The organism is Pseudomonas sp. (genome assembly GCF_050739655.1).
Taxonomy (GTDB): domain Bacteria; phylum Pseudomonadota; class Gammaproteobacteria; order Pseudomonadales; family Pseudomonadaceae; genus Aquipseudomonas.
Genome location: NZ_JBOIBY010000260.1, coordinates 1 through 57,671, shown reverse-complemented (window position 1 = coordinate 57,671; position 57,671 = coordinate 1). Strand labels below are relative to the sequence as shown.

At 59.9% G+C, this 57,671-nt stretch carries 43 protein-coding genes and 1 pseudogene (1 of these 44 running past the window's edge); 19 read left to right on the top strand and 25 right to left on the bottom strand.

Annotation, left to right across the window (positions count from 1 at the left end):
* The 4 genes from ACRESJ_RS13000 to ACRESJ_RS12985 form a co-directional block, all read right to left on the bottom strand.
* Window positions 1-7,457, bottom strand: the 5' portion of a protein-coding gene (locus ACRESJ_RS13000) for a filamentous hemagglutinin N-terminal domain-containing protein (protein ID WP_431758244.1). Its footprint begins 2,809 nt before the window's first position; the window shows 7,457 of its 10,266 coding nt (coding positions 1-7,457); its start codon is at window positions 7,455-7,457; its stop codon lies off the left edge, out of view.
* 24 nt (window positions 7,458-7,481) lie between these two features.
* Window positions 7,482-9,188, bottom strand: coding sequence for a ShlB/FhaC/HecB family hemolysin secretion/activation protein (locus ACRESJ_RS12995; protein ID WP_431758243.1), 1,707 nt, complete (start codon window positions 9,186-9,188; stop codon window positions 7,482-7,484).
* Window positions 9,189-9,402: 214 nt separating this feature from the next.
* A complete protein-coding gene (locus ACRESJ_RS12990) occupies window positions 9,403-10,032 on the bottom strand; it encodes a Vgb family protein (RefSeq protein WP_431758242.1) in 630 nt (209 codons plus the stop codon).
* 36 nt (window positions 10,033-10,068) lie between these two features.
* On the bottom strand, window positions 10,069-11,289 hold the full coding sequence (locus ACRESJ_RS12985; protein ID WP_431758241.1) for a helix-turn-helix domain-containing protein: 1,221 nt from the start codon (window positions 11,287-11,289) through the stop codon (window positions 10,069-10,071).
* A 209-nt stretch (window positions 11,290-11,498) separates the two neighbouring features.
* On the opposite strand from ACRESJ_RS12985, the gene ACRESJ_RS12980 reads away from it, so the two are divergent.
* The 3 genes from ACRESJ_RS12980 (at window position 11,499) to ACRESJ_RS12970 (ending at window position 13,776) form a co-directional block, all read left to right on the top strand.
* Window positions 11,499-11,777, top strand: coding sequence for a Rho-binding antiterminator (locus ACRESJ_RS12980; RefSeq protein ID WP_431758240.1), 279 nt, complete (start codon window positions 11,499-11,501; stop codon window positions 11,775-11,777).
* A 487-nt stretch (window positions 11,778-12,264) separates the two neighbouring features.
* Window positions 12,265-13,245 (top strand): EamA family transporter, encoded by a 981-nt coding sequence (locus tag ACRESJ_RS12975; RefSeq protein ID WP_431758239.1) that lies wholly within the window; start codon window positions 12,265-12,267, stop codon window positions 13,243-13,245.
* Window positions 13,246-13,320: 75 nt separating this feature from the next.
* Window positions 13,321-13,776 (top strand): glycine zipper 2TM domain-containing protein, encoded by a 456-nt coding sequence (locus tag ACRESJ_RS12970; RefSeq protein WP_431758238.1) that lies wholly within the window; start codon window positions 13,321-13,323, stop codon window positions 13,774-13,776.
* Window positions 13,777-13,883: 107 nt separating this feature from the next.
* Here ACRESJ_RS12970 and ACRESJ_RS12965 read toward each other — a convergent pair whose 3' ends face one another.
* Window positions 13,884-14,984 (bottom strand): polyamine ABC transporter substrate-binding protein, encoded by a 1,101-nt coding sequence (locus ACRESJ_RS12965; RefSeq protein ID WP_431758237.1) that lies wholly within the window; start codon window positions 14,982-14,984, stop codon window positions 13,884-13,886.
* Between the two features lie 317 nt (window positions 14,985-15,301).
* Between ACRESJ_RS12965 and ACRESJ_RS12960 the strand changes: the two genes are divergently transcribed.
* The gene (locus ACRESJ_RS12960) at window positions 15,302-17,014 is read left to right on the top strand and encodes an amidase (RefSeq protein ID WP_431758236.1); all 1,713 of its coding nucleotides are present in this window, start codon (window positions 15,302-15,304) and stop codon (window positions 17,012-17,014) included.
* 202 nt (window positions 17,015-17,216) lie between these two features.
* Here the strand turns inward: ACRESJ_RS12960 and ACRESJ_RS12955 are convergent, their stop codons facing one another.
* The gene (locus ACRESJ_RS12955; protein ID WP_431758235.1) at window positions 17,217-18,542 is read right to left on the bottom strand and encodes an OprD family porin; all 1,326 of its coding nucleotides are present in this window, start codon (window positions 18,540-18,542) and stop codon (window positions 17,217-17,219) included.
* 387 nt (window positions 18,543-18,929) lie between these two features.
* Here ACRESJ_RS12955 and ACRESJ_RS12950 point away from each other — a divergent pair, with 387 nt between their 5' ends.
* Entirely contained in the window at window positions 18,930-19,592 is a 663-nt protein-coding gene (locus ACRESJ_RS12950; RefSeq protein ID WP_431758234.1) for a glutathione S-transferase family protein, read from the top strand.
* Between the two features lie 113 nt (window positions 19,593-19,705).
* On the opposite strand, the gene ACRESJ_RS12945 is transcribed toward ACRESJ_RS12950, so the two are convergent.
* A complete protein-coding gene (locus ACRESJ_RS12945; RefSeq protein WP_431758233.1) occupies window positions 19,706-21,766 on the bottom strand; it encodes a TonB-dependent receptor in 2,061 nt (686 codons plus the stop codon).
* A gap of 449 nt (window positions 21,767-22,215) precedes the next feature.
* Between ACRESJ_RS12945 and ACRESJ_RS12940 the strand changes: the two genes are divergently transcribed.
* The 4 genes from ACRESJ_RS12940 (at window position 22,216) to ACRESJ_RS12925 (ending at window position 26,130) form a co-directional block, all read left to right on the top strand.
* Entirely contained in the window at window positions 22,216-23,592 is a 1,377-nt protein-coding gene (locus tag ACRESJ_RS12940; protein WP_431758232.1) for a pyridoxal-phosphate dependent enzyme, read from the top strand.
* Window positions 23,589-24,767, top strand: a complete 1,179-nt coding sequence (locus tag ACRESJ_RS12935) for a trans-sulfuration enzyme family protein (protein WP_431758231.1) — start codon at window positions 23,589-23,591, stop codon at window positions 24,765-24,767. The genes ACRESJ_RS12940 and ACRESJ_RS12935 overlap by 4 nt, the downstream gene beginning before the upstream one ends.
* Window positions 24,768-25,083: 316 nt before the next feature.
* On the top strand, window positions 25,084-25,584 hold the full coding sequence (locus ACRESJ_RS12930; protein ID WP_431758230.1) for a PaaI family thioesterase: 501 nt from the start codon (window positions 25,084-25,086) through the stop codon (window positions 25,582-25,584).
* 93 nt (window positions 25,585-25,677) lie between these two features.
* Complete coding sequence (locus ACRESJ_RS12925; RefSeq protein ID WP_431758229.1) at window positions 25,678-26,130, top strand: hypothetical protein; 453 nt, start codon at window positions 25,678-25,680, stop codon at window positions 26,128-26,130.
* A gap of 4 nt (window positions 26,131-26,134) precedes the next feature.
* On the opposite strand, the gene ACRESJ_RS12920 is transcribed toward ACRESJ_RS12925, so the two are convergent.
* The 3 genes from ACRESJ_RS12920 to mqo form a co-directional block, all read right to left on the bottom strand.
* Window positions 26,135-26,710, bottom strand: a complete 576-nt coding sequence (locus ACRESJ_RS12920) for a nucleotidyltransferase family protein (RefSeq protein WP_431758228.1) — start codon at window positions 26,708-26,710, stop codon at window positions 26,135-26,137.
* A gap of 50 nt (window positions 26,711-26,760) precedes the next feature.
* Window positions 26,761-26,952, bottom strand: a complete 192-nt coding sequence (locus ACRESJ_RS12915; protein WP_431758227.1) for a hypothetical protein — start codon at window positions 26,950-26,952, stop codon at window positions 26,761-26,763.
* Between the two features lie 207 nt (window positions 26,953-27,159).
* Window positions 27,160-28,806 carry a malate dehydrogenase (quinone) gene (gene mqo, locus ACRESJ_RS12910; RefSeq protein WP_431758226.1) on the bottom strand — a complete coding sequence of 549 codons (1,647 nt, stop codon included), beginning with the start codon at window positions 28,804-28,806 and terminating at the stop codon, window positions 27,160-27,162.
* A 372-nt stretch (window positions 28,807-29,178) separates the two neighbouring features.
* Between mqo and ilvD the strand changes: the two genes are divergently transcribed.
* Window positions 29,179-30,861, top strand: a complete 1,683-nt coding sequence (gene ilvD, locus ACRESJ_RS12905; protein WP_431758225.1) for a dihydroxy-acid dehydratase — start codon at window positions 29,179-29,181, stop codon at window positions 30,859-30,861.
* A gap of 166 nt (window positions 30,862-31,027) precedes the next feature.
* On the opposite strand, the gene ACRESJ_RS12900 is transcribed toward ilvD, so the two are convergent.
* Together ACRESJ_RS12900 and ACRESJ_RS12895 are read right to left on the bottom strand one after the other, a co-directional pair.
* Window positions 31,028-31,753: a methyl-accepting chemotaxis protein gene (locus tag ACRESJ_RS12900; protein ID WP_431758261.1), complete on the bottom strand. Its 726-nt coding sequence runs from the start codon at window positions 31,751-31,753 to the stop codon at window positions 31,028-31,030.
* A 132-nt stretch (window positions 31,754-31,885) separates the two neighbouring features.
* A pseudogene (locus ACRESJ_RS12895) lies at window positions 31,886-32,641 on the bottom strand (MCP four helix bundle domain-containing protein); the annotation flags it as partial.
* A 314-nt stretch (window positions 32,642-32,955) separates the two neighbouring features.
* Between ACRESJ_RS12895 and ACRESJ_RS12890 the strand changes: the two are divergent.
* Window positions 32,956-33,387: a nuclear transport factor 2 family protein gene (locus ACRESJ_RS12890; RefSeq protein ID WP_431758224.1), complete on the top strand. Its 432-nt coding sequence runs from the start codon at window positions 32,956-32,958 to the stop codon at window positions 33,385-33,387.
* Between the two features lie 159 nt (window positions 33,388-33,546).
* On the opposite strand, the gene ACRESJ_RS12885 is transcribed toward ACRESJ_RS12890, so the two are convergent.
* From ACRESJ_RS12885 to ACRESJ_RS12870, 4 genes are all read right to left on the bottom strand, one after another.
* The gene (locus tag ACRESJ_RS12885; RefSeq protein ID WP_274077807.1) at window positions 33,547-33,987 is read right to left on the bottom strand and encodes a CBS domain-containing protein; all 441 of its coding nucleotides are present in this window, start codon (window positions 33,985-33,987) and stop codon (window positions 33,547-33,549) included.
* Window positions 33,988-34,027: 40 nt separating this feature from the next.
* Window positions 34,028-34,405 carry a nitrite reductase small subunit NirD gene (gene nirD, locus ACRESJ_RS12880; protein WP_431758223.1) on the bottom strand — a complete coding sequence of 126 codons (378 nt, stop codon included), beginning with the start codon at window positions 34,403-34,405 and terminating at the stop codon, window positions 34,028-34,030.
* On the bottom strand, window positions 34,405-36,966 hold the full coding sequence (gene nirB, locus ACRESJ_RS12875) for a nitrite reductase large subunit NirB (RefSeq protein ID WP_431758222.1): 2,562 nt from the start codon (window positions 36,964-36,966) through the stop codon (window positions 34,405-34,407). Before nirB ends, nirD begins: the two co-directional genes overlap by 1 nt.
* 354 nt (window positions 36,967-37,320) lie before the next feature.
* Window positions 37,321-37,521 carry a YbdD/YjiX family protein gene (locus ACRESJ_RS12870; RefSeq protein WP_431758221.1) on the bottom strand — a complete coding sequence of 67 codons (201 nt, stop codon included), beginning with the start codon at window positions 37,519-37,521 and terminating at the stop codon, window positions 37,321-37,323.
* A gap of 242 nt (window positions 37,522-37,763) precedes the next feature.
* Between ACRESJ_RS12870 and ACRESJ_RS12865 the strand changes: the two genes are divergently transcribed.
* The 4 genes from ACRESJ_RS12865 to ACRESJ_RS12850 all read left to right on the top strand — a co-directional run bounded on the left by ACRESJ_RS12865 (window position 37,764) and on the right by ACRESJ_RS12850 (window position 40,319).
* The gene (locus ACRESJ_RS12865; protein WP_431758220.1) at window positions 37,764-38,369 is read left to right on the top strand and encodes an SCO family protein; all 606 of its coding nucleotides are present in this window, start codon (window positions 37,764-37,766) and stop codon (window positions 38,367-38,369) included.
* Window positions 38,369-38,866 carry a copper chaperone PCu(A)C gene (locus ACRESJ_RS12860; RefSeq protein WP_431758219.1) on the top strand — a complete coding sequence of 166 codons (498 nt, stop codon included), beginning with the start codon at window positions 38,369-38,371 and terminating at the stop codon, window positions 38,864-38,866. Before ACRESJ_RS12865 ends, ACRESJ_RS12860 begins: the two co-directional genes overlap by 1 nt.
* Window positions 38,867-38,917: 51 nt before the next feature.
* The gene (msrA, locus tag ACRESJ_RS12855; protein WP_431758218.1) at window positions 38,918-39,424 is read left to right on the top strand and encodes a peptide-methionine (S)-S-oxide reductase MsrA; all 507 of its coding nucleotides are present in this window, start codon (window positions 38,918-38,920) and stop codon (window positions 39,422-39,424) included.
* Between the two features lie 304 nt (window positions 39,425-39,728).
* Window positions 39,729-40,319, top strand: coding sequence for a hypothetical protein (locus tag ACRESJ_RS12850; RefSeq protein ID WP_431758217.1), 591 nt, complete (start codon window positions 39,729-39,731; stop codon window positions 40,317-40,319).
* Between the two features lie 82 nt (window positions 40,320-40,401).
* Here the strand turns inward: ACRESJ_RS12850 and ACRESJ_RS12845 are convergent, their stop codons facing one another.
* Window positions 40,402-41,274, bottom strand: a complete 873-nt coding sequence (locus tag ACRESJ_RS12845; protein ID WP_431758216.1) for a mechanosensitive ion channel family protein — start codon at window positions 41,272-41,274, stop codon at window positions 40,402-40,404.
* Window positions 41,275-41,482: 208 nt separating this feature from the next.
* Window positions 41,483-43,477 (bottom strand): peptidase U32 family protein, encoded by a 1,995-nt coding sequence (locus ACRESJ_RS12840; protein WP_431758215.1) that lies wholly within the window; start codon window positions 43,475-43,477, stop codon window positions 41,483-41,485.
* 252 nt (window positions 43,478-43,729) lie between these two features.
* Here ACRESJ_RS12840 and ACRESJ_RS12835 point away from each other — a divergent pair, with 252 nt between their 5' ends.
* The gene (locus tag ACRESJ_RS12835) at window positions 43,730-44,188 is read left to right on the top strand and encodes an REP-associated tyrosine transposase (protein WP_431758214.1); all 459 of its coding nucleotides are present in this window, start codon (window positions 43,730-43,732) and stop codon (window positions 44,186-44,188) included.
* A gap of 225 nt (window positions 44,189-44,413) precedes the next feature.
* Here ACRESJ_RS12835 and ACRESJ_RS12830 read toward each other — a convergent pair whose 3' ends face one another.
* From ACRESJ_RS12830 to ACRESJ_RS12800, 7 genes are all read right to left on the bottom strand, one after another.
* Entirely contained in the window at window positions 44,414-44,794 is a 381-nt protein-coding gene (locus ACRESJ_RS12830) for a RidA family protein (RefSeq protein WP_431758213.1), read from the bottom strand.
* Window positions 44,795-44,964: 170 nt separating this feature from the next.
* On the bottom strand, window positions 44,965-45,813 hold the full coding sequence (locus ACRESJ_RS12825; protein ID WP_431758212.1) for an ureidoglycolate lyase: 849 nt from the start codon (window positions 45,811-45,813) through the stop codon (window positions 44,965-44,967).
* A 56-nt stretch (window positions 45,814-45,869) separates the two neighbouring features.
* Window positions 45,870-46,868: a bile acid:sodium symporter family protein gene (locus tag ACRESJ_RS12820; RefSeq protein WP_431758211.1), complete on the bottom strand. Its 999-nt coding sequence runs from the start codon at window positions 46,866-46,868 to the stop codon at window positions 45,870-45,872.
* Between the two features lie 119 nt (window positions 46,869-46,987).
* Window positions 46,988-48,109, bottom strand: a complete 1,122-nt coding sequence (locus ACRESJ_RS12815) for an agmatine deiminase family protein (RefSeq protein WP_431758210.1) — start codon at window positions 48,107-48,109, stop codon at window positions 46,988-46,990.
* A 53-nt stretch (window positions 48,110-48,162) separates the two neighbouring features.
* A complete protein-coding gene (locus tag ACRESJ_RS12810; RefSeq protein ID WP_431758209.1) occupies window positions 48,163-49,266 on the bottom strand; it encodes an extracellular solute-binding protein in 1,104 nt (367 codons plus the stop codon).
* 1 nt (window position 49,267) lies between these two features.
* Entirely contained in the window at window positions 49,268-50,176 is a 909-nt protein-coding gene (gene aguB / locus ACRESJ_RS12805) for an N-carbamoylputrescine amidase (RefSeq protein ID WP_431758208.1), read from the bottom strand.
* A 4-nt stretch (window positions 50,177-50,180) separates the two neighbouring features.
* Window positions 50,181-51,233 (bottom strand): agmatine deiminase family protein, encoded by a 1,053-nt coding sequence (locus ACRESJ_RS12800; protein ID WP_431758207.1) that lies wholly within the window; start codon window positions 51,231-51,233, stop codon window positions 50,181-50,183.
* A 148-nt stretch (window positions 51,234-51,381) separates the two neighbouring features.
* On the opposite strand from ACRESJ_RS12800, the gene ACRESJ_RS12795 reads away from it, so the two are divergent.
* From ACRESJ_RS12795 to ACRESJ_RS12785, 3 genes are all read left to right on the top strand, one after another.
* On the top strand, window positions 51,382-52,287 hold the full coding sequence (locus ACRESJ_RS12795) for a LysR family transcriptional regulator (RefSeq protein WP_431758206.1): 906 nt from the start codon (window positions 51,382-51,384) through the stop codon (window positions 52,285-52,287).
* Between the two features lie 201 nt (window positions 52,288-52,488).
* A complete protein-coding gene (locus tag ACRESJ_RS12790; protein ID WP_431758205.1) occupies window positions 52,489-52,980 on the top strand; it encodes an HIT family protein in 492 nt (163 codons plus the stop codon).
* Between the two features lie 285 nt (window positions 52,981-53,265).
* Window positions 53,266-57,372: a molybdopterin-dependent oxidoreductase gene (locus tag ACRESJ_RS12785; RefSeq protein ID WP_431758204.1), complete on the top strand. Its 4,107-nt coding sequence runs from the start codon at window positions 53,266-53,268 to the stop codon at window positions 57,370-57,372.
* The last annotated feature ends 299 nt before the right edge of the window (window positions 57,373-57,671 follow it).

The window sequence follows — 57,671 nt, the reverse complement described above, 5'->3', positions numbered from 1 at the left end:
AGCAGGTCGAGGCGATTGCCGGCCTGGATCAGCCCATTGTTGGTGAGGTCCTGTACGGCGGACGCCGCCAGGTTGTTGGTCGCCCGCAAGGTCCCGGCGTTGTTCAGATCCTGCCCTGCGATGAGCGTTACATCGCGCCCCTGGATCAACGCGCCATTGGGCGCCAGGCGGTTATCGGCCTGGGCCAGGTACAGCACCGGCACCAGGACTTTTTCGCCATTCACTTCATGCGCTTCGAGCCAGACGATGTCGTGGGTCAGGGCCGCCACTTGCTGAGCGGTCAGGGTCACGCCGACGGACAGGTTCAAGGCGTCCTTGCTGGCGATGGCGTTGCTCATCAGGTACTTGAACATCGCCTCATCGGAGGTCTGGCCATTGATGAAGCGTTGACCGGTACGCTCGACCACCGCTTGCTGGATCAGCCGCTGTTCAAAGAAGCCATCACCGAGGCGCTTGGCGCTGGCGTCCGGGTCGTAGCCGAGCTTCGCCAGCAAGTAATCGGAGCTCATGAACTGCTTGAGATCGGTCAAGACCGGGTTGGTCTCGATCAGGTACTTGTGAGGGTTGCTGCGCACGCTGGTATCGGGCAGTCCTTGTACGCGAGGCGTATTGATCAAGGCGGCGTTGACATTAACCTGCGCCGTCTTGTCGTCAAGGTTCAGGGAGGGGCTGGTTGCCAATGCCAGCTCGCGATTGCTGACCGACACCAGATCGTTATCGTCGAACTGCAACGCGGTGGCGTCCCTGACGGGTGTAGCGTTCGAGCGCTGGGTCGTGTCACCGGCGATGGAGGCAATGGTCCGGGGTGGGCTCGGAGCGATGCCCGAGTTTGTGCCTTGCTTAGCGCTCAGGCGGAACAATCCGTTGTCGCCCACCGGCAGGCTGAACCCGGGCAAGGTCAGTGGGTTGACCTGTTGTTGGGCCAGATCCGGCGGAAGCTGGCTGTTGAGGTTGATAACCGTGGTTTTGCCGGTACCGGTAGCCCCGGTTCCGGCATTGCGCGATGTGCCGGAGATGCCCGAACTGTAGGCGCGCTCAACACCGTTGGTGATCTTGTTGACGGCATTGATGGTGACGTTGCCAGCGGCCTGGATGATTGCCGAGGCAAACCCAGCGGGGTCTGCGGCGATGATTTTCTCGCTGAAGACGCCTTTTTTTATGAAGTCGGGGACGTCGGTTCTGACACCGCTTGCGTATAGCGAATCGCCAAAATCGACGGAACTTGAATATTTAGGCAGAGTAAGCAAAACGGAACCAAAACGCTGATACCAGTTTTCAGCCTCTCCTTTGGCCGCGTATCGAACGGGATTCGAAGACACCCTTTTATCAACTTCATTGGCGTTCCAAAAGCGCAGGTCCTGATTGTAATCAGCGTCGTTGGACATGTTGTACGCAACGATCTGACGCCACTGATCAAGGGTTCGACCACCCGTGACGTATTGACGAGAAACGTAGTCCCCCGTGGCAGTGCCGGAGTTCTCGAAATGGGTGACATTGATGTTGATGTTTCCTGAAGCCGCGACCGACGAGTTCGAGTTCAGGAATGAACCTCCAGACACGTCAAGATTGCTGCCCGAGGTGATGGAAGCGGCCTTGGAGTTTTCCCCCTCCAGAATGCTGACGCTGAACTTCTGTTCCCAGACCAGATGCGAGGGGATCGAGCGGTCATTCAACTCAGTCCAGCTGGCGGGCAGTTGATCACAGGCGTAGCAACGAACTCCAATATCCGCCGAATACATCTGCGCAACAGTCTTGAACTGATCCCTGCGATTAACAATCGAATCAGCACGAATCGAGAAATTGCCGGCGCTCTCCAACGTACCGGAAAGGTTCTCCACCAACGCCGCACGATTACCCGCATCGTCTCGGGCAATATCGATGGCGCCCAGGCTGTAAACATCGGATTCCCTGTTAATGAAGCTGCCCACCCGAAGCTTCATATCGCCGCCACTGAAGAGGAAGCCGCCCTGATCGTTCAGTAATGACGACGCGGTGAGTTTCATTCCAGTCCCGCCCGCCAGCGTGCCGTAGTTGTTAACGGCACCGGCATTCAGGATCAGGTTGTTGCTCGCGGTCAGGCGACCCTGGTTGTTCAATACCGACAACCCGCCACGGGCGCCCACGGTTGTGTTGCCACCGCCGGCTATGCTGGCGGCGCTGCTGAGCGTGATGGCGGATGCGTCGACCTGCATGTCACCCAGGCTGCTCATGCGCCCATTGCCGCCGTAGCCACCGCTCAACTGGAGATCGAGGCGGCCGTCACTGGCAATCAACCCGTCGTTGCTCCAGTTCACACCACGCCCCACAAGCTGGTTGGAAGCGAGCAACTGGCCACTGACGGTCTGCGTGAAGTTGTTGACGTTCAGCGTCAGGCGTCCGGCCTGGATCACGCTGCTGTTGGTCCAGTTGGCAGCGTTGAGGTTCAGGTCGCCACGGGTGACCAGATTGCCGCCAGCGTTCATGACGTTGGCGGTGGAAATGTCGAACAGTCCGGTGCCGACATGGGTCACGGAGCCACCGGTGTTGAGGAACCCCGGCGTCGCCAGTGTCAGTAGTTGATTGGCGGTTTCCAGCAGCCCGTTACGGTTATCGAACTGGCTGCCGATCTGGAAATCGCTTTTCCCGACGGTGCCCAGTGCGCGCAGCTTGCCGCCCTGATTGTCGAGATGGCCGGCGCGCACGGCCAGGGTGTCGGCGCTTTCGATCAGACCGCCACGGTTGGACAGATGGCTGCTCAGCCCCAGGTCGATGCCGTTGCCGCTGACCTGCCCGGCGTTGTTGTTCATCGATCCGCCGAGGACGGTGACCTGGCCTTTGGCGAAGATCCCGCCGTTGCTGTTGTCGACGGTGTTGCTGCCAGCGTTGAGCAAAATGCCGCCGCTGTTGGCGGCTATACGTCCACCGTCGCTGTAGATCCCGCCCAGCGCTCGCAAGTCGAGACGACTGCCTTCGAGCTTGCCGCCCTGGCCGTTGCGTAAGACACCGCTCAGGCGGGTTTGTAACAGCCCCATGAGGCTCGACAGGATGCCGCCACGACTGTCGACGCTGGCTGCATTGAGATTGAGATCACCGTTCTGGGCGATGAGTGTGCCGCTCTGGTTATCAATCACGCCGCTGCCCGCCTCCACGGTCAGCGCGCCATGGCTTTGCACGGCGCCGTTGGCGTTGTTCAGCGCGGCGGCCGTGATGGAAACCCCGGCATCACGACTGGAGATCAAACCATCGGCGTTGTTGTAAACGGCGCCGGTAGAGGTGAGATCCAGTTGTCCATTGGCCGACAGGGTGCCGCCCTGACCGTTGTTCAGGTCGCCGGAAGTCAACAGGCTCAACAGCGACTGGCTGATCAGTTGACCACTTCGGTTATCGATGCCGCTGGAGCCTTTGATTCGCAACGGGCCGTGGCTGCCGAGCGCGCCGTTGGTGTTGGTCAGAACTCCAAGCAAATCGAGGGTGACGCTGTCTTTACCCACCAGGCTGCCACCGCTGTTGTCCAGTTGCGTACCGGTGAAAGACATGGCCTTGTTGGCAATGATCTGGCCGGCAGCGTTGTTCAGCGTCGTCGCACGGATATCCAGCGTGTCGCTGCTTTGGCTCAAGCCTCCCGAGGTGTTGATGAGGGTGCCGCCGGCGATCGTCAATATCTGCTTGCCGCCACTGGTGACAAGGCCGCTGCTGTTATCGAGACTGGCCGCCTTGATGCTCAGCTCGCCCTTCCCGGCCAGCCCGCCCTTGGTGTGGTTGATCAGGGCTGCGCTCAGGTCGATGTCCAGGTTGCCGAGCAGGCTGGAGATCGTGCCTTCCTGGCTGTTATCGAGCGTGCCACCGGAGACCTTCAGCCCATTCCAGCCGGACACCAGACCGCCCTGGTTTTTCACGTCGACGGCGGTGAGCTGCAATTGATCGTTGCTGATCAGGTTGCCACCACGGTTGTCCAGAGCGTTGCCGGTCAGGCTGAAGCTATTGAGGCTGGAGATTTCACCCTTGCGGTTATCCAGGTCACGCAGGTGGGTAATGCTCAATTCACCTTGGGTGTTGATCAAGCCTTGCTGGTTGTTCAGATCCCCCAGCGCCGCGCCCAGATCAAGGGCGATGCCGGAACCACCGAGCAGCGTTCCGCCCTGGTTGTTCAACCCGTTGCTGTTGAGAGTGAGTTGTTGCGCGGCCTTGATGATGCCGTTGTCCCGATTGGCCAACAGTCCACTAAGGGTCACGTCGAGATCGCCATCACTGAGCAGGACGCCGCCACTGTTATCCAGGCTTGACGCGCGGACCTGCAACGCGGCGGCGGCGATCTTGCCTTTGATCGATGTCAGTGCGTTTGCGATCTGCAGTGTCAGCTTCTGGTTGCTGAGCAACTGACCCGCGCTGTTGTCCAGTTGATCAGCAATCAGCTCGAACTCCAGGTCACTGGAAATTTCGCCGCCGCGGTTGTTCACGTCAGCCAGGTTTTTGAGCAGCAGTTGACCTGGCGCACTGATGAAGCCCTCCTGATTGTTCAGCGCGCCACCCTTCAGATCCAGGCTCAGATGGCCTTTACTGAACAGCTTGCCGCCCTGCTGATCGAGGCCAGTGACAGTGGCCAGCAACGAAGTGCCTGCACCGAGGCTGCCGCCTGTGTTGGTCACCTGCCCTGCCTTCAGATTCAACTGACTGGCGGAATAGATGCTCGCCTGGCGGTTGTTGAGCACGCCCGTGGTGATGTTCAGGTCGCCCTTGCTGCTGAGAACGCCGTTGAACCGGTTATCCAGGGCGCTGCTGTCGAGGGTGAGTGTCGAGTCGGTGAGCAGTTTGCCGCCCTGGTTGCTGACCCCACCCCGCGTGTCGATGACCAGCGCCTTCGCGCTGGAGACTGTGCCTCCGTCGTTGTCGAGACTTTTGGCCTGGATGACCAATGCGCCTTCGCTGACGAGACTGCCCTGTTGGTTGTCCAGATCCGATGAAAGCGTGATCGCCAGATCGTTTTGAGTGATCAGGCGACCGCTGTTTTCCAGACTGTGTCCGCTCAGCGTCAGCCCGGTTTCGCCGGATATCAGCCCCTGATTACGGTTGATCACCTGCCCCACCGTCAGCGCGAGATTGCCACCGGCAAGGATGAATCCGCTGTCGCTGTTGTCGAGGTAAGCACCGGTCAGGTTCACATCGGCCTTGCTCGACAGTTCACCATTGCGGTTGTCGAGGTGGTCCACCGTCAGGTTCAGCGCTTGCATGGCACCGATCAAGCCCTTGTCGCGGTTGTCCATGCGCGCGGCCTTGATCGACATCTCGTCATCGGCAATGACTACCCCGCCCCGGTTGTCGAAGTCGTCGTTAATGCGCAGATCGGCGCCGCCTCGAACGCGAATTTCACCACCGGCGTTGTTCAGGCTGGCACTGTGACTGTAAAGGCCGGCAGCGGCGATCAGGCCTTTGACGTTGCTCAGTGCCCCGTCAATGACAAGGCTGAGCTTTTCATTGCTGAGCAGTTTGCCGCCATCGTTATTCAGGCTTTGCGCCTTCAGGCCCCAGGCCTTGGCCCCGGAGATTTCCCCTGCCTGGTTGTTCACCTCGTTGAGGTTTTTCAGCAACAGCTGGCCCGGCGTGTGAATGCTGCCGCGCCGGTTGTTCACCACCCCATCGAAAGCGAAGCCAAGGTCGTCCTGACTGACGATCCGGCCACCCACGTTACTCAGGCCGATACCGGTAAGCGTGGTCGCACCTTTGCTGAAGATCAGGCCGGTCGTGTCATTGATGATTTGGTCGACACTCACGCCGAGCGTGGTTTCCGATAACACCTTGCCGCCATCGCTGTTGTCCAGGCGGGTACCCTTGACGTGCAGCCCCGCTTGGCTGGAGAGCGAGCCGCCGCGGTTATCGATCTGTCCGACATCCAGGGTCAGTGTCTTGAGTGACGCGACGAGACCCTCCTGGCGATTATCCAGCGCGTTGCCGATCAGCAACAAATTGCCTTCGGCCACCAACTCGCCAGCCGATTGGTTCAAGGTGGCGATGTTCGCTTCGATATCGCCCTTGCCGGAAATGCGCCCGGCAGTGTTGACCGCCTCATTGGCCGTGAGGGTCAACTTCCCCGCTGCGGTGATCAGGCCGCCGTTGCGGTTGTCCAGACTCTGCGCCCGCACGCTCAGCGATTGCCCCGAGGCAATCTTGCCTGCGCTGTTGTTGAGGGTGCCGGCGGTGATCGCGGTGTCTTTTCCACTGAGAGTGCCACCCTGATTACCTAATCCTTGCGCAGCACTCACCGCCAGATTACGACTGGCGACCACACTTCTTCCGCTGTTGTTCAGTGCCTGCGCACTGAGGCTGATATCGCCCTTGTCATTGCGACTGTTATCGGCATTGATTCCGGCTTCAACGATCCCGTTGTTGGTCAGCACACCACCGGCACTCAAACGGATGCCGTCCCTGGCGGCGATACTTTGGTGCACGATCAGATTGCCCTGGGTCTGGACGTTGATGGTGTTGCCGTAGACCGGCCCCTGGGCGTCAAGGCTGGCGGCTTTGACATTAACGGCGTTCGTGGCGGCGGTCTGCGCCAGGCTGAGATGCCCATTGGCATCGATCTGGATATCCCCGCCACTGGCCGCCAGGTTGCCAGCCAGCTTTACCCCGACACCCGCCTCGGTGCCCACCAGCTTGATCGCCCCGGCGTACATGCCGCCCAGCGCGGAACTGTCGATGGCCAGTTGCGGCTTGGCGCTGCCGTTGTCGGTGCGAGCCGTGGCGTTGAGGGTTTGTGCGCTGATGTCGTTGCGACCGGCGACGATGGTCAGGTTTTTTGCCTGGACCTCGGCGTTGATTTTTGCGCTGCGGGTGATGATTTCGAAGCTGTCGACGTTGCTGGCATTCAGCCCGGCGCCGTCGATGGAAACGCTGCCCTGATCAACCAGAAAGCGGTCGAGCCGGCCGTTATCCAGCACCGGTTTTCCGGTGGTCAAGGTCACGCGCGGGGTGTTGATGAAGCCGCAGCCATTGCAGGTGATGCCGTAAGGGTTGGCGACGATGACCCGCGCCGACTGCCCCGCTACTTCGGTGTAACCGCGCAACTGGCTGGGACTGCCGCCGACCACTTCGTTGAGGATGGTGTGCGCCGCACCGCTGTTCTTCAGGTGCGGATTGCCGATGATGATCCCGCCCAATTGCGAGGCCGTGGTCCGAGCCGAACCGTTGTTGAGGATCACGCCCTGGGCGCCGACGTTATAGTCGTGGAACTGGTTGTGCGACAGGCCGCTGCCGTTGGGCGTGGCGATGTTGATGATCGGCACGCCGTTATCGGCCTGATCGAGCGTGGTGCCCGGCGAGGCGACAACGATGCCATTGGCTTGCGCCCAGATCGGCTGCCAGAACATGACGTTGGCCAACAGGAAGGCCACGCCGCGCTTGGGCATACCCCAGAAGTGGTCACGGGGTTTCACCAGGGCGCAAGGCTGGCGAACGAGAAAATTGTATTGGCGAACGTCCATGTCGTTGATCTCCAATAAGCGAATTCAGATGAAAAGGTCCACGCGAAAGTAGATCGGTGCCTCGCGCTCGGGCAGCGCGTCCGGTCTCTCCAGGGAATGGGCAAAGGTCATGCTGGCCGCCACGTGCTGACCACGGGCAAACAGTTCCAGTGAATTGCTCGACATACGTCCGTGCTGATTGCCGTTGTAGCGATCGTTGCGTATCACGCCCTGGTCGTAACCGAAGCCGGTTCCGTATTCGGAGAACAGCGGACGCAGCCATTGAGCGCTGACCGGGCGGCTCCAGCGCAGGTCACTGCGCCAGTAACCGCCGCTGTCACCAGACAGGGATTGATCCTTGTAACCGCGGATCGACGACTGCCCGCCGAGGCTGGTGCGCTGTGGGCCGAACAGCACGTCTTCGCTGCGCTGGCCGGTCATCAGGCTGGTGAAGCTGAACGACTCGCCCCCAATCTTGAATGGCTGCAGATAGCTCGCGGTGGCGGCGTACTTGCGATAACGCGCGTTCGGCGCACCGGGTCCCGAATGGTCATTGCCCTGTGCATCGAAAGCGCCGACGCCCTCCTGCAAGCCGAGGTCCAGGTTGACGAAGGCGCCGCCCACCCTCCGCCCATGGTTGATGCCGTACTGCATTTCACTGAGGCGGTTGCTGCTGGGCTTGAGCTTTCTGTCTTCGATGAAGTTGTCGGTGCGCAAATGCGAGAGCCCGGCATTGAGCGAGGTCTTGCTCACGGAATCGCGGTGGATCACCCGTTCGGCGCGCAGTTGGTGGGTTAGGCTGTCACCGGTCTGCTTGAAGTTGTACCCGTTGGCTTTTAGCTGCGAGCGGTACTCGCTCTGGCTGTAGGTGTACGTGAAATTCCACCAGCCCCACGGCAGGTTGTAATAGAGCATGGCGTTGCTGGAGGTGTGCTGATGATCGGTCATTGCATCGTGGCCACCCCGCAGCATCAACTGATCGGCCAGGCCCAGCGGGCTGTCCCAGTCGAACGTCGTGCCCCATTGCTGTTCGCCGGTGCTGCGCTGACCGTCGTTGCTGCGCGAAAGCCCGGCGCGCCATGGCTTTTGCGGAATATTGGTGACCAGCACTTCACTACCGCCGAGGCTGTTGCCGGGGGCCAGTTCCATCCTGACCTCGTTGGATGACAAGCGGTTGAGCTGATCGAGCATTTGTTCGATCTCGCGCAAGTTGAGTAACTCACCGACGTTGCCTGTGAAGGCCATTGCCAGTTCGCGTTCGGACAATCGACTGTCCGGCGCGGCTTTCAGGCTTTCGAGCCGGCCCTCGATCACCCTTACTAGCAGATGCCCGCCGGACAAATCCTGTTGCGGCAGGTAGGCGCGACTGGTGACAAGGCCTTTTTCGATGTAGTGGTCAGTGATGACCTTGAGCAGTTCGTTCAGTTGGGGAACGCCCAGGCATTGGCCGATCCAGGGCTTGAACAGACGGCTTTTTTCACTGACCGAAAGGCTGTCGGCACCTTTGAGTTCGATGTCCTTGTTGGGAAAACAACGGGTGTCGACCGGAACTTTCATCGGCGTCGCTTGGGCTTCCTCGCCGGGCAGTTCCTTGAGCTCTTCAAGGCGTCGGCGCTGCTCTTCGAGCAAACGATCCTGACGCTCGCGGATCAGGTCGGTATCGCCTGGGGTGGGGGCGGCGTGGACGGAAATCAGCGGAGAAAGGCATAGCAGAGCCACGCACAATCTCGCCGCAATGGCGATTGGATTCATTTTCAGTCCCTCGAATTAGAGAGCCCAAAAAGTAACGAATCACCAGAAACGAAAAAACCGGACGGTTCCGGCGCATCAGCGCGAAACCTCCGGTTGTGATGTGGGAACAGTCGCTCTTGAATAAACGCGATTAAACAACCCATTCGACGTGGCGTAGATACGGGCATCCATTGGCCAAACCCGCTGCCAGCCCTTTAACGTAGCGCGACGATTTTCAGGGACGACGAACCGCCCTCACCCGCCCGCTGCTGCCCCCGCCGCAGAAAAACCGATCTTCGCCATCGGACTCAAGCCCGGAAACACTGACACCGGCCGGTAGCATGAGGCTTTCCAGCACCTCGCCGGTTGTCGAGTCGATGCGCCGCAGTTCGCTTTCGTCGCCTTCCCATGTGCCGTGCCACAGCGCGCTCTCAACCCAGGTGACGCCCGTGACAAAACGGTTGGATTCGAGGGTGCGTAGGATGGCTCCAGTCGCGGGGTCGATCTGATGGATTTTTCGCTCACGATATTGGCCTACCCACAGCGAGCCCTCGGCCCACGTCAGCCCCGAATCATTGCCGCCTCCGGGAGCCGGTATTGTCGTCAGTATCTGTCCGGTCTGTGGGTCGACTTTCTGGATGCGGTCCTCGGCGATCTGGTACAGATGCTTGCCATCGAAGGCGGTGCCAGCGTGGGCGGCGACGTCGAGCGAGCGCAAGATCTGGCCACTTTCGGGGTCCAGGGCGCGGAGTTTGTCGGTGGTTGCAAGCCACACCCGTTGACCGTCCCAGGTAAGGCCATGCACAACATCGACGCCTTCAAAGGGGCCGTATTCACGAAGGATTTCAGCGGCTGACTGTTTCATCTTGGTGTTCCTCGAAAGGGGGTGGTGGCCTTCATCCTAGCCACCGGGCAGCGGAACAGGGAGTAACAAGGTCGTCGCGAAACCGGGCACCGGTGGCGTCAGCCAGCGCCGTGCACGTCCATGCCCGAACGACTGCACCCTGCCCTTTGCTGCCAGCGTTTCGAGAGCCCGTTGCACCGTGCGCTGGCTGTTGCCCAGCGCCAGCGCGAGGGCCGAGCTCGACCATGACTCGCCGTCAGCGAGCAAGGCAAACAGCGCTGCATACTTTTCTTCAACGGGAGGTATCAGCAGCGTAACGTCGGGGGAAACCTGCGGGCTCAAAGCGTATCCACGCTTGCTGGCTGTTACGTCGGCCAAGGGTTTGAGTGCTTTTCGCAGTCGGCCGATTTCGACCCGCAGCCGGGCACGGTGGGACTCGTCACTGAGTTTGAGGCGAAAGGCCCGGGCAATCAGGGTTTCCCTAGGCACGTCAGCTGGCCAGGCTTCGGCGAGTGTTCGCACAAGGGTAAACAGGACCGGGCGCCTGGCCAGGGAAAGCGACATGCCCGCGCCGCGCACCACCGAGCGGCATGCGTCCACCACCAGCGATGTCGAGGCAAACAGGGCTTGCACCTCGTCGAGTAAAAGCAGTCGTACCTGGCCTTGGTCAAGCAGGCCTGCGGCGGGGCTGTTCAGAACACCCGCCGCGCTTTCGACTTCTGCCTTTAGCGCTGGAATACCGGAATGCAACGCTGCGACTTCCGCTCTGTGCAGTGCAGCACGTGCGACCTGCGCATCGAGACGACGCATCGCAATGCCCGCCACCACCAGTTCATGGGTGGCCCGCAATGGCGGCGGCAACGTGGCCGGGTCCAGTTCAGCGAGTTGCACTTGGGCGTCATCCAGTTGCCCGATCAGCAGCAAACGGCGAATCTGCAGATACCGCGCATGGGCCGCGTTGACCCGATCACCGTGCGCTTCCAGCGTCATCCGCGCCACATGCAAGGCCTTCACTGGCCAGCCGAGATCCCGCGAAGCCAGAGCGATTTCCGCTTCGGCGACAACACACCGCGCCCGGGCCACCGCCTCTTTCGGTCCGAAGGCACGCGCGGCCTTGCGCACCAGCGTCCTGGCACGCTCCAGATCGCCCAACTGCGCCATGGCGATACCGCGCAATGCCAGCGCCGGCGCATCGTCACGCAGCGCCACCCGATCCAGCGCACCGAGCGGATCACCGGTTGCCAGTGCCTGGGCGGCGGCGGTAATCAGCGAGTCCATTGCAAACCTGCCACGGGGATTACTCCATCGTCGGGTAGTCGTTGTTGAGTCTAACTTAGACCAATTGCCACGCAGGCTGTCCTTAAGGAAGCCGTATGTCCTGATTGTTGTCTGCGAAGAGGCCTTAAATTGCAGCTGCGATCCGGCCTGCCTATGCTGGACCAAACCACTGACATACGACGCTTGCTCAGGTTGCCAGGAGTCATGCGATGAACACATACCAGCCCATGAACTGCGACTTGTACGACTATCTGGAGATTGCCTGCATGCGCGGTTATCGACTGGATATCGAGTTGAAAGATGGTTCTCGTCTGGAGGCCAAGGCATTGACCACGCGCACCTCCAGCGAAAAGGAAGAATTCCTCTGCCTTGAAACAGCAGGCGGCCAGCAGGAGATTCGTCTGGACCAGCTGCTGGCGGTCACGCCGTTGGATGCTGATGCGCAGTTCGGTCGGGTGGTGTTTACCGATGCCGTCTGCACGTTCTAGCGACAAGCTCAGACCCGCGGGATGGCGCCTCTACCGGGTTAATCACCGAAAGTCGTACGACGTCTAATTTTGCCGCGATCATTGCTCGCTGACCGGGCTGATTTGTAGGAGCTGGCTTGCCAGCGAAAAACCCAAGGGCGTCGCGGGGCATCAGGATTGACGCGTCATCGTTGACCACCATCGCCAGCAAGCCGGCTCCTACAAATGGGAGACGACTCACAATCCCTGTAGGAGCTGGCTTGCCCGCGAAAAACCCGAGACCGCCGCGGTGAGTCAGGATGATCGCGTTATCGTTGACGAACATCGCCAGCAAGCCGGCTCCTACAAGTTATCTGTGTCTGTTCGGGTGGACCACAGCGGCAGCAGTCCAGGTTTCGCCCTTGTTACGGCCTATCAAATACGTTACAACTTCAACCTAGTTGTACGACAACCTATAAGAACTCGCAGCCACACTTCATGCTGGCGCACTTTTACTTGAGACACTGCCATGACCCAACCGATCTCCCGGCAGGAAGCGCCTGCGCCCTTCCCTCGCCATCTCGCCGTGCTGGTTTTGCTGTGCATGGGCTGTGCGTTTGCCGGCAATCATGTCGCGGCGCGGGTGGCCTTCGATGATGGTGCCGGTGTGTTGCTGGCAATCCTGATGCGCTCGGGCGGAACACTGATCGTGCTGGCCGCGCTGGTGCTGTGGCAACGCCAGAGCCTGCGTTTGCCGCCGGGGGCCTGGCGTTGGCAATTGCTGTTGGGGTTGCTGATTGCCACCCAGAGTCTGTGCCTGTATTCGGCCGTCGCCCGGGTGCCGGTGGCACTGGCGTTACTAGTGGCCAACGTCTTTCCTATCTTGTTGGCATTGCTCACCTGGGCACTGGGCGGCGCGCGACCGACCGCCCGGACCGCCACGCTGATGGGGCTGATTCTGCTGGGGCTGGTGTTTGTACTGGACGTACCGGGTCGCCTCGCAGATAACGCCAGTGCCGGCCCGCAATGGCTTTTGGGGGTCGCCCTGGCTTTTTGCGCCGCCAGCGTATTTGCCTGCGCACTGTGGATCACCGACCACAAACTGTCTCAGGTTCGCGGTTCGGTGCGCAGCCTGCTGACCATCTTCATTGTCTTCAGCAGCATCAACCTGGCCGGCATGACCGGTGCCCTCCCCGGTGGCCTGAACCTGCCGGCAACCAGCACCGGCTGGCTGGCGCTGGCGACATTGGTCGTGCTCTACGGCACAGGCTTTATCGTGCTGTTCATTTCCGTGCCGCGCCTGGACATGCCACGCAATGCGCCCGTGATGAACATCGAGCCGTTGGCGACGCTGCTGATGGGCTGGATTGTGCTGGATCAGATGCTCAGCGCCGGCCAGATCGCAGGCGGTGTGATTGTCGTGACCGGCATTGTCCTGCTGACCTGGCGCAAAGGCGCGAACACATCAGGAGCGACGCAACCTGCCGCCAAAGTCGTGGAACAGGGCTGAACGAAACCTTGTGCTAGGCTTTTTCGTCTGATTTGCGTTTGACGGAAAACTTTCCCCCGGATGATGGAGTTCGACATGAAAACCACGGCTTCCTGGTTGACGATCATGGTCATGAGTTTGCTGCTGGGCGCCTGTGCCGCCGTGGATGCGGGAAGCGGAGGGGCTGGCGAGATGGAAATCCGCTCGGGGAAAATCGAGCAGATCACCATGACGCAAATGCAGACCAATCATGACAGTGGTGTCGGTGCCATTCTCGGTGGGTTGGCGGGCGTGGGCATTGGCAGCCTGATCGGCTCAGGCACCGGGCGCGACGTTGCCATGGTCGCCGGTGCCCTTGCCGGCGCAGCGGGCGGCAACTACGCGGAGAAGAAAAAGTACGATCAGCCGCAACAGGCCCAGCAGATCATCGTGCGTACCAAAAGCGGCGTGTTGGTGTCGGTGACCCAGCCGATCAATGCCGCGCTGAGCAAAGGCCAGAGTGTGTATATCGAAGGCGCCGGCAACGAAGCTCGGGTTGTGCCGCAGAGCTGACATGACTCGCCACCTGTAGGAGCTGTCGAGTGCAACGAGGCTGCGATCTTTTGACTTTCAAGAAGCAGGATCAAAAGATCGCAGCCTGCGGCAGCTCCTACACAGCACTATTTATCCGACTTGATGGCCGTCCACACCCGCGTCCGCACCCGCTCAAGCTTCTGCGGCAACGGCTGCACAACGTAGAGCGTCGCCAGGGCTTCGGAGGTCGGGGTCAGGTTCGGGTTGCCGGTGATGTCCTTGTTGATCAGCGGTAATGAGTCTTTGTTGGCATTCGGATAACCGAGGAAGTCACTGATCGGCGCAATGACTTTAGGGTCCAGCAGCGTGTTGAGAAACTCGTGGGCTTCATCCACGTTTTTCGCGCTCTTTGGTATGGCGAAGGTGTCAAACCAGATCGGCGCGCCCTCCTTCGGCAAACGCCAGTCGACCACTACGCCATTGCCGGCTTCCTTGGCGCGATTACCGAACTGATAGAAGCTGCCGGAGTAACCGATGGCCACACAGATATCGCCGTTGGCAATGTCGGTCATGTACTTGGCGGAGTTGAAGTAGGTGACGTAAGGCCGAACCTTCAACATCAACGCCTTGGCTTTTTCGTAGTCATCCGGGTTCTGGCTGTTCGGGTCCAGGCCCAGGTAATGCAGGGCCAGCGGCAGGATTTCCGAAGGTGAATCGAGCATGGCGACACCGCAGGCTTTGAGCTTCTCCATGTTTTCGGGCTTGAACACCAGGTCCCAACTGTCCACCGGCGCATTCTCGCCCAGCGCCGCCTTGACCTTCGCCGGATTGAAGCCGATCAACACGGTGCCATACATGTAAGGCACGCCGTACTGGTTGCCGGGGTCGTTGGCGTCGAGCAACTTGAGGAGCGCCGGGTCCTGGTGCTTCCAGTTCGGCAGCTTGGACTTGTCGAGTTTCTGGAATACGCCGGCCTTGATCTGGGTTTCGATGAACTGATTCGACGGCACCACCAGGTCGTAGCCCGAGTTGCCCGTCAGTAGCTTGGCTTCCAGGGACTCGTTGGTGTCGAAGGTGTCCCACGTCACTTTGATGCCGGTTTGAGCGGCGAAATCCTTGGGTACCGACGGCAGGATGTAATCCGCCCAGTTGTACACCCTCAGTTCGCGCGTTTCGGCTTGCACAGCGCTGGCCAGCAGGGTCAGCCCACAAACGGTGGCACCCAGCATGCGTTTCATCGTGTCCATGGATCAGTTCCCCAGTGTCAGCTCGTTGGTTTTTTGTCTGTACTTTTATGTTCGAGAAGGCAGTGGCCTTGAAAGGCCTGGAGCAAAGGAAGCAAAAGATCTGGTTTTTGGATTGGTCAGCGCTGGTACATCAGCGATCCGGCTTTGATTCTTGCTGACAGCTTGGTGGGTTCACAGCGTGCGATTGGCCAAAAGGGGATCAAAATGGCCAAAATCCCTGTCCGAATGAGTCATGGGCGGTTGGCAGCGGCGGCGTTCTGCGCCGACTTGGTGCAAAATGTCTCACTAAATTTGTCATCAGAACGTCGGGTAACCGCATGATCGAAGTCACCGAAGTTTCCATTGCCCAACTGCGCACTGCGCTCGAATCCGGCCAGACCACGGCGGTCGAGTTGGTCCGGGCCTATCTCGCCCGAATCGATGCCTACGACGGGGCCGACACGGCTACCGCGCTCAATGCAGTCGTGGTGCGCAACCCCGATGCCCTCAAGGAAGCGCAGGCCTCCGATGCCCGCCGAGCCAAGGGCGAGACGTTCGGCCCCCTTGATGGCATTCCTTACACCGCCAAGGACAGTTACCTGGTCAAGGGCCTGACCGCCGCGTCGGGCAGCCCCGCCTTCAAGGACCTGGTCGCCTATCGCGATGCGTTCACCGTTGAGCGGCTTCGCGCAGCCGGTGCGATCTGCCTGGGCAAGACCAATATGCCGCCCATGGCGAATGGCGGGATGCAGCGCGGTGTTTATGGACGTGCGGAAAGCCCGTACAACGCAGACTATCTCACCGCCCCTTTCGCCTCCGGTTCGTCCAACGGCGCGGGCACGGCGACTGCGGCCAGCTTCGCGGCATTCGGGCTGGCGGAAGAAACCTGGTCGAGCGGTCGCGGCCCTGCGTCGAACAACGGCTTGTGTGCCTATACGCCATCGCGCGGCGTGATTTCGGTACGCGGCAACTGGCCGCTCACGCCGACCATGGACGTTGTCGTGCCGTTTGCCAGAACCATGGCCGACCTGCTTGAAGTGCTCGACGTAGTGGTAGCGGATGACCCCGACACCCGCGGTGACCTGTGGCGCATGCAACCGTGGGTGCCGATTCCGAGCGCCTCTTCGGTTCGCCCCGCTTCCTACCATGAGCTCGCCGCCAAGCCTGATGCACTGACCGGCAAACGCCTCGGTGTCCCGCGCATGTACATCAATGCCGACCCTGAAGCCGGCACCAGTGAAGCGCCGGGGATCGGTGGCCCGACGGGTCAACGAATCAACACCCGCGATTCCGTGATCGAGCTTTGGCAACAGGCCCGCAAGGCCCTCGAAGCGGCTGGCGCCGAAGTGGTCGAAGTCGACTTCCCGCTGGTGTCCAATTGCGAAGGCGATCGCCCGGGTGCGCCGACCGTATTCAATCGTGGGATCGTGTCCAAGGAGTTCCTGCACCATGAGCTGTGGGACCTGACGGCGTGGGCGTTCGATGATTTCCTGCAAGCCAACGGCGACCCGAAATTGAACCGCCTGGTCGACGTCGATGGGCCGCAGATTTTCCCCCACGATCCGGGTACGTTGCCCAACCGTGAAGGCGACCTGGCCGCCGGTATGGACGAGTACGTGAAGATGGCCGAACGCGGCATTACGCCGTGGGATCAGATTTCCACGGCGCCTGATGGACTGCGCGGCCTTGAGAAGACCCGTCGCATTGATCTTGAGGAGTGGATGGATCGACTGGGGCTCGATGCGGTGCTGTTCCCGACGGTCGCCGATGTTGCGCCAGCCAATTGCGATGTCGATCCCGCTTCTGCGGATATCGCCTGGAGCAATGGTATCTGGGTCGCCAATGGCAACCTGGCCATCCGGCATTTGGGTGTGCCAACGGTCACTGTGCCAATGGGCATCATGCAGGATATCGGCATGCCGGTAGGCCTGACCTTTGCCGGACGAGCCTATGACGACTCGGCGCTGCTGCGCTTCGCTTCGGCGTTCGAGGCGACCGGATCGAAGCGCTTGATCCCGCCTCGTACACCGTCGCTGTCTGTAGGCAAATAGTCTGTAGTGCGGCGACTACCGCCATCGCTAGCAGGCTAGCTCCCACAATGGTCCTCTGTCGTACACAAATCTTGTGTTCACAGCGGATCTACTGTGGGAGCTAGCCTGCTAGCGATGGCGGAATGTCCGTCACCATTGATGTTGGATGTGCTGGCCTCTTCGCGGGCAAGCCTCGCTCCTACGGGTTTTGCAGGGCCTGCCTTTACATCAATGGAAGCGCGTAGTTGATGATGAAACGACTCTGATCCACGTCCCTGCCCGCTTCGGTATTCGACTGGCCATTGCGCAATGAGAACCCGACGTTCTTGAACGTGCCGGACTGAATCACGTAATCGAGGGTCATGTCGCGCTCCCACTCGGACTGATCCCCGGCGTTGTGTACCTTGATGCCAGTGCCTTTCAGATACGCGATCGACGCTTTCAGACCCGGCACGCCCAGCGGCGCGAAGTCGTAGGTGTACTGACCGAAAGTGGTCTGCTCGCCAGCTCGGGTGAAGCTCTGGATCATACGGTCGGTGGGCAGGTAGACGCTGCCGCCACCGGCACCTTTGTCCGGCAGGCTGCCCTGGTTGGGCTGGACGAAGTTGCTGCCATCCCCTACCCGTTGATGTCCCAGCGCTACCGCGTGGCCACCGTTGGTGTAGGTGATCATCGCGGCCCAGGTGCTGTTGTCGATTTCACCGTTGTTGTCTTCGGTGTAGCCCGACACTCGATAGCCTTGCGCGCGGCCTGCGGCGGAGCTGTTGGCGCCGCTCGATGTGGTGCGGAAATAGCGCAGGTCGGTGGTGATCGAACTGGCGCTGTCGATGGGCAACAGGTGAGTCAGACCGAAGAAGTTCTGGTTGTAGAAGTCTTCCAGCTGGGCAAAGTAGTACTGGGCCTTCAGGGTTTTGGTGAGCTCGTAATCCCCCCCGGCGAAATAGAATTTATTGCTGTCCCGGGTGGCGCCAGCGACCGACAGACCGGTACGGTCAGTCGAAGCACGGCCGACGGCCTGCTCCAGCAAACCACCGGTCAGGGTCAGGCTATCGATGTCTTTCGAGGTGACCTGCGTACCGGTGAACGACTGTGGCAAGACACGGGCATCGTTGGAAATCAGGATCGGCAATTTCGGCATCAGCGTGCCGTAGCGCAACTCGGTTTTGGCCAGGCGCATCTTCGCGGTCGGGCCGAAACTGCTCCAACTGTTGGCAGCGTCGTCACCATCACTGGGGATCATCCCGCTACCGACGTGGCGCCCCGTACCGCTGTCCAGTGTCACGCCGAGCAGCGCCTGGGCATCGAGACCAAAACCGACCGTGCCCTGGGTAAAACCAGACTCATAGCGCAGCACAAAACCCTGGGCCGTTTCTTCGGTTTTCGAAGGTGCTGCCGCGCCGTCGCGGTTGTCGCTGTTGAAGTACAGGGTCCGCATCGACAGCGTCGCCTTGCTGTCCTCCAGAAATCCATGGGCGCCGCTATCAGCAGCCTGGACGCCCATGGTACCTGCGGCCAGCAGGATGGCGGTGGGGATTGCGCGGTTGAACATACGGTGCTCCTGGCTGATTTCTTATTTTTTGAGGTTTCGATGTCCGTCCGTACTCAGCCGAGACCCAAATCCGGCGCGCAAAATGACGCAACCCGATGGCGAACCATGAGCATCAAGCGTTGGAAGTGACGGTTTAAGCGGACGTCGAAATATTTGTGAAACTCTTAAAACATTTCGAGAGGGGATTATCAAACGCGGTGAAAGTAGTTTTCGTGAAGGGATAAGGGTTGTCGTATAGAGATACGAAAGGCCGTGGTATTTGAAAATCCACCCTGCGGGTTTTCATCGATTTTCCCTGCCCGTTTCGAACATCGCGCCTTGTCGAGCGATGGTCGATACTGCATTTCCCTGCCCCCTATTTCACTTCTTGCCCCGAGGAGATGAACGATGCCCCTGACTCTGTACTACCACCCGCTTTCGTCGTTCTGCCACAAAGTGCTGGTCGCCCTGTACGAATACGCAATCGAATTCGAACGCCGGATCATTGATCTCTCCAGCGAGACGGACCGAGCGGAACTCAGGGCACTATGGCCGCTGTGCAAATTCCCGGTGATCGTTGATCACGCCAACCCGCAAGGATTGCCGGAGTCGAGTGTGATCATCGAATATCTGGACCGGTTTTATGCAGGCCAGCATTGCCTGCTGCCCAGTGATTGGAATACAGCGCTGCAGGTGCGCTTGTGGGATCGTTTTTTCGACCAATACGTACAGGCGCCGATGCAACGGATCGTCGCTGATCGGTTGTACGCCAAGAACGATGACTTGAGCGCAGAACGCGCCACTTTGATGACCGCATACGGCATGCTCGAGCGCCAACTGGCCTCTCGTAGCTGGGTCGCGAGCCCGACGTTCAGCATGGCCGACTGCGCGGCTGCTCCGGCACTGTTCTATGCCAACAACGTCCTGCCCTTTCCTGAAGACTGCCGCCACTTGAACGCGTATTTCGACAGGCTGACGCAGCGACCTTCCGTCCTGCGGGTCCTTGAAGAGGCCAAGCCGTGGTTTGCTTTCTATCCGTTTGCCGAGGCGATACCGGAGCGGTTTCGCTAGGTTATTTGTAGGAGCGAGCTTGCTCGCGAGAGTGGATAACGGTACCGCGTCTTTGATTGGGCAAACGCGGTGCTCATGAGTCCATCGCGAGCAAGCTCGCTCCGACAGATGCTTTACATGTCGTACCGCAGAACCAGTCCCACCGTACGCGGGGCGCCGACATCGACGATGTCACCGCTGCGGTTGTTGGTGACGTATTCCTTGTCAAAGGCGTTTTTCACGTAACCGGAGACCGCGACGTTCTTGGTGATCTTGTACTCAGTGTTGAAGTTGACCAACCAGTAGTTGTCGCTCTTGCGCTCACCGGTGACCTGGCCCGCGTCATCAAACTCGTACTCCGACGGGCTGGTGCTCTGGTAGATGACGTCGGTGTTCAAGGTCAGGCGATCGTTCCAGCGATAGGTACCGCCCAGCGACATCTTGTACTTGGGCGAAAACAGGAAGTCCTCACCGCTCATGTCGCGGCCATCGCTGGTGACGAAGTCCTTGTACTTGCCATCGGTCACCGAGGCGCCCAGGTTCAGGGTCAGCTGTTCGCCAAAGTCTTTTTCAACAAAGAGCTCCAGACCCTTGATGTCACTGCGACCGGCGTTAAACACGTCCAGGAACTCGGTGTCCGGGTCCAGCACGCTGACCTGCTGGTCTTTCCAGTCGGTGTAGTAGACGTTGGCGCGGGTACGCAGGGTCTTGTCGTAGAACGAGCCGCGGTAGGACAGTTCGTAGTTGGTGGTGTATTCCGGATCGTAGGCTTCGTGACTGCTGCCGGCCCGGACGTTGACGCCACCGCCGCGATAACCTTTCTGCACCATGAAGCCCAGGTACTGGTTATCGGCCAGTTCGTAGTCGATACCCAGCTTCGGCAACACGGCATCAAATGACTTCTTGTCTTTGCCAGCCTCGGAGAAATCATCTTCCTTGACGTCGGTATCATTGGTCTCGTGGTCGTAGCGCAGACCGGTAATCAAGGTCCAGCGCGGGGCGAAGGTCCAGTTGATCTCGCCGAACACGGCCTTGTTCTCGATCGTCGTATCACCCTTGACGGTGCCGGACAGTTGTTCATTGATCAACAGCCTGTCGTGGAAATTGTTGGTGTTGTGCCCGTAGTAGAGACCGGCAAAGCTCTTCACCGTGTCAGAAGCGTAATTCAGACGCAGTTCCTGACTGAACAAGTCGCCATCATGCTTGCGCAGGACGACTCGATTGCGGGTGGCTGACTGGTCGAAGTCCAGGCGGCCATCGTAGTCAGAGTCGGTATTGGCGGTGAGACTGGTAATGGACCAGGCATCATCGAGCCGGTAGTCGACCTTGGCGCTGACAGTGTCCTGCTTGAGTTTGTCGTAGGCATTGGTGTTGGACGAAATCTTGTAATAACGAATATCGTCGTCCTGACGAATGACCGAGTTGTCGCCCTTGCGGCTTTCACCGTGGGCATACGTCAACAGCACATCGAGATCATCGTTAGGCAGAATCAGCAGCTTGCCACGAGCGTTTGCGGTGCGGGTCGGGTTGCCGTCGTTGTCGAGGAAGACGTTGTCGATGTAACCGTCAGCTTGCTGATAATCCAACGCGATACGGCCGGCAATCTTGTCATCGACGATCGAGCCGCCACCGGCCACCGCCGCGCCTTGCTCACCGTAGTTGCCCACGTTGGTCTGCGCTGAGAAGCTCGGTACGAAGGTCGGGTTCTTGGTCTGGATGACCACCGCACCGGCCAGGGAGTTACGACCCTGGGTGGTGGATTGAGGGCCGAGGAACACTTCGACCTGCTCGGCATCCCACAACGGGATCGGGCTTAGAGTCAGCGCGCGGTTGGGCTGCACGGCGCCGTCGACGAACACCGAGACCGCGCCGTTGAGCGCCGCCGGACCCTGATCATCGAAACCGGACACCGGCACGCCACGGATGCCCCAGTTTTCGTTACCGGCCTGGTTGTAGACACCTGGCGTACGGGCAAAAACGTCGACCAGGTCATGGTCTTCCTTCTCGCGCAGTTGTTTGTCCGTCACCACCACGACGCTTGACTGCGTCTGCTCCAGGGTGCGGTTGATCTTTTCACCCGTCACCGTGATCGGAGCGATCTGCATTGTGTTCGACTGCTCGGCCGCCCATGCGCTGCCCGACAGGCATATTGCCGACCCCACAGCCAACGCCATTGTATTTTTTTTGAAATGCACGCCCCGCTCCCCCTGCGACAGATATTTATGTTTTTTCTTACGTCCAGAACGCCGTTTTCCTACAGCTGGCGGGAGTCTAATCGAAGGTAATGCGGAAATAAATACTATTAATAACGCCTCTCATTTGCTTTTACTGCATCGCTTTGTATCGAATCGGATACCCATAAAGCGAACACATTCCTTCTGTAGGAGCTGCCGCAGGCTGCGATCTTTTGATCTTGCCTTTGAACGTCAAAAGATCGCAGCCTCGTTGCACTCGTCAGCTCCTACAGGGATTTCAGCGCACGCTGTGCCGGCCTCATCGCCGCAAGCCACCCTCCTACCGACCACCGACGTTGCGAATGCCCCGATCCCGGCCTATGGTCCAGACACAACAACATCCAAGAGCGGCGCCATGACCCGCCGCCATTCTGCTCATCAAGTGCGTAGTTTCGCAGCGAGGTGACCTTATGCCTGACAACTCCCGCCCCGCCGTACTCGAACTGATCGGCAACACGCCGCTGGTGCGTGTCAGCCGATTCGATACGGGCCCATGCACGCTGTTTCTCAAGCTCGAATCGCAGAATCCGGGCGGTTCGATCAAGGACCGCATTGGCCTGGCAATGATCGACGCCGCCGAGCGCGACGGTCGCTTGAAACCCGGTGGCACCATCGTCGAAGCGACTGCCGGCAACACTGGCCTGGGCTTGGCACTGGTTGGCCGTGCCAAGGGTTATCGGGTGGTGCTGGTGGTTCCGGACAAGATGTCCACCGAGAAAGTCCTGCACCTGAAGGCCATGGGCGCCGAAGTGCACATCACCCGCTCCGATGTCGGCAAGGGCCATCCCGAGTACTACCAGGACGTTGCCCATCGCCTGGCACAGGAAATTCCCGACGCCTTCTTCGCCGATCAATTCAACAACCCGGCCAACCCGCTGGCCCATGAATGCAGCACCGCACCGGAGATCTGGGCGCAGACCCAGCACGACGTGGATGCCATTGTCGTCGGGGTCGGCTCGGCGGGCACCTTGACCGGCCTGACCAACTTCTTCCGTCGCGTACAGCCGGATCTGGAAATGGTACTGGCCGACCCCGTCGGCTCGGTGATGGCCGAATACAGCCGCAGCGGCACCCTCGGCACACCCGGTTCCTGGGCGGTGGAAGGCATTGGCGAGGACTTCATTCCGTCGATCACCGATCTCTCCAGCGTGCGCCACGCCTATTCGATCAGCGATGAAGAAAGCTTCGACCATGCCCGCCAGTTACTGCGCGCCGAAGGCATTCTCGGCGGTTCTTCGACCGGTACCCTGTTGGCGGCGGCCTTGCGCTATTGCCGCGAGCAAACCACGCCCAAGCGCGTGGTCAGCATCGTCTGCGACACCGGCACGCGCTACCTGTCGAAGGTTTACAACGATCAATGGATGAGCGATCAGGGATTGCTGCAAAGCAAACGCTATGGCGACCTGCGCGACCTGATCGCACGGCGCTTCGAAGATGGCCGGGTGATCAGCGTCGGCCCCGACGACACACTGCTGACCGCGTTCCAGCGCATGCGCCTGGCGGATGTCTCGCAACTGCCGGTGCTGGTTAATGGCCAGCGGCTGGTCGGCGTGATCGATGAGTCCGATATCTTGCTGCGAGTGCACCAGGATGCTTCGCACTTCCGACACACCGTCGCCGGCGCAATGACCGACAAACTACAGACCCTGGCCCCCGGCGCCAGCCTTGCTGAGTTGCAGGAAGAACTCGACCGCGGGCTGGTGGCGATCATCGCCGACGCCTCAGGCTTTCACGGCCTGATCACCCGGTTCGACTTGCTCAATCACTTACGGAGATCCCTTGCATGAGTCAGCACGATAAAACGGCTGCACCTCGCGGCTTTGCTACCCGAGTGATTCACGCCGGGCAAACGCCCGACCCCTCCACCGGTGCGTTGATGCCGCCGATCTATGCCAACTCCACCTACCTGCAGCAGAGCCCCGGCGTGCACAAGGGCCTCGACTACGGGCGCTCGCACAACCCGACGCGTTGGGCGCTGGAACGCTGCGTGGCGGATCTCGAAGGTGGCACCCAGGCGTTTGCCTTCGCTTCGGGGCTGGCGAGCATTTCCACGGTGCTGGAACTGCTCGATGCGGGCTCGCACGTCGTCTCAGGCAATGACCTGTACGGCGGGACGTTCCGCCTGTTCGACAAGGTCCGCCAGCGCAGCGCCGGGCATCGTTTCAGCTTTGTCGACCTGACCGACCTGGCCGCCTTCGAGGCAGCATTGCAGGATGACACCCGCATGGTCATGGTCGAGACACCGAGCAATCCCCTGCTGCGCCTGACCGACCTGGCCGCCATCGCCCGCACTTGCCGCGACCGGGGCATCATCTGCGTCGCCGACAACACCTTCGCCAGCCCGTGGACACAACGTCCGCTGGAGCTGGGCTTCGACATCGTGCTGCACTCGACCACCAAGTACCTGAATGGTCACTCCGATGTGATCGGCGGCATTGCCGTGGTCGGGCAGAACGCCGCGCTGGCCGAGCGCCTGGGCTTTTTGCAAAACGCGGTGGGTGCCATCGCCGGGCCGTTCGACGCCTTTCTCACCCTGCGCGGGGTCAAGACCCTCGCACTGCGCATGGAGCGCCACTGCAGCAATGCCCTGGACCTGGCGCAATGGCTGGAGCGTCAACCGCAGGTGGCGCGGGTTTACTACCCCGGCCTGCCCTCTCACCCGCAGCACGAACTGGCGCGCAAACAGATGCGTGGCTACGGCGGGATGATTTCCCTGGACCTCAACACGGACCTGGCTGGCTCGAAGCGCTTCCTGGAAAACGTGCAGATTTTCGCCCTCGCCGAAAGCCTGGGCGGCGTCGAAAGCCTGATCGAACACCCGGCGATCATGACCCACGCCACGATCCCCGTGGAAACCCGCGCCCAACTGGGTATAGGCGATGCGCTGGTGCGGTTGTCAGTGGGCGTTGAGGATGTCGAAGACCTTCGAGCGGATCTGGCTCAGGCATTGGCGCGCATCTGAGCGCAGACCTGTGGGAGCCTGCTAGCTCCCACAGTTGAATTGAGTGACATCAAATTCTGTGTTTGCCGCTGTCCCCCTGTGGGAGCTAGCCTGCTAGCGATAGCGGTGTGTCCGACACATCGGTGCTGGATGTGCCACCGTCAATCGCTAGCAGGCTAGCTCCCACAGTGTTTTTTCGGTGATCGCAGATTCTGTGACCAACCCATGACCTCTGAGCAAGCCGGCTCCCACAGCAACTGCTGCCCTCGCCTGGGTCATGAATCGGGGCGATACTTGGACGCTCATCTGCCTGCCAATTTTTCCGGATAATCAACACATGTCCCCACTCGACACTTCCCTGCAAGACACCGCCGCGCCTGATGGGGTTTGCTATGGCTGCGGTGGCAGCAACCCGCACGGGCTGCACATCAAGAGTTTCTGGCACGAGGACGGCGTCCACGTCATCGCCGAGCATGTGCCCGATGCCAAGTATTGCGGCTGGCCAGATCTGGTTTACGGCGGGTTGATCGCGATGCTGGTGGACTGCCATTCCAACTGGACGGCGATGGCTTACCACTACCGCGCCGAAAACCGCGAAGTCGCCAGCTTGCCCCGCATCAATTGCGTCACCGGTAACCTGGGCATCAAATTCATCAAGCCAACACCCATGGGCGTTGCGCTCACCTTGCGGGCGAAGGTTGAAGGTGACGTCGGACGCAAAACCCGCGTGATCTGCGAGGTCTACGCAGGCGACGTTTTGACCGCTGTCGGCGATTCGGTGTTCGTTCGGGTCGATACCGGGCAACTGGCAGACGCCGCCCATGGCCGTCAGGTTTAGCGCTACAGGTTTGTCCTGTGTGCCGTCGAAGAGGCGATTTATGAGCTATACCCGCTAATCTCCCATTGCAGTTCTTCAATCAGGAGTTTGGCAATGAATCCCAGGCATTCACTGGTGGCGCTGCTGGTCACGACAAGCCTCTTCGGCTGCTCCACCTCCTCCAACCATGGCGTGTCCGTAACCTTGAACGCCACTCGGCAGAACACCGGCCAGATCGGCAACGTTACGTTGACCGACTGGAACAACCAAACCGGCTTGAGTTTTTTCATCAGCGGCGCGCCAAGCGGAGTTGTCCTGCCGTTGCGCCTCTACAGCTTCATCAACAAAGGCAGCTGCAAGCAGCCCGGCCCTGTTGCCTATGCGATGAACGACACGGTCAACACCGAACGGCAACCCGTACGCGGCTGGACCTTTTCAAGAACCGCACCGGTGCCACTTCCAGAGCTGCTCAAGAGTGAGCACCACATTGTCGTGCGAACTGCAGCGACCGATGGCAACGTCGATATTTTCTGCGGGGATATCAAGCAGGAAGTCTCGGCTAAATAGTCACTCACTGCCGATCAAGCTGCGGATCAATGATCCTCAGCCAGGGCAAGCGTGCCTGATAACTTCTCGCCTTTTGCTCGAACAGGTCTGGCCTGGGATTTCTCGGATTGATCCGCAGCAGTCCTGACTCGGTGTCGGCGAGGCCATTGGGGGCATAGACTTCACCGGTGGCGATATCCAGGCCAATACAGGTCCCTGCGACCAGGTAACGATCAATGCCGTCTTTGGCCGATTGAAGTTGCGGATAGGTCCCGCCAAACCGCTGGTTGTACCAGAGATGGACACGGGCCTGGTTCTTGATTTCGACGTTGGCCTCAAGGTCCTGGAACAGGCGTTGTGCCGTCTGGATAACCTCGTTTTCGGCCTCCCAGGACAGGTCTTCATCGAAGTAAAAAACGTCGTAGTCCTTCACGCCTGCTTCGGGTGGTCGTTGGGATTGATGATTCCACACCGCCTGGAACAGGCAGCCAGCCGTGAGCATGCACTGACTCAGGCCAAGTGCCGGCAGGCGCCTGGTGATTTCGGCGTTCAGCGAATTGGTCATGGCGATGCTGATCAGATGTTCTTCCGTCAATGCCATCTTCTTTAACCTCGATCCATGGGGTGCGGCCCATCGTAATCCCTCTCAACTCATACCGGCGAAATCGTTGCGAGCATGCCGATCAGGATCGTCACCACCAGAAAGCCACCAAGGAAAATCGCCATCTTGCCCATAAAGCCTCCTACGTTATGAAAGTTCAGGCTGACATTGTGGGCGGCAATCTGAGCCGGTAACAGATGCAGAAAGCGATGGAAAATACGGATCAGATTGAGGCGGTCCACATTCTTTCTGTAGGAGCTGCCGCAGGCTGCGATCTTTTGATGTTGATCTTGGAAATCAAAAGATCGCAGCCTCGTTGCACTCGTCAGCTCCTACAGGTGAACGTGCGTCCTACTTGTGAGCGCCCATAAAAAAACCCGCTCAACCATTGCTGATCCAGCGGGTTTTTCATGATTCAGGTATCTCGCCAAGGATGGCGAGGCAACCTTTTACAAAGCCATATCGTTTGCAGCATTAGCCTTTGGCGCTTTCGGCGCTTCAGCCGGAGCAGCAGCCGGAGCCGCTACCTGACCGATCACCGGCGGCGGAGTCAGCTCCAGCACCTTGGCGGTGTAGGCCCACTCTTGCGCCACTTTTTCAGGGCTGGCATTCAGTTGAGTGCCGTAGCTCGGCACGATCTGGTGCAGTTTTTCCTGCCAGGCCGGGGTTGCCACCTTGTCCTTGAACACTTTCTGCAGCACGGTCAGCATGATCGGTGCAGCGGTCGAAGCGCCTGGGGAGGCGCCCAGCAGTCCGGCGATGGTGCCGTCTTGCGAAGCGACGATTTCGGTGCCCAGTTTCAGCACGCCACCGGCGGCTTCATCACGCTTGATGATCTGCACGCGCTGGCCCGCTTGCCACAGACGCCAGTCTTCAGCCTTGGCGTTCGGGAAGTATTCCTTCAGGGCGTTGAGGCGGTCTTCATCCGACAGCATGAGCTGGCCGGCGAGGTACTCGACCAGCGGGTATTCCTTGATGCCAACCTTGGTCATCGGCCACACGTTGTGCGTGGTGGTGGTGGTCAGCAGGTCCAGGTACGAACCTTCTTTCAGGAACTTGGTGCTGAAAGTCGCGAATGGGCCAAACAGGATCACGCGCTTGCCGTCCAGCACGCGGGTGTCCAGGTGCGGAACCGACATTGGCGGTGCGCCAACGGAGGCTTTGCCGTAGGCCTTGGCCAGGTGTTGCTCGGCGATGGTAGGGTTTTCGGTCACCAGGAACGAACCACCCACCGGGAAGCCTGCATATTCCTTGGCTTCAGGAATACCGGACTTCTGCAGCAGGTGCAGTGCACCGCCACCGGCGCCGATGAACACGAACTTGGCGTCTGTTTCGGTTTTGCTGCCGTCTTTCAGGTTTTTGTAGCTGACGCGCCAGCTGCCGTCTTCGTTCTTGGTGATGTCCTGCACTTCGCTGGACAGCTTCAAGTCGAATTTCGGCGTGGTTTGCAGGTGGGCGACGAACTGGCGGGTGATTTCACCGAAGTTCACGTCGGTGCCGATCGGGCTCCAGGTGGCCGCGACTTTCTGGTTCGGGTCACGCCCTTCCATCATCAGCGGGACCCACTTCTTGATCACAGCCGGGTCTTCGGAGTACTGCATGCCGGCGAACAGCGGGCTCGCTTGCAGGGCTTCGTAGCGCTTTTTCAGGAACTTGATGTTGTCATCGCCCCACACGAAGCTCATGTGCGGTGTGGAATTGATGAACGAACGTGGATTCTTCAGCACGCCTTGCTGAACCTGCCAGGCCCAGAACTGACGGGAAATCTGGAAGGATTCGTTGATTTCAACGGCTTTGGGGATCGAGACCTTGCCGTTCTCGTCTTCCGGGGTGTAGTTCAGCTCGGCCAGGGCGGAGTGACCGGTACCGGCGTTGTTCCAGCCGTTGGAGCTTTCCAGGGCGACGCCGTCGAGACGCTCGATCATTTGCATCGAGGTGCCGGGTTCCAGCTCATTGAGCCACACACCGAGGGTCGCGCTCATGATGCCGCCGCCAATCAGCAGCACATCGACTTTTTTGGCTTCTTCGGCCTGAGCCGTCGTCATCCCCAACGACAAAGCCAACCCGATCAGGGCTGTGTTCACTTTCTTAAACATCTGTAGCACCTATGATAAAACGTCATCCGCCCTTCCATCCTCGCGCACACAGCCCACGTTTCACGGCAGTCATGGCTTGCGGCACAGCAGGATTACAGGGTGGGCACACAAGGCCGACATCACTGCATCGACCCCAGTTATATGTCCCTACTGAACTGACTTCTTATCTTTTTTGGATTCAGCTACTTGAGCGACAGTCATTCTGTTCGCCCGTCTCAAGGACAGGAAAACTGAACAGGTCAAACCAAGTTGCGGCGAAGAATATCACGACACGGTAACCCGCGCGTCTGTTCCAGACTCACCAGTCCGATCGCGTATGTACCTGCGAACTATACTCATCGGGTTTCCCTGGCCTGGCTTTGAGGAATTGTCATGAGTGATAAAGACGATTTGCGCAAATACTCCTCTGAAGTGATCGACGGCGTCGAGGCTGCACCCGCACGCGCCATGTTGCGGGCGGTGGGTTTCACCGATGACGACTTCAAAAAGCCGCAGATCGGCATTGCCTCGACCTGGGCGATGGTCACGCCGTGCAACATGCACATCGACAAGTTGGCGCTGGAGGCGGAAAAAGGCGCGAACGCCGCTGGTGCCAAAGGGGTGATTTTCAACACCATCACCATTTCCGACGGCATTGCCAATGGCACCGAAGGCATGAAGTATTCACTGGTGTCCCGTGAGGTGATTGCCGATTCCATCGAGGTGGTGGTCGGTTGTGAAGGATTTGACGGACTGGTCACCATCGGTGGCTGCGACAAGAACATGCCCGGCTGCCTGATCGGCATGGCACGCCTCAATCGCCCGTCGATCTTCGTCTATGGCGGCACCATCCGTCCGGGCGCCGGCCACACCGACATCATTTCGGTGTTCGAAGCCGTGGGCCAGCATGCCCGTGGCGACATCAGCGAGATCCAGGTCAAGCAGATCGAGGAAGTGGCGATTCCCGGTCCTGGTTCCTGCGGCGGCATGTACACCGCCAACACCATGGCGTCAGCCATTGAGGCCCTGGGCATGAGTTTGCCCGGTTCGAGTTCCCAGGATGCTGTGGGCGGCGACAAGGCCTCGGACAGCTTCCGCGCCGGCCAGCAGGTTATGGAGCTGCTCAAGCTTGACCTCAAACCGCGCGACATCATGACCCGCAAGGCCTTTGAAAATGCCATTCGCGTGGTCATCGCCCTCGCCGGCTCGACCAATGCCGTGCTGCATCTGCTGGCCATGGCCAATGCGGTGGATGTCGAGCTGACCCTGGACGACTTCATCGAGCTGGGCAAGATTTCCCCAGTGGTGGCCGACCTGCGCCCCAGTGGCAAATACATGATGAGCGAGCTGGTTGCCATTGGCGGCATCCAACCCTTGATGAAACGCATGCTCGCCGCCGGCATGCTGCACGGCGATGCGATGACCGTCACCGGCAAGACCCTCGCCGAAAACCTGGAAAGCGTGCCCGACTACCCCGACGGCCAGGACGTGATCCTGCCCTTCGACCGACCAATCAAAAAGGACTCGCACCTGGTGGTGCTGCACGGCAACCTCTCGCCCACCGGTGCCGTGGCCAAGATCACGGGCAAGGAAGGCTTGCGTTTCGAGGGTACCGCACGGGTCTATCACGGTGAGGAAGGTGCACTCGCCGGTATTCTCAATGGCGAGGTCAAACCCGGCGAAGTGATCGTCATCCGCTACGAAGGCCCCAAGGGCGGGCCGGGCATGCGCGAAATGCTCTCGCCGACGTCGGCGGTAATGGGCAAAGGGCTGGGCAAGGATGTGGCGTTGATTACCGATGGGCGTTTTTCCGGTGGCTCCCATGGTTTCGTGGTGGGGCACATTACGCCGGAGGCTTTTGAAGGCGGGCCGATTGCGCTGATCGAGAACGGCGACAGGATTACCATTGATGCCGAAACCCGGCAGATCACTGTCGATGTGTCAGACAGCGAACTGGCCGAACGCAAGGCTCGCTGGGTAAGACCTCCATCGAAGTACAAGCGCGGGGTGTTGGCCAAGTATGCGAAGACGGTGTCGAGTGCTTCGGAGGGGGCGGTGACGGACAAGTATCTTTGAATTCAGGGTTTGCATTGACTGATATGGCCTCATCGCGGGCAAGCCCGCTCCCACAGGATCAGCGTCGAACTCAAGCTGCGAGTTCACTGAAGATCACTGTGGGAGCGGGCTTGCCCGCGATGAGGCCCTATCAATCACCGAAAACCTTCTGATCAGCACACCAGCCTCAAAGCCTGAACCGCCCCACCGACTGCGAAAGCTGGCCCGCCAACGACGACAACTCGTCCGTCGTCGAAGCCGTCTGCCCGATCACCCTGCTGTTGCCTTCGGACATCCCGGCGATCATTTCCACCTGATGGGCGATTTCATTGCTGGCCAGGCTTTGCTCGCCGATGGTGCGGCTGATGTCATTGACCAGCTGCGTGGTGTTAAGGGTCGCCTCAAGGATTTCGCGGATGGCGCGTTCGACGTCAGCGGTCACCGCCATGCCTTTATCGACCTGGGCGACGCCCTCCTCCATGCTGACCACCGCTTCGCGGGTGCTTTGCTGGATGCGCGAGACCATGGCGGCAATTTCCTGGGTCGAGGCACTGGTGCGTCCGGCCAGGCTGCGAACCTCATCGGCCACCACGGCGAAACCACGGCCCTGCTCGCCGGCGCGGGCGGCCTCGATGGCGGCGTTGAGCGCCAGCAGGTTGGTTTGATCGGCAATGCCCTTGATCACCTGAATGATGCTGAAGATCCCCTCGGACTCCTTGTCCAGCGTACGAATGACCTGTGCCGACTGTTGAGCCGAACGCGCGATGCCGTCCATGTCATTGACCACCTGATGGATCACCCGGCCGCCATCCTTGGCCAGCGCTTCGGCCTGATTGGCCATGTCCAGCGCCCGCTCGGCATGCCGGGTGATTTCCTCGATGCTCGCAGTCATTTCACTGGCCGCCGCGGCCATGGTGCTGGCGGCTGCGCTTTGCTGCTGGCTGCTGCCGGCCACTTCGTGGCAACCGTTGCTCAATGTCTCGCTCATGCCGCTGACGCCATGGGCATTGTTGCGCACCACTTCGATCATGCCGCGCAAATCACGCTGCATGGTGGCCAGGCTGCGGATCAGTTGACTGGCTTCGTCGTTGCGCTGTGTCTCGACGATCGGCTCGCTCAGATTGCCATGGGCAATGCTGTCGGCAATGCGGCTGGCGGTCTGCAACGGCCCCATGATGCTTACGATCGCCGAGCGGCCGAGCACGAGCAGCAGCAACAGGCTGGCGATGAGCACAGCGCCGACGGTCAGGTTGGCGTTGCTGATGGCCTGCGCCGTGCCCTCGCTGGTTTGCTGAGTGTTGCTTTCAATCAGCTCGCTGAGGGCGGCCATCTGATCTTCCAGTTGGCTGAACGTACTGTTGAAGGCGCTCAGTTCCTTTTGCCCGGCGTCAGGGTTTTCCAGGGCCAGGCTGACAATGCGCTCGGCGGCACTGATGTAGGTGTCCAGGCTTGGCTTGGTCTGGTTCAGCGCGGTTCTCAAAGTGTCGTTGAGCGGCAACTTGAGGTTGTCCCCGAGCATCTGCCGAAAATGCGCCGCGTGCTCTTCCAGGGAAGTGCGCACCTCAGCCTTGCTGCTGGTGCTTTTGCCCAGCCCCACCAGCATCGCCGACAGCACGTCGGCGCGTAAGGCGTCGTGCATCATGTCGGCTTCGAGGTGATTGCGCAGCGCCATCATGCTGACGTCGTTGTCCTTCACCGCCCCAGCCATTTGTGTGTTTCCCAGGTACCCGACCAGGCTCATGATCAGAGCCGCGAGCAACCCCGTGCCAATCAGCAGCAGTAAACGCAGTTTTATGGACACTCTATGGTTCCTCTTTGCACGTTTAAGGGTTGGCCAACGCCAGCGCAATTTGCACGGCTGAAGAGGTTATCGGCGGGCGGGAACGGTAATTGAAGCCAGTCTCCACTGATTTCGTTTTTTACGACATGCGGTAGTTCTCGCGGCCTGGACGCGGTGCGGCGCAGGGAAACCAGCCAAAACCGTGACGGACCTTTAACTTCGAGAAACACCCGCTTCTCAAGTTCGCTTTTTTCCTCGATGTCATGCTAAGTTGTACGATGACTGACAAATCTACATTCAATGCCGGTCATCCCTACAACAACAAGGAAACACCCATGAAAAAAACAAAATTGCTGGTTGGTTTTCTGTGCCTGTTCAGCGGCTACGTGGCGGCTGCCCCTGCCGCCGTGGACAAGGACGTAGCACAAGCCGTCGATCATTTGACCCAGGCGATGCTGCACAAGGACATTGCGGAACTGAAGGCATTGACCGACGAAAACCTGACCTACGGTCACTCCAGCGGCAAGATTCAGGACAAGAAAGAATTCATCGCCGATATCGAAACCGGCAAAAGCGCCTTCAAGACCCTGGAAATGCAGAACCAGACCATCACCGTGTCAGGCGATGTGGCACTGGTGCGCCACCACTTCTCGGCCCAGGCGCTGAAAGGCACCGAAGTGGTCCCGACTGAAATCGAGAACTTCCAGATCTGGCAAAAGCAGCAGGGAAAATGGCTATTGGTTGGGCGCCAGGCGTTCCGTTTTTGATGGCGGCGTAAGCGCAGTCTGCGTGGAATATCCCAGCGGGCGCTCCGCGTTCGGCTCTTGATTGGAACGCAGAGCGTCCCGGGCGGCATTCCCACGCAGAGCGTGGGAACGATCGGCCGGATGGCGTTCACATGCCAATCCGGCCCCTTTGGTACTGTCTCAATGCCCGCGAATGTAATGCTCGAACTGGCGGATCAGGTCCGCCTGCTCGACGATCGCTTCCTTGACCAGATCGCCAATCGACAACAAACCGATCAGCTCACCGTTTTCCACCACCGGCAAGTGCCGCAAGTGGCTGTCGGTCATCACCGCCATGCAATGCTCGATGCTCTGCTGACTGTCCGCCGTCACCACTGGCGAACTCATGATGGCCCTGACCGGCGTGCCCACCGACGAGCGTCCCAGCAACACCACCTTGCGTGCATAGTCGCGCTCGCTGATCACGCCAACCACCTGGCCCTTGTCGATCACCGGCAGCGCGCCGACGTTTTTCTCGGCCATCTTCTGCACCGCCTCTAGCACCATGGCATCCGGTGCGATGCTGTGGACCTGCTGGTTTTCCACGACCTTGAGCTTGAGCAACTGTGCGGCTGTTTTCATACCCGTCTCCTGTGAATGGCGTGCAAGGTCAGCCTCAAAATCAGGCCACCCCGACTTCCACGCTTTCCCCGTTCAACCGCACCGGCCAGACCCGCAGGCGTTGTTGCGGGTACTCCAGGCAACTGCCGTCTTCCAGGCGGAAATGCTGCTTGTAGATCGGCGAGGCCACCACCATGTCACCCTTGATGTTGCCGACCAGGCCGCGCCCGATGACGTTGGCCCCGGATTGCGGGTCATGATTGTCGATGGCGTAGAGGGTTTTGCCCTCGGCGGCCGGCAGGTAGAACAGCGCCACTTGCGCGCCGTCGAGCCAGACCACGACACCGGAATCGTTCACCAGATCCTGCTGGCTGCACACCGATTGCCAGACGTCGACGTTCTCAAAAGGCACAGCACGCTGAGTATTGGAATGGCTCATCAGACAATCTCCTCGGTAACAGGGATAAGGTTGAGTTCGGCGGCCATGATCGGGCGCCGTTGATCGCGCTCGCGGACGAAGTGGATATCCGGATCCGGGCGTTTGTCGTTGACGAAGGTGCGGAAGCGCTTGAGTTTTTCCGGGTCCTTGAGGGCGTTGGCCCACTCACACTCGTAGCGATTGACCACCAACTGCATCTGCGACTCAAGCTCGGCGCCAAGGCCAAGGCTGTCGTGGATGATCACGTCCTTGAGGTAATCCAGGCCGCCCTCCAGGCTTTCGCGCCACACCGAGGTGCGCTGCAATTTGTCAGCGGTGCGGATGTAGAACATCAGGAAGCGGTCGATGTAGCGGATCAAGGTTTCGTCATCAAGGTCGGTGGCAAACAGCTCGGCATGGCGCGGGCGCATGCCGCCATTGCCGGCGATGTAGAGGTTCCAGCCTTTCTCGGTGGCGATCACGCCCACGTCCTTGCTCTGCGCCTCGGCACACTCGCGGGTGCAACCGGACACCGCGAACTTGAGCTTGTGCGGCGAACGCAGGCCCTTGTAGCGGTCTTCGATGGTCAGCGCCATCTGCACGCTGTCCTGCACGCCGTAACGGCACCAGGTGCTGCCGACGCAGGACTTCACCGTACGGGTCGATTTGCCGTAGGCGTGCCCGGTTTCGAAACCCGCTTCGATCAGCTCGGCCCAGATGTCCGGCAACTCATGCAGCTGCGCGCCGAACAGGTCGATGCGCTGGCCACCGGTGATTTTGGTGTAGAGGTCGTATTTCTTCGCGACCACACCAATGGCGATCAACTTGTCGGCGGTGATTTCGCCACCGGGAATACGCGGCACCACCGAATAGGTACCGTTCTTCTGCATGTTGGCCATGAAGGTGTCGTTGGTGTCCTGCAGCGGTACCAGCGAAGGGTCCATGATCGGCTGGTTCCAGCACGACGCCAGGATCGAGCCCACGGCCGGTTTGCACACATCGCAACCGGTATGGCCGCGACCATGTTTGGCCAGCAGTTCTTCGAAGGTGATCACGCCTTCTACCCGCACCAGTGCATACAGTTCCTGACGGGTGTAGGCAAAGTGTTCGCACAGGCTCTTGTCGACGCTGACCCCACGGGCAATCAACTCATGCTCGAAGACTTGCTTGAGCAACCCGGCGCAACCGCCGCAGCCAGTGCAAGCCTTGGTCTGGGACTTGAGCAGGCCGAGGTCGGTGCAGCCGCCGTCGATGGCCGAGCAGATAGAGCCTTTGGTCACGTTGTGGCAGGAGCAGACCGTGGCGGTTTCAGGCAGTGCACCCGGACCTAAAGTCGGCACGCCTTCGGACGACGGCAGGATCAGGGCCGCCGGTTCCGATGGCAACGCAATGGCGTTCTGCATGTACTGCAACAGCGTGTCGTAATAACTGTTGTCACCGATCAGCACTGCGCCAAGCACATGCTTGCCGCTGGCGTCGACCACCAGGCGCCGGTAGCTGGCCGTGGTTTCGTCGATGAATTGATAGCTGCGAGCACCCGGCGTGTTGGCGTGGGCATCGCCAATCGAGCCGACATCGACGCCCAGCAGTTTGAGCTTGGTCGACATATCAGCACCCTGGAACGGCTCGGCGGCGTCATCGCACAACCGCGCCGCAACACTGCGCGCCATCTGATAACCCGGAGCAACCAGGCCGAACAGGCTGCCGTTCCAGGAAGCGCATTCGCCGATGGCATAGATGTCTGGATCGCAGGTCAGGCAGGTGTCGTCGATCACCACGCCACCGCGCGGGCCGATGTCCAGCTCGCATTGACGGGCCAGTGCGTCTTGCGCACGGATACCGGCAGAGAACACGATCAGGTCGGTCTCGAGGAATTCGTCATTGGCAAAGTTCATGCGATAGCGGTACTGCTCGCCAGCGCTGATCGACTGCGTGGCGCGGGACAGGTGCACGCCAACGCCGAGCCGTTCGATTTGTGCCTTGAGCGCCAGGCCACCGAGGTCATCGAGTTGCACCGGCATCAGGCGCGGTGCGAATTCCACCACATGAGCCTCAAGCCCCAGGCTTTTCAGGGCGTTGGCCGCCTCCAGGCCGAGCAAGCCGCCGCCAACCACGACACCACGCCGGGCATCGGCAGCCGCAGCGCGAATACCGTCGAGGTCTTCGAGGGTGCGATACACCAGGCGTGAATCGCCTTCGGCGCCCTCGATCGGTGGCACAAATGGATAGGAGCCGGTGGCCAGGATCAGCTTGTCGTAAGCCACGCTGCCTTGAGCGGTCACTACCTGGCGATGTACGCGGTCGATTTCCAGCACCGGTACACCCAGATGCAACGTGACGCCCGGGGTCTCATACAAGGACGCCTCGCTCAGCGCCAGCGACTCGGCATCGCGACCGGAAAAATACTCGGACAAATGCACGCGATCGTAAGCGCGCATCGGCTCTTCGCTGAAAACGTGCAGGCTATAGCGATCGAGGGCGCCGCGCTCGATCAGTTGCTCGACACAATGATGTCCGACCATGCCATTGCCGATCACGACCAGCGTTTGCAACTTGTTCAACGTGGCTACATTGGAATTCATAAACGACCCTGCCAATCACGGTTCAAAAAGCAAAAAAAAACGCCTGAAACCTTGCGGTTCCAGGCGTCTTTGCCTGTTCTTTTGCGGTGTTGAAACCAGACGGCCATGCCTGATCCACCGATGCTGCCCACGACCTGTGCGGTTGATCGATCGTCATTGACCGAGAGGGCTGGCCATCCTTGTCAGATGGACCTTGGTGGGATCAATGCAGTGTTTGTGCCAGATTGCGTCGAGCGGCTGTCCAGCGCACTACGGCGCTGGATTCGATGCTCAAAAGAGAGAAATGTCATGGCGCTAGCGGGGTGGAATGCACGCTGTCAGGGCGTTGCGCTTTATAAAAGTGCAAAAACGGGCTCAGCAACACCGCGTATTACATTTACCTCGACCGAAACGAGCCTCCTGACGCTCGCGAAAAAACGCTTCGTAGCTCATCACCGGCTCGCCCGGGTGATTGAGCGCCATTCTCGCCACATAGTTGTCGTACTCCGGAACGCCGACCATCAAACGTGCGCTCTGGCTGATCAATCGGGCGGCGTGCTGCAGTTTGCGGAACATGGCAGTGCTCTCAATGAGGTTTGGACAACCCGATGAAACCCCACTGATGTATCTGCAATGTGTCTGTTTTAGGGCCATTTGTATGTTCGTGTATTCAAGCTTCCGCGACCTTTTGGCGCAGGACCGGCGGGCGATCGATTAAGCGCGATCGGGCAACAGTTTGTTAACATCCCTGCGCTTTTTTCCGCCTGGTTCGTCAGGCACTGTGTTTTTTCTGTCGCTACACAGGAAGCTTTATTTCCATGAGTACGTTGTATTCCCGCCGCTCAGTTCTGCAGGGCATGAGCCTGCTGAGCCTCGGCCTGCTCGCCGGCTGCGATGACAGCAGCAAGCTGAATTTCAAGTACGGCAAGGATCTGAGCGACAAGATCATGGGCCGTTCCTTCAAACTCACAGACGCCCAGGGCGAAACCCGGATGCTCGGCAGCTACCGCGGCCTGATGCCGATGATCTTCTTCGGTTTCACCCAATGCCCGGCCGTATGCCCGACCACGCTGGCCCGTGCCGCCCAGGCAAAAAAGCTGATGGGCCGCGATGGCGAGCGCCTTCAGGTGGTGTTCATCACCCTGGACCCCGAGCGCGATTCCCCCGAATTGCTCGACAAGTACGTCAAAGCCTTCGACCCCAGTTTCGAGGCGCTGTACGGCACGCTGGAAGAAACCGCCGCGACCGCCAAGGAGTTCGGCGTATTCTTCGAAAAGGTCCCGAGTGGCTCGACCTATACCCTTTCCCATACCGCGACCAGTTTCGTGTTCGACTCCCGAGGCAACCTGCGCCTTGGGCTGTCCGCGTCCCTTACCGCTCAAGAGTGTGCAGAAGACCTGCTCACTGTCATGGAGGTCTGCTGATGAATTCGCTCAAACGCATTAAACAACTCGCCCTGGGCCTGTCCCTGATCGGCATGGCATGGCAAGCCAGCGCACAAACCCAGGTTGACGATGCCTGGGTCCGCGCTACCGTGACCGGCCAGCCTTCGAGCGGCGCCTTCATGACCCTGAAGGCCGACACCGACAGCAAGCTGGTCAGCGTTGAGTCGCCGGTGGCGAAGCTGGTACAGATTCACCAGTCCAGCATGAAAGATGACGTGATGAGCATGCAGCAGGTTGAGTCGGTTGCCCTGCCCGCCGGCAAGGCGGTGAGTTTCGACCCCCATGGCTACCACATCATGCTGATGGACCTGACGAGCCAGATTAAAGAAGGCAGCACAGTGCCGCTGACCCTGACCGTGGAGAACGCCAAGGGCGAGAAAGAGACGATCAAGGTCGAGGCGCAGGCGCGTTCGCTCAACACCATGGATCATGGCAGCATGGACCACGGCAAGATGGATCACAGCAAGATGCAATGAGGGTCTGACGGCCTCCCCCACGAGGCCGTTGTTTGATGGGAGTTGCGTACCATGACGACAAACACCGAAACCGCCATCCTTGCCGGTGGCTGCTTCTGGGGCATGCAGGATCTGCTGCGCAAGCAACCGGGCGTGATTTCCACGCGGGTCGGCTATTCGGGCGGTGATGTGCCCAATGCAACCTATCGCAACCACGGCACCCATGCCGAAGCGATCGAAATCATCTTCGACCCGGCCCGGACCAGCTATCGCCAGATTCTTGAGTTTTTCTTCCAGATCCACGACCCGAGCACCAAGAACCGTCAGGGCAACGACCTGGGAACCAGCTATCGTTCGGCAATCTATTACCTGAGCGCAGACCAGAAGAGCGTTGCCGAGGACACCGTTGCCGACGTTGACGCTTGCGGCATATGGCCCGGCAAGGTGGTCACCGAGATCGAGCCGGCCGGACCGTTCTGGGAAGCGGAGCCAGAGCACCAGGACTACCTGGAACGCCTTCCTGAAGGCTACACCTGCCACTTCATCCGCCCGAACTGGACGCTGCCCAAGCGCGGTTGAACACCAAACTCTATACGACCCGCAATCCCCTGATTGATCGTTCCCACGCTCTGCGTGGGAACGCAGCCCGGGACGCTCCGCGTCCCAATCAAGAGCCGAACGCGGAGCGTCCGTTGAGGCATTCCCACGCAGAGCGTGGGAACGATCTAAATAACCGAAAAGTCCGCCCTTCCGTTGCGCCCCCGACGGACTTGTTCATGATGATTCTCGTCCTCTTCTAAAATGCCCGTCTAAACTCCAACAACGACAAGTCAGCGCGCTCGTCGTTCAATTAAAAGGCCAATAAAAACAAGGAAAATCAACCTTGAACACTTCAACCCTTTGCTTATTGGGGGGCTTATTGGTTTCGACCGGGGTTGTTGCAAATGGAGTTATTCCTGTACTTGAACTGGATTTCACCCGATCAGCCACTGAAACCCTGAAAAAAAGCGGCATCAACGACGCCTGTATCATCGTCGCGTCCAATCCGAGTGGTTTTACCTATTGCCGGGAAGGTTCGGCAACGCTCTGGCGGTATCAGGCGTTGGACCTGGAGCAGGATTCGTCGTACCTGAAAGGCTACCCGCTGGTGACGACGAATGAGGGGCGCATCAGCATCGCCGAAGTCGACAGCCCTGCCTGTAAGGCAGAAGTCCCCGAGCCCAGGATTGACCCAGCCATCCTGCGCGCGTCTGTTTTGGGCCTGATCGTCCTGTTGATCTTCCTGGGCCTGCGCTACACCTACCGGGCAACCATGGACGGCTTCTTTGACCGTACCGTGTATTCGAGCACACATGTGCAGCGTTCGGCCGGTTCCCTGCGGGTGTTCCACTCCACGACGAAAGCCTTGGGGGCCTTTATCCTCGCCGGCGGAGTGGCATTCGTTTATTTCGGCTACACCGCGATCTGGACATGACCGCCGCGAGTGAACAGGCCATCGCCAGGCTTCCAGAAATCTCTGGAAGCTGACGCGATCCGCGGCGGCGTGAGGCTGCCGCTCACTCCTTCGTCATTGCCCCCGGCAACGCGGCACCCTGTTGGAAAATCACCGTCTGCGCTGGCATCGGGGCCGGGAAACCGGCTTCCCCCAAGGCATCCTTGATGATGCGATTGGTGTCGAAATACACCTGCCAATAGTGCTCGTTGTGGCAATACGGACGCACAGCGAGGACCGGTCCGACCAGGTTGAACTCAAGAATCTCCACGTCTACCGCCGGCGTGGCCATTACGTTTGGAATCGCCGCGACGCGCTCCTTCAGCAAGGCCGCCGCCGCTTTCCAGTCGGCCGCACCCGACAACTGCGCCTTGAGTTCGACCCGACGGAACGGGTTGTGGGTGAAGTTCTGAATGTTGTCGCTGAAGATCTTGTTGTTGCCGACCAGGGTGAGCACGTTGTCAGGCGTATTGATCGCCGTGGCGAACAGACCGATTTCGGTGACCGTACCGGTGACTCCGCCAGCGCAGATGAAGTCGCCGACCTTGAACGGCCGCAGGACAATGATGAAGGCACCAGCCGCCAGATTGGCCAGCAGCCCCGACCAGGCCATGCCGATTGCCAGGCCGACCGCCGCGAGCAGCGCCGCGAAAGTGGTGGTCTGCATGCCCAGGTACCCGAGAATCGCGATCACCAGAATGATGTTCAGCGTCACGGTGATGGCCGAGCCGACATAACGCAGTACGGTTGGGTCGACTTTCTGCTTGCCGAGGGCTTTTTGCACCATGCCGACGGCAAAACCGATCAGCCAGCGCCCGACGATCCAGAAGGCGATGGCGGTCAGCACCTTGACCGCAAAGGCGACACCGTAGGCTTGCACCATAGCAATGAGTGCATTGAACTTTTCGGTGGTTACATTAACGATGGTCTCGTCCATGGCAGAGCTCGCAAATGAGGGATGACCTCAAGACGCTAGCACAGCCTTGGCGGGCCGCCAGTCGGACGGTGTTGCGAAGCGAACGTGCACTTACTGTAGGAGCTGCCGCAGGCTGCGATCTTTTGACGTTCAAAAGATCGCAGCCTCGTTGCACTCGACAGCTCCTACAGGTCCTACAGGTCCTACAGGTCCTACAGGTCCTGCGTCGTTAGTGCGGGGCGCGGGGGATTGTCTTGAGCAGGTCTTCGGGGCTGATGTGGCCAACGACCGGCTGAACACTGCCCGGTTGCGGCAAATCGAGGATGTGGCCCTTCATCTTGCCGATCACGTGCATCTCGCAGGGCTTGCAATCGAACTTCAGGGTCAGCACTTCATCACCGTGCACCAGTTGCATCGGCGCAACCTTGGTACGAACGCCGGTCACACCCTTGGCCTGCTTGGGGCACAGGTTGAAGGAGAAACGCAGGCAATGCTTGGTAATCATCACCGGCACCTCGCCGGTTTCCTCGTGCGCCTCGTACGCCGCGTCGATCAGCTTGACCCCGTGACGGTGATAGAAGTCACGGGCCTTCTGGTTATAGACGTTGGCCAGGAATGACAGATGCGACTCCGGGTACACCGGTGGCGGATTGGTCTCGGCCTTGCGGCTGCCCCGTGGATGCGCCTTGATACGGGCCGCGTCCAGCGCTTCGATGACTTCACGGCGCAAGGCCTTGAGCTGCGAATTGGGGATGAAATACGCCTGTGGCGCATCCAGCTTGATGTCCGTGGCGTGGTAATGGGTGGTGCCCAGTTGACCGAGCAAGTCGTGCAGTTGCTCAAGGGCCTGCTCCGGCTTGTTGGCCACACCGAACGGACCGTCCAGGACAACACTGGCGCTAATGCCCTCCTCGCTGGTTGCGTTCAGTTCCAGGCGTTCCTCGCGCAGGCGAGCCACCCAGGACAGGCCAACACGGCGCTCTGACGAGGTTTTGAGCAGCGCTTGCTGCCAGTTGTGGTCCAGGTTGCGGCTCAGCGGGTGATTCGGGCGCAGCTGAAGCCCTTTAGGCATTTCGTTCGGCTCGACGCGGTAGCGATAACGCTTTTCGCCTTCTTCGTCGAACTCGCCCTTGGGTTCGGCGATGTTGGCGCGGAAACCTACCACTTCACGTTTGACCAGCACGTTGAGACCATCGCCGTTGGACAGTGGCTCATGGGTCACAACCTGCATGTCGCGTTTGCCGACCTTTTCCACCACACCCACCGGCACGCCGGTGAACGTCGGCGAATCGAAGGCGCCGATATCGACCTTGCGATCGGTGACGAAGTAGTCGGTGCTGCCGCGATGAAAGGTCTTCTCCGGGTCGGGCAGGAAGAAATGCACGGTACGGCCGCTGGAAGCACGGGCAAGGTCCGGCCGATCTTCGAGCACGTCGTCGAGGCGCTGGCGGTAGTAGGACGTGATGTTCTTCACATAGCCCATGTCCTTGTAGCGCCCTTCGATCTTGAACGAACGTACGCCGGCTTCGACCAAGGCGCGGATGTTGGCGCTCTGGTTGTTGTCCTTCATCGACAGCAGGTGTTTCTCGAAAGCCACTACCCGGCCCTGATCGTCTTTGAGGGTGTACGGCAAACGGCATGCCTGGGAGCAATCGCCACGGTTGGCGCTGCGGCCGTTCTGCGCGTGGGAGATGTTGCACTGGCCAGAGAACGCCACGCACAGCGCGCCGTGAATGAAGAACTCGATTGCCGCGTCAGTCTCGTCGGCGATGGCGCGGATCTCCTGCAGGTTCAGCTCGCGGGCCAGAACCAGTTGCGAGAAGCCGGCCTGATCAAGGAACTTGGCCCGCGCCAGGGTGCGGATGTCAGTCTGGGTGCTGGCGTGCAGTTCGATGGGCGGGATGTCCAGTTCCATCACGCCCAGGTCCTGGACGATCAGCGCGTCGACACCGGCGTCGTGCAATTGATGGATCAGCTTGCGGGCTGGCTCCAGCTCGTTGTCGTGCAGGATGGTATTGATGGTGGTGAACACCCGGGCGTGATAGCGACGGGCGAATTCCACGAGCTGGGCAATCTCGGTCACTTCATTGCAGGCATTGTGGCGGGCGCCGAAACTCGGGCCACCGATGTACACGGCGTCGGCGCCATGCAAAATGGCCTCGCGTGCGATGGCTACATCGCGGGCGGGGCTGAGCAATTCGAGATGATGTTTGGGCAGGGACATAATATTTTTTAGTCAGGCTGTCACGGTCGAGGCGCGCATTGTACCGGCGAAACGCCCGACCGGCACCCGTAGGCTGCCCGATGGTGACTCTACGGTTGATCGCAGATTCTGTAGCCGACCAATAACCACTGTGGGAGCTAGCCTGCTAGCGATAGCTTTCTATAAGACACATCCAGCTAAACGTCTGCACCTTAGTCAGACAAACAAAGGTCTAGCCTTGTCATGTGTTGATCATGAACGAGAGGCGAAGGAATGCCTGATTTACCAGCTTCACATCGCTTGCGCACTGGCCGGTATGGCGAACACAACCGAATTTACCTGTTGACCACCAACACCCTTGGGCGAGAACCAGTGTTCGAGAGTTTCGTGCTGGGTCGCCTGGTCGTAGAACAGTTCCGACATGCACAAGATCAAGGCATGGCCAATTCACTGGCATGGGTCGTTATGCCCGATCATTTCCATTGGCTGGTCGAATTGCAGCGGGGATCGTTGGGTGACTTGATGCAAAAGACCAAGTCATTGAGCACCAAGGCAGTGAATCAGGTTACTGGCCGCAAGATCACTCTTTGGCAAAAAGGCTTCCATGATCGAGCACTGCGCAGAGAAGAGGATTTGGTGAAGATGGCGCGATATGTGGTCGCCAACCCATTGCGGGCTGGACTGGTGGAGAAACTTGGCGATTATCCGCTGTGGGATGCCATTTGGGTTTGAGCTGAAACCGAGTCGTCAGCATCGCTAGCAGGCTAGCTCCCACACTCTCTTCGGTTGATCGTAGATTCTGTAGCCGACCAATAACCACTGTGGGAGCCTGCTAGCGATAGGGCCTTCACCTTCAAAGCAGATGTCGAATTTGCCGCCGTCATCGCTAGCAGGCTAACTCCTACAGGGTTTTCGGTTGATCGCACGACCCATGACCACTGTGGGAGCTCGCAGCGCTTAAGCCTTGGCGGCCATCGCCGTGACTTCCACGCGCATGCCTTCGACCGCAAGCGACGCCACGCCAACGGCGGCGCGCACCGGCCATGGTTTGGCGAAGTAGCGTTTGTAGACCTCGTTGAACGCGGCACGATCAGTCATGTCGGTGAGGTAGATGGTCAGGTGCAACACCCGGTCCATGGAGCTGCCGGCACGTTCCAGCGCAACCTTGAGCGCCTGCAACGTGCACTCGCTTTGCAGGGTGATGTCGCCCAGCTCCAGATTGCCGTCGGCGCGGGTTGGAATCTGGGTGGAGACCAGCAGGCCACCGAAACCGGCGACGTCGGAAGAGATGGAGTCCGCATCGGGATCGGGAGTGAACGTGATGTCTTGGTTTGCCATGGGGATCTCTTGCTTGAGGTTGTGATGAGCCGGTCATGCAGGGATGACCGACCTGCCGGGCATTCAATGAATCAACGCCTGTTGCCCGGCAAGTTTACAGCCTCATGGACGAACCGTTGGTTATTTGCCTCAATCCCCCCCGTAACGCAAGGAGGCAAACATCCCCCACCTCAATCTGCCTGCACGGTCACCTGATGCTGCTCACCGAGCCCGGCGATGCCCAGGCGCATGGTCTGCCCCGGGCGCAGGAACACCGGCTCGGGCTTGATGCCAAGCCCGACGCCCGGTGGCGTGCCGGTAGAAATCACATCGCCCGGCTGCAGGCTCATGCAACGGCTGAGGTAGGCAATCAGTTGCGGCACATTGAAAATCAGTGTGCGCGTATTGCCTTGCTGGTAACGATGCCCGTCGACCTCAAGCCACAAGTCCAGTGCATGGGGATCGGCAATTTCATCCCGCGTCACCAGCCAAGGCCCCAGCGGACCGAAGGTATCGAAACCTTTGCCCTTGTCCCAGGTGCCGCCGCGCTCCAATTGCCACTCGCGCTCCGACACATCGTTGATCACGCAATAACCCGCCACGTGCTCCATGGCGTTGGCTTCATCGATGTAGCGCCCGCCTTTGCCGATGACTACGCCCAGCTCCACTTCCCAATCGGTCTTGTGTGAACCCCGTGGAATCTCGATGTTGTCGTTCGGGCCGCAAACGGCACTGGTCCATTTGTTGAAGATGATCGGCTCCTTCGGCACCTCCATCCCCGACTCGGCGGCATGGTCGGCGTAGTTCAAACCAATGCAGATGAATTTGCCCACCTGCCCAACACAGGCGCCGATCCGCGGATGGCCCGCTACGATCGGCAGGCTGGCCGGGTCAATGACGGCAAGAGCCGCCAGGCCCGTCGGGCTCAAGACCTGCCCGGCGATATCCTCGACATGACCCGAGAGGTCACGGACCTGATTATCCGCATCCAGCAGACCCGGTTTTTCCGAGCCTTTCTCGCCATAACGCAACAGTTTCATGGGGTTCTCCTGCTCAAACCAAAATGACAAAAGCCCGTTTCAGATGCTCATGCCGCTCAAGGATCCACCTGCCCCATCAATTCGGCCACCGATTCAGGGCGATTGGCGTAGCGCTGTGCGAGTACGGCGCAGACCATCAGTTGAATCTGATGGAACAGCATCAATGGCAGGATCAGCAAGCCGATGGTGCTGCCGGCGAACAGGACCTGGGCCATCGGCACGCCGGTGGCCAGGCTTTTCTTCGAGCCGCAGAAGAGGATGGTGATGCGGTCTTCCTGATTGAAGCCAAAGGCTTTGCCCAGCACGGTGGAGGCCACCAGTACCAGCCCGAGCAACACACAGCAGGCCACCACCAGCCCAACCAGGTCGAGCACCGGGATCTGATGCCAGATGCCCTCGATCACCGCTTCGCTGAATGCACCGTAGACCACCAGCAGGATCGAGCCCTGGTCAACGAACTTCAGCCAACTCTTGTTGCGCGCCACCCAGGCACCGATCCAGCGGCGGGCGATCTGCCCGGCGATGAACGGCAGCAACAGTTGCACGCTGATTTTGATGATCGCATCGAGCGTCGAGCCGCCATCGCCGTGGGCGTCCAGCAGCAACGTCACCAGCAACGGTGTCAGAAAGATCCCGAACAGGCTGGACGCCGCCGCGCTGCAAATCGCCGCCGGAATATTGCCTCGCGCCAAAGAGGTAAAGGCAATTGCCGACTGCACCGTGGCGGGCAGCGCGCACAGGTAAAGCATGCCCATGTAGAGGTTGTCACCGATCAAGGGCGACAGGAATGGCTTGAGCGCCAGGCCAAGCAAGGGAAACAGGACAAAGGTCAGGCCGAACACCAGAAGATGCAGGCGCCAGTGGCCGGCCCCGGCGATGATCGATTCCCGTGACAGCTTGGCGCCATGCAGAAAAAACAGGAGGGCAATGGCGAGGTTGGTCAACCAGCCAAAGCCGACCGCGACCTGACCGCTGGCCGGCAGCAAACTGGCGAGAACGACCACACCAATCAGGGTCAGAGTGAAGTTGTCAGGTAAAAAGCGCGGGCGGGTCATCGGGATCATCCGGGTTGTCCAGGAACGAGGTCTCGACTCTACTCCTCCCGCCAATTACCGACTAACGCTAATAAGCCAGCATCTGTCGCCAAACGGACAAATCTGCGGGCTCGCCCGCGTCAAACCAACGGCTGGTGACTGGTCACACAGTGAATGCCGCCACCACCGGCAGAGATCGCGTCGATGTTGAGCTGCACCACTTCGCGGTCCGGATAGAGCCTGGACAGCAGATCAAAGGCTCGGGTATCGGCGGCGCGGTCACCAAACTCGGGGGCGATGATCGCTCCGTTGATCACAAAGTAATTGATGTAGCCGGCAGCAAAATCCGGATTGTTTCGGCTGAATTTGTTCTGCCGCGGTTTGAGCGGGGGCGACACTGTGTGGATCTGCAACTTGCGGCCATCGGCGTCGGTGGCGTTTTTCAAGATATCCAGATGAGCGCGGGTGACCTTGTAATCGTAGGATTCGGGGTCGTTGTCGAGGTTGGCGACCACGACGCCTGGCTTGACGAAACGCGCATAGAAGTCGACGTGGGCATCGGTGATGTCCTTGCCCTTGATGCCTGGCAGCCAGATGATTTTGCGCAGGCCCAGGCGGGCTTTTAGTTCTTCTTCGACGTCGGCCTTGCTCCAGTCGGGGTTGCGGTTTTTATTGATCCAGCTGCTCTCGGTCATGATCCCGGTGCCATGACCATCCACCTCGATGCCCCCGCCCTCGCCCACCAGGTCGCTGCGCTGGTAACGGGCTTCCTCGGTCTCGGCCACCAGCGCGGCCACTTTTGCATCCTTGCTGTGTCGCTGTTTGTTGCCCCAGCCGTTGAAGTTGAAATCCACTGCACCGAGATCGCCCTTGCCATCGACAACGAAATTGGCGCCGATGTCACGCATCCAGATGTCGTCCAACTCGGTGATGACGTAGGTGACATTCTTCGTACCGCAATGCTCTTCGGCCAGATCCCGTTCGCTCTTGCGACAGAACACGGTCAGCGGCTCATAGTCGGCAATGGTCCGCGCGATCCGGCCAAGGGCCGCTTGCACGTCCGGGGTGAAGTCCTCCCAGATGGCGTCCTGCGCACCAAAGGCGATGAAGGCCTGTTGATGCTTGTCACCTTCATCCGGCATGTACAAGTGGCCCTGGCTGGCCGCCAGCACGCTGGCGGGGCTCAGGCCAAGGCCCATGAAGGCTGCTGTCACACCGGCGGCAACCGATACCTGTTTGATGAACTCGCGACGCGTTGACATGTGTCTGTTTCCTGAAATTGGGGCAAAGGCCGGCGTTGTGCGCCGGCCCGTCATCATTGGCTTGTGGCCGTCTTGAACTTGGTCCAGGTGCGCATGCGGGCGCGCATGTCAGCCTGTGGAATGTCCTTGCCCGGGATCAACCGAGCATAGGTGGCTTCATTTATGTAGATGTCCGGATTGTCGCGCATGGCGGCATCGACGCTCGGCCGCGCCTTGGCATTGGAGGTCGGGTAACCGGTGAAATTGCTGATGGCTGCCATGTTCTGCGGGCGCATCACGAAGTTAATGAAGGCGTAGGCGTATTCCGGATGTTTGGCGTCGACCGGAATCGCCATGGTGTCCATCCACACCGTCGTGCCTTCGCGAGGAATGCGGTACTGAAAGGAGGTCTTCTTGCCGGCCGAATCCGACGTGCGTTGCGCCTGGGTCATGTCGCCGCTGTAGCCCAGGGAAAGGCACAGGTTGCCATTGACCAGATCGGTGACGGGCTGCGACTGGAATTTGCGAATGTACGGTCGCACTTTTGCCAGCAACTCGCTCGCCGCCTTCAGGTCTTCCGGCTTGCCACTGCGCGGATCACGACCGAGGTAGTTGAGCACCACCGCCAGCGCTTCGTCCGGCGAATCGATGATCGAGATGCCGCAATCGGCAAACTTCGCGGCCAGTTCCGGCTTCAACAGCAGGTCCAGGCTGTTGACCGGGGCATCGGGCATACGCTGTTTGATCTGCTCGGCGTTGTAGGTCAGGCCGATGGTGCCCCAGGTGTACGGGACGGTGGCCGGGCTGGAGTGCTCATATTGCTTGCGCAGTTTTTGCAGGCCGGGCTCAACGTCGGCCAACTCCGTGAGTTTCGAGCTGTCCAGGGGCATCAGGCTGCCGGCACGCATCAAGCGTTCGGCCACGGTGTCGCCGGGGAAGATCAGGTCATAGCCGCTGCCGCCAGCGAGCATCTTGGCTTCCAGGGTTTCGCTGCCATCCATGACGTCGTAGATCACCTTGATCCCGGTTTCGGCGGTGAAGCGGCTCAGGGTGTCTTCGGCAAAATAGTCGGCCCAGTTGTACAGCCGCAGGGTTTTCTCTTCGGCGTGCAGCGATGGCATGGCGCAACACAGTGAAAAACCCAGGGCTGCCAGCAAGCGTTTGTGGGAAACGTGCATATCAAACTCCTTGAGCGTTCCAGCGTGAGTTGATGCGGCGACCGTCCTGGCTCAACAGTGGGCCGTACATTTCCGGACGGCGGTCGCGGTAGATGCCCCAGCTCAAGCGTTCCTCGCTCATCGCCGCCAGGTCCAGGCTATGCACCAGCACGCCGGTGCTGTCGCGGTCGGCCTCGGCAAGCAATTTGCCCTTGTGGTTGCAGATAAAGGACGAGCCGTAGAAGTTCATCTGCAACGTCGGATCGGTGGTTGCGGCTTCCCGACCGACGCGATTGGACGCCACCACCGGCAGAATGTTGGCCGCCGCATGGCCGCGCATGGTCATTTGCCAGTGGTCGCGCGAGTCCAGGGTGGCGCAGCCCGGTTCAGAGCCGATCGCGGTAGGAAACAGCAAGACTTCTGCGCCCATCAGCGCCAGGCAACGTGCGGTTTCAGGGAACCACTGATCCCAGCAGATGCCCACGCCGATGCGCCCGAACGCCGTGTCCCAGACGCGGAATCCGGTGTCGCCGGGGCTGAAATATTCCTTCTCCTGATAACCAATGGCATTGGGAATGTGGGTTTTGCGGTACACGCCCAGCAAGCGTCCATCGGCATCAGCCACGCTCAATGAATTGAAGTACGCATTGCCGGCCTTCTCAAACCAGCTCAACGGCAGCACCACACCCAACTCCCGGGCCAGTGTGGAAAAGCGCTGGAGGACGCGGCTTTCGCTATACGCTTCGGCCAGCGCCAGGTGTTTGTGATTCTGCTCGATGCAGAAATACGGTGTGGCAAACAGTTCCTGCAACAGGATGACCTGGGCGCCCTTGGCCGCCGCTTCGCGCACCAGTTGCTCGGCCTGATCGAGGTTGTGTTGCAAATCCCAGGTGCAGGGCATTTGGGTGGTAGCAATCGTCAACAGGGTCATGACATCAACCCTCCACTGGCCAGGCCGGCTGTTGCTGGGTGATGCAATGCACACCGCCACCGCCATGGGCCAGATGATTGATGCGCACCGGCACGATCTCGCGCCCGGGGAATGCCTGCGCCAATGTTTGCGCCGCGATGTGGTCGGCATCGATGCCATAGGCCGGCATGATGATCGCGCCATTGGCGATGTAGAAATTGGTGTACGAGGCACAGAACACTTCAGCCTCGGTGTCCACGGCATCGCTGGCTTCATACAGCTCGATCAGCTCGAACTGGCGACCTTGCGCATCGGTGGCCAACTCCAGGGCACGGCGGTTCTCACGGGCCACTTCGGCGTAAACCGATTGACGGTCGTGGGTGGCATCCACCAGCAACACGCCAGGACGCGCGAACGCACACACGCCATCGACGTGGCCGTCGGTCATGTCGCCGGTGACATAGTCCGGATCACCCGGCAGCCAGATGGTTTTCTTCACGCCGAGCAAACGTGCAAAAATCTCCTCCATTTCGGCCTTGGTCACGCCCGGGTTGCGATTGGGGTTGAGCAAGACCGATTCGGTGGTGATCAGCGTGCCTTCGCCATCGACATGAATGGCCCCGCCTTCGTTGCTCAAAGGCGTGCCAAAGCAAGGCAGGCCAAGGTGATTGAGGGCACGACGCGCCAGGCCTTCGTCCAGTTCATGGGCTGACTTGCCGCCCCATGCGTTGAAGCGCCAGCTCACCCCGGCCAGGCCTTGTTGCGGGTGGACGACGAAACTTGGGCCGGAGTCGCGGCACCAGCTGTCGTTGACCGGCAACTCGATCAGTTCGATGTTGGCGCCGCACAAGGCTTTGGCACTGGCGACCGCCGACGGATCGACGACCATTTTCACCGGTTCGAAGCGCGCAATGGCGTTGGCCACACGAGCGAAATCCTGTTGCACCAGCGGCAGCGTGACACCCCAGCCCGACTCCCAAAGTGCCTGGTTGTGTGGCCAGACCATCCAGGTCGCCGCATGCCGGGCCCACTCCGCGGGCATCATCCAACCGGTGTTTTGAATTGCGTTGTGCTGCATGATGCTCTCCACGTCAAATCGGCCTTATAGTTAAGCCATTGTGTTCAATGAAAAACTGCCCTGTCGGCTTGTCATGCATGCTACGGCTGTAAAAACTGGCGAACAAACGATGGATTTTGCAGAAAACTGATTAGAGGAACTTATCGATATGCTCAAGCACTGGCCACCACTGAGCACGCTGCGAGGCTTTGAAGCCGCTGCCCGCCTGGGCAGTTTCCACAAGGCGGCCGATGAACTGCACCTCACCCAGTCGGCCATCAGCCAGCAGATCCGCAGCCTGGAGGCTTACCTTGAACAGCCGCTGTTCTTTCGCAGCGGGCGCAGCGTCAGCCTGACCGATGCCGGCCACGACCTGCTCAGCACCACCCAGGCGATGTTGCAGCAACTGGCCGTGGGCATTCGTCGCCTAGGGCAGTATCAGAAACCCAATCAACTGGTGCTCAACACCACCCCGGCATTCGCCCGGCACTGGTTGCTGCCGCGATTGGGGGATTTTCGCGAGCAGCATCCGGAGGTCGACCTGTGGATTTTCAGCACCGATGAAGTCCCGGACATGACCACCCAAACCATCGATATCGCAGTGCGCGATGACATCAGTTCCCAAGCTGAATGCAGCTTCAAGGTGCTGCACGCTGACCGCCTCTACCCGGCCTGCCACCCGAGCGTGATGGCAAAGCCACAGGAACGGCGCACCACCCTGCACGGCGAGCGGGAAATGGACTGGAGTCATTGGGCGGTGGAGACTGCCATCGACGTCGGCCAGCAGGATCAAGGCCTGAACTTCTCCGATCCCGGCTTGCTGCTGGACGCCGCGTGTGCGGGGCTGGGCATTGCGCTGGTCAGCCAGCTATTGAGTCGACAGGCACGTGCCAACGGCTTGTTGCAACCCTTGGTGGAGCAAACCATTCGCGGGCCGAACTGGGCCATGCTGACCCATCGCGACAGTGAGTCCAATGCGCGAAGCTTCAGTGAGTGGCTGCTGCGCAATCTGGAAAGCGAAAGCCAGGCCATGTCGGGCCCGGATCGTGCTTTATACCTTGGGGTTAATCCATAACACGCTTGTCTGGTGGTCAGGGTCGAATTTTGTCCATAAATTCCTGCCGCCCGAAATCTGCACCGCCACTGCCAGAACAATGAGTCATTCTTTTCAAAAAAAAGCGTGTCGCACTTTGCACAGCCGGATCTAGAATCGGTTTTAGCAAATGCGTATCACGACCCTGTTCCTACTGCCTGCTTCGACAACGGATATCCATACATGGACATCGCTCCACATTTCATCATCCATGAAACGGCACACTGGATAATCAATCATCACATGTCGTCGAAGCTCCCTGGCTACCTGGTGCTGGGGACGCGACACTGCGCCAGTTCACTGGCCGAACTGCCCGACGAGGCACTGGCCGAAATGGGCCCGCTACTCGCAAAGGTGCAAAAAGTCCTGCAATCAACCCTGCAGCCCAAGTGGCTCTATATCAGCCGGTTTGGCCATGACCCGGGCTTCCCGATCCATTTCCACTACATTCCGGTTTACCACTGGGTCGAGGAGCTGTTCTGGCAGGACGATCGCTACAGGCTGCTGAAGAATTTCGGTGCCGGCGCCAACCTTCTCTCAATGACCGATGGCGCCGAGATGACACTGTTCATCTGGCGCGAATTTGGTGAAAGCCTTGAGCCACCGAGCATCCAGGGTCCATCCGTCGAGCAGATCATCGCGCGCCTGCGCCTGTCATTCCAACGGCAAGCGTGAACAACCCAAGCTGTTCGCCTTCGGCTGGTGCATCCTTCCAGACATCGCCATATAAAAGTGCATGAAGGATGCGACTGATCAGTCACCCTTCTGGCCTGAAGCCCCGATCCAGCGCGCCCCGAGCCATTCTGGCGCGCTGTTTGCTAAGTACCTGAATCGCAGTCAACGCTGATTGCACCTATACGACAAAGGCGCCGTGTAGCCCCCGTTTCATGACGGAGGGCCGCATGGCGCCTTTTGCGTTTCTGGACCGGTCAGATGCCGGCAGAGATTCGAGGGGCGAGGATGGCTAACAAAACCGTACGTAGCGTGTGTCCCTATTGTGGCGTGGGCTGCGGCATCGTCATGCAGGTCGAAGACAACCGGGTCGTCAAGGTCACGGGTGACAAGACTCACCCGGCCAACTTCGGCCGGCTCTGCACCAAAGGCACCACCTGCGGCAAGGCGATTGCCGACTCGGGCCGGATGGAGAATGCCTTTCTGCGCCAGGAACGCAGTCGCGACCCGGTGCGGGTGGCGATGGACACGGCCATCAGCGAAACGGCCGCCCGCCTGCGCAACATCCTCGATAGCCACGGTCCCGACGCGTTGTCGTTCTATGTGTCGGGGCAAATGTCCCTTGAGGCCCAGTACCTGATCAACAAACTTGCCAAAGGTTTTGTGCGCACCCACAACATCGAGTCCAATTCGCGCCTGTGCATGGCCAGCGCCAGCAGCGGCTACAAGCTTTCCCTCGGGGCTGACGGGCCACCGGGCTCCTATCAGGACTTTGATCGCTCCAACCTGTTTTTCGTGATCGGCGCCAACATGGCCGACTGTCATCCGATCCTGTTCCTGCGCATGATGGACCGGGTCAAGGCCGGCGCGAAGCTGATCGTGGTCGATCCCCGGCGTAGCGCCACAGCGGACAAGGCCGATCTGTTCCTGCCCATTAAACCCGGCACCGACCTGGCCTTGCTCAATGGCCTGTTGCACCTGCTGGTGAAAAACGGCCACACCGACCCGGCCTTCATCGCCGCCTTCACCCAAGGCTGGGAAGCCATGCCGGGTTTTCTCGAAGACTATCCGCCCGCCAAGGTCGCACAGATCACCGGCCTGCCCGAGGCCGACATTCGCCAGGCCGCACAATGGATCGGCGAGGCTGCCGAGTGGATGAGCTGCTGGACCATGGGCCTGAACCAAAGCACCCACGGCACCTGGAACACCAACGCCCTGTGCAACCTGCACCTGGCCACCGGTGCGATCTGCCGGCCGGGCAGCGGGCCGTTTTCCCTGACCGGCCAACCGAACGCCATGGGCGGCCGCGAGATGGGCTACATGGGCCCTGGCCTGCCTGGTCAGCGTTCGGTGCTGGTCGAAGCGGATCGGGCATTTATCGAGGATTTGTGGAGCATTCCCCAAGACAGCCTGCCTCGCTTGGCCGGCAGCGGTACCGTGGCGATGTTCGAACAAATGAGCGCCGGCCAGATCAAGGCCTGCTGGATCATTTGCACCAACCCGGTGGCGTCCGTTCCCGATCGTCGCAAAGTGATCGAAGGCTTGCAGGCCGCCGAGCTTGTGATCACCCAGGATGCTTTCCTCGACACCGAGACCAATCGCTACGCCGACATTCTCTTGCCTGGCGCGCTGTGGGCCGAGGCCGAGGGGGTGATGATCAACTCCGAGCGCAACCTGACGCTGATGCAAAAAGCCGTGGATGCGCCCGGGGAAACCCTGCCCGACTGGCAGATCATCGCCAGGGTGGCGTGCGAAATGGGCTTCGCCGAGGCGTTTACCTACAGCAACGCCAGCGAGGTGTTCGAAGAGATTAAACGCGCCTGGAACCCGAAGACCGGTTATGACATTCGTGGCGCCAGCTATGTACGTCTTCGCGAACAGCCGTTGCAATGGCCTTGCGCGTCCGCCGACGCCGGCGAGCGCAACCCGATTCGCTACCTCAATAACGGCGTGAACCAGGCACTCAAGGTCGAAGCCGATGGCACTCAACCTGCCATCGTGTTCCCGACCGAACACGGCAAAGGCGTCTTCCTCGCCCGCCCGCACATGTCGCCCGCGGAAATGCCGGACGACAGCTTTCCCTTCGTGCTCAACACCGGTCGCTTGCAGCACCAATGGCACACCCTGACCAAGACGGGCAAGGTCGACACGTTGAACAAACTCAACCCGGGGCCGTTCATCGAGATCCATCCCGAAGATGCCCGCCTCCTGGGGATCAAGGACAAGGATCCTGTACAAGTGCGTTCATTGCGAGGCCTTGCCGTGCTGCCCGCGGTGGTGACCGAGCGGGTGCGCCAGGGCAACTGTTTTGCTCCGTTTCACTGGAACGATGTGTTCGGCGAAAACCTGGCGATCAACGCCGTCACCCACGATGCCGTCGACCCCATCTCGCAGCAGCCTGAGTTCAAGTTTTGTGCGGTCGCCCTGCAACGGGTCGAACTGATCAATCATCAGTTTCTCGAAGCGCCAGCGCCCGACGCTATCACTGCACCCCTCCCCGTTTGCCCCAAAGAGGAACTCGCCATGTCGAGCATCGAGACCTTTGCCGATCTCGCGGGCATCCATAGCCTGCCTTCCCCACAACTCAATGACAGTGAACGCACCTACCTCGCCGGCTTCATCAGTGGCCTGCAATCTCCGGCCGGGCGTCAGGCAGGTGGCGTACCGGTCATGCCACCGAATGCGCCATTGGCCGTGGAAACGCGTCTCTGGCTTGACGGTGTGCTGGGTGGGTTGTTCAGTCGGGTAGAGCTGGACAGCAGCCCTGCGTCCGCGATGGCGATATCGTCCGACTGCACGCCCGCCGTGACACTGTTGTGGGCCTCGCAAACCGGCAACGCCGAGGCGCTGGCCGAACGTTTCGCCGCGCGCCTGCGTGATGGCGGGATCGCGGTGGAGCTAAGTGCGATGGCGGATTTTCCGGCCAGCAAACTGGCCAGTACGCAGAACCTGGCACTGATCAGCAGCACCTTCGGCGATGGCGATCCACCGGACAACGGTGAAGGTTTCTGGCACACCCTGAGCACCGCCGAAACGCGCCTGGAGTCGCTGCGTTTTGCGGTGCTGGCGTTGGGTGATCCCAACTACGACCAGTTCTGCCAGCACGGCAAGCAACTCGATCTGCGCCTGCATGAACTGGGCGCCACCCGCCTGCTTGAACGGGTCGATTGCGATACCGAATTCGAAGAGCGGGCAGACACCTGGCTGGCAGAGTTCCTGAAGACACTGAAACCGGCGTCATCGATGATCGTGGAACCGACTCAAAGCGCAACCCCAAGCCCGGTCGAGGCACCCGGCAAGGCCAATCCTCACACCTCACGACTGCTGACCAACCTGCACCTCAACAGCCAGAGCACCAACAAGGAAACCCGGATGTTTGCCCTCGATCTGGCAGATTCTGGTCTGAACTACGAAGCCGGGGACGCACTGGGGGTCTATCCGCGCAACTGCCCTGAGCTGGTCGACGAGTTGCTCGAACTGACCGGGTTGAAAGCAGACGCTTGCGTGAACGTCGACAAACTCGGTGAAGTCCCGTTGCACACCGCCCTGACCGAGCATCTGGAAATCGCCCGCCCCAGCCACGACACTCTAGCGTTCATTGCCGAACGCAGCAGCAACCCGGCGTTGAAGCAACTACTGGGCAGTGAGCGCAAGGGGGAATTGAAAGACTGGCTGTGGGGTCGGCAACTGGCGGACGTGCTGCAAGAGTTTCCGGTCGACTGCTCGGCCAGCGAATTGTTGGGCACCTTTAAACGTCTGCAACCGCGCCTGTATTCCATCGCTTCCAGCCCCAAGGCCCACCCGCACGAAGTGCACCTCACCGTCGCGGCCGTGCGCTATGGCAAACGCAAGGGCGTGTCTTCGACCTTTCTCGCCGACCGTGCGCAGGACGGCAGCGTGCCGGTTTTCGTCCAGCCGTCGAAACACTTCCGAACCCCGGCCGATGGCGATGTACCAATGATCATGATCGGCCCCGGCACAGGCGTGGCGCCGTTTCGCGGGTTCCTGCAAGAGCGTCGGGCGCGGGGTGATCAGGGCCGCAACTGGTTGTTCTTCGGAGAGCAACATGCCGCGACCGATTTCTACTACCGCGATGAGTTGCAGGGGATGGAGCGCGATGGCCTGCTGACCCGGATGAGCCTGGCGTTTTCCCGTGATCAGGGGCAGAAAATCTACGTGCAGGACCGCATTCGCGAACAAGGTGCCGAACTGTGGCGCTGGTTGCAGGAAGGCGCGCAGGTGTACATCTGTGGCGATGCCAGCTACATGGCCAAGGATGTCGACCAAGCCCTGCGCCAGGTGGCACAACTACATGGTGGGCTCGGCGTGGAGTCGGCTGCGGATTATTGGCGGCAGATGAGCGAACAGAAACGCTATCTGCGGGATGTTTACTGACAAACACAGGATTTGAAATCACCCAATCCAACTGTAGGAGCAAGGCTTGCCCGCGAAGAGGCCGGCACATCCAACATTGATGCTGACTGACCTGACGCTTTCGCGGGCAAGTCACGCTCCCACAGGGTTTTGTGGTGTCCATGGATCTTGTGATCGACGAAAGCACCTGTGGGAGCGGGCATGCCCGCGAAGACGTCACCACATCCAACATCCATGGTGCCTGACACACCGCTTTCGCGGGCAAGCCTCGCTCCCACAGGGTTTTGTGGTGTCCGTGGATCTTATGATCGACGTAAGAC

What these genes read in the sequence shown, in the direction of transcription:
- ACRESJ_RS12830 (WP_431758213.1), bottom strand. Translation starts at nt 44,794, where the DNA reads ATGGCAAACCAAGACATCACGTTCACTCCCGATCCCGATGCGGACTCC.
- ACRESJ_RS12935 (WP_431758231.1), top strand. Translation starts at nt 23,589, where the DNA reads ATGAGTCAGCACGATAAAACGGCTGCACCTCGCGGCTTTGCTACCCGA.
- mqo (WP_431758226.1), bottom strand. Translation starts at nt 28,806, where the DNA reads ATGTTTAAGAAAGTGAACACAGCCCTGATCGGGTTGGCTTTGTCGTTG.
- ACRESJ_RS12960 (WP_431758236.1), top strand. Translation starts at nt 15,302, where the DNA reads ATGATCGAAGTCACCGAAGTTTCCATTGCCCAACTGCGCACTGCGCTC.
- ACRESJ_RS12995 (WP_431758243.1), bottom strand. Translation starts at nt 9,188, where the DNA reads ATGAATCCAATCGCCATTGCGGCGAGATTGTGCGTGGCTCTGCTATGC.
- ACRESJ_RS12940 (WP_431758232.1), top strand. Translation starts at nt 22,216, where the DNA reads ATGCCTGACAACTCCCGCCCCGCCGTACTCGAACTGATCGGCAACACG.
- ACRESJ_RS12925 (WP_431758229.1), top strand. Translation starts at nt 25,678, where the DNA reads ATGAATCCCAGGCATTCACTGGTGGCGCTGCTGGTCACGACAAGCCTC.
- ACRESJ_RS12790 (WP_431758205.1), top strand. Translation starts at nt 52,489, where the DNA reads ATGGACATCGCTCCACATTTCATCATCCATGAAACGGCACACTGGATA.
- ACRESJ_RS12810 (WP_431758209.1), bottom strand. Translation starts at nt 49,266, where the DNA reads ATGCACGTTTCCCACAAACGCTTGCTGGCAGCCCTGGGTTTTTCACTG.
- aguB (WP_431758208.1), bottom strand. Translation starts at nt 50,176, where the DNA reads ATGACCCTGTTGACGATTGCTACCACCCAAATGCCCTGCACCTGGGAT.
- ACRESJ_RS12870 (WP_431758221.1), bottom strand. Translation starts at nt 37,521, where the DNA reads ATGTTCCGCAAACTGCAGCACGCCGCCCGATTGATCAGCCAGAGCGCA.
- ACRESJ_RS12950 (WP_431758234.1), top strand. Translation starts at nt 18,930, where the DNA reads ATGCCCCTGACTCTGTACTACCACCCGCTTTCGTCGTTCTGCCACAAA.
- nirB (WP_431758222.1), bottom strand. Translation starts at nt 36,966, where the DNA reads ATGAATTCCAATGTAGCCACGTTGAACAAGTTGCAAACGCTGGTCGTG.
- ACRESJ_RS12990 (WP_431758242.1), bottom strand. Translation starts at nt 10,032, where the DNA reads ATGAAACAGTCAGCCGCTGAAATCCTTCGTGAATACGGCCCCTTTGAA.
- msrA (WP_431758218.1), top strand. Translation starts at nt 38,918, where the DNA reads ATGACGACAAACACCGAAACCGCCATCCTTGCCGGTGGCTGCTTCTGG.
- ACRESJ_RS12885 (WP_274077807.1), bottom strand. Translation starts at nt 33,987, where the DNA reads ATGAAAACAGCCGCACAGTTGCTCAAGCTCAAGGTCGTGGAAAACCAG.
- ACRESJ_RS12800 (WP_431758207.1), bottom strand. Translation starts at nt 51,233, where the DNA reads ATGCAGCACAACGCAATTCAAAACACCGGTTGGATGATGCCCGCGGAG.
- ACRESJ_RS12845 (WP_431758216.1), bottom strand. Translation starts at nt 41,274, where the DNA reads ATGGACGAGACCATCGTTAATGTAACCACCGAAAAGTTCAATGCACTC.
- ACRESJ_RS12840 (WP_431758215.1), bottom strand. Translation starts at nt 43,477, where the DNA reads ATGTCCCTGCCCAAACATCATCTCGAATTGCTCAGCCCCGCCCGCGAT.
- ACRESJ_RS12965 (WP_431758237.1), bottom strand. Translation starts at nt 14,984, where the DNA reads ATGGACACGATGAAACGCATGCTGGGTGCCACCGTTTGTGGGCTGACC.
- ACRESJ_RS12985 (WP_431758241.1), bottom strand. Translation starts at nt 11,289, where the DNA reads ATGGACTCGCTGATTACCGCCGCCGCCCAGGCACTGGCAACCGGTGAT.
- ilvD (WP_431758225.1), top strand. Translation starts at nt 29,179, where the DNA reads ATGAGTGATAAAGACGATTTGCGCAAATACTCCTCTGAAGTGATCGAC.
- ACRESJ_RS12970 (WP_431758238.1), top strand. Translation starts at nt 13,321, where the DNA reads ATGAAAACCACGGCTTCCTGGTTGACGATCATGGTCATGAGTTTGCTG.
- ACRESJ_RS12900 (WP_431758261.1), bottom strand. Translation starts at nt 31,753, where the DNA reads ATGGCCGCGGCGGCCAGTGAAATGACTGCGAGCATCGAGGAAATCACC.
- ACRESJ_RS12815 (WP_431758210.1), bottom strand. Translation starts at nt 48,109, where the DNA reads ATGTCAACGCGTCGCGAGTTCATCAAACAGGTATCGGTTGCCGCCGGT.
- nirD (WP_431758223.1), bottom strand. Translation starts at nt 34,405, where the DNA reads ATGAGCCATTCCAATACTCAGCGTGCTGTGCCTTTTGAGAACGTCGAC.
- ACRESJ_RS12955 (WP_431758235.1), bottom strand. Translation starts at nt 18,542, where the DNA reads ATGTTCAACCGCGCAATCCCCACCGCCATCCTGCTGGCCGCAGGTACC.
- ACRESJ_RS12835 (WP_431758214.1), top strand. Translation starts at nt 43,730, where the DNA reads ATGCCTGATTTACCAGCTTCACATCGCTTGCGCACTGGCCGGTATGGC.
- ACRESJ_RS12890 (WP_431758224.1), top strand. Translation starts at nt 32,956, where the DNA reads ATGAAAAAAACAAAATTGCTGGTTGGTTTTCTGTGCCTGTTCAGCGGC.
- ACRESJ_RS12820 (WP_431758211.1), bottom strand. Translation starts at nt 46,868, where the DNA reads ATGACCCGCCCGCGCTTTTTACCTGACAACTTCACTCTGACCCTGATT.
- ACRESJ_RS12930 (WP_431758230.1), top strand. Translation starts at nt 25,084, where the DNA reads ATGTCCCCACTCGACACTTCCCTGCAAGACACCGCCGCGCCTGATGGG.
- ACRESJ_RS12795 (WP_431758206.1), top strand. Translation starts at nt 51,382, where the DNA reads ATGCTCAAGCACTGGCCACCACTGAGCACGCTGCGAGGCTTTGAAGCC.
- ACRESJ_RS12860 (WP_431758219.1), top strand. Translation starts at nt 38,369, where the DNA reads ATGAATTCGCTCAAACGCATTAAACAACTCGCCCTGGGCCTGTCCCTG.
- ACRESJ_RS12975 (WP_431758239.1), top strand. Translation starts at nt 12,265, where the DNA reads ATGACCCAACCGATCTCCCGGCAGGAAGCGCCTGCGCCCTTCCCTCGC.
- ACRESJ_RS12920 (WP_431758228.1), bottom strand. Translation starts at nt 26,710, where the DNA reads ATGGCATTGACGGAAGAACATCTGATCAGCATCGCCATGACCAATTCG.
- ACRESJ_RS12785 (WP_431758204.1), top strand. Translation starts at nt 53,266, where the DNA reads ATGGCTAACAAAACCGTACGTAGCGTGTGTCCCTATTGTGGCGTGGGC.
- ACRESJ_RS12865 (WP_431758220.1), top strand. Translation starts at nt 37,764, where the DNA reads ATGAGTACGTTGTATTCCCGCCGCTCAGTTCTGCAGGGCATGAGCCTG.
- ACRESJ_RS12825 (WP_431758212.1), bottom strand. Translation starts at nt 45,813, where the DNA reads ATGAAACTGTTGCGTTATGGCGAGAAAGGCTCGGAAAAACCGGGTCTG.
- ACRESJ_RS12980 (WP_431758240.1), top strand. Translation starts at nt 11,499, where the DNA reads ATGAACACATACCAGCCCATGAACTGCGACTTGTACGACTATCTGGAG.